Consider the following 42320-nt stretch of genomic DNA (forward strand, 5'->3'; position numbering starts at 1 on the left):
ATAGGTTTCCGGCAGGTCATCGCCGACCAGACCGAGCAGCAGCGACTCGACTTCGGCGTAATCCAGCAGCTCCATTTCCAGGCCATCTTCCAGATCGATCAAGGCGTAGCAGATGTCGTCCGCCGCCTCCATCAGATACACCAGCGGATGGCGCGCCCAGCGTTGCTCTTCCAGCTGCGGCAGACCCAGCTTGTGGGCGATCTGTTCGAGCAACGGCAGTTCGCTCTGGTAACAACCGAACTTGTGCTTTTTGTAACCGAGGGAGTCGGCGTGACGCGCGGTCCACGGGTACTTCAGGTAAGTGCCGAGGGTGGCGTAGGTCAGCCGGGTGCCGCCGTCGAACTGGTGATACTCCAGTTGCGTGAGTACCCGGAAGCCCTGCGCATTGCCTTCGAAGTTCAGGAAGTCACCGCGTTCCGCATCACTCATCGCATCCAGCCAGCCGCGTCCGGCAGCCTGCTGGAACCAGTGACGGATCGCATCTTCGCCGGAGTGGCCGAATGGCGGGTTGCCGATGTCGTGCGCCAGGCAGGCCGACTGCACCACCATGCCCAGATCGCTCGGCTCGCACCATTCGGGCAAGGCGCGGCGCAGGGTTTCGCCCACGCGCATCCCCAGCGAACGGCCGACGCAACTGACTTCCAGCGAGTGGGTCAGGCGCGTGTGAATGTGGTCGTTGCTCGACACCGGATGCACCTGGGTCTTGCGCCCCAGGCGGCGGAAGGCGCCGGAGAAGATGATGCGGTCATGGTCTTTATGGAACGGGCTGCGGCCAAGTTCCTGCGGGCTGTGCAATGGTTTGCCGAGACGTTCGCGGTTGAGCAGGGTATGCCAATCCAAGGCTGATTCTCTCCGTCTGGTGACTGATTCCCTAGCTTCCCGGTTCAGGCTGGCATCTGCAAGCGCAACTACAAGCCCGCCGCATCGATGTCGATCAGCAGCAGGCGCTCGCCGTTATCGAAAAACTGTCCGGCGGTCAGGCAATACTGGTTGCTGGTGGCGTCGCGATAGGTGTTGGAAAGGGTCAGGCGTCGTTCTTCCCAGCCTTCGGCCAGCAGGTGATAGAAGTACGGGCGCCATGACCAGTTGTGGCCCAGGTAGCGGTTGTCGGCCACCCAGCCGCTTTGTCGCCATTCCAGGTTCGGTGTCAGCTGAGTGCCGTGACGGTCGCACTGATAAAAGCGCAGCAGCCAGGGAAAGGCGTCGAGCTGCGGCAGGGCACTGAGCGGGGCGCGGGCCTGGGCCCAGGTTTGCAGGATGGTCATGAGTTCGCTGAGCTGCTGGCGCATGAACATCAGTTTGCTGCGTTCGGCCAGCTTCTGGCGCACATAGGACTGGCGCAGCTCGGCGAAGCGTTCAACGAAGTCATCCGTACCAAAAAGCGCCTCCTGCGCGCGGGCGAACAGAAAACCCTGCACGTAACGCGATCCGCACTCCAGCGCGAAATTCAGTTGCGCCGCGGTTTCCACGCCTTCGGCAATGATCCAGCAGCCAGTCTTTTCGGCCATTTGCGCGAGGGCCTTGACCACGTCACTGCTCGGTCCGCCAAGTGCGGCGGCCTGGAACAGGCGCATGTCGAGTTTGAGAATGTCCGGTTGCAGCGCCAGCACGCGATCGAGCTGGGAATAACCAGCGCCGAAATCGTCGATGGCGATCCGTGCGCCGGCATCGCGATAGCGCGCTACGACTTCGCTCAGGCGCTGGCTGTTACCGCCAAGCTCGGTGATTTCGAAAACTATCCTTTGCGGGTCGATGCCATGCCGGGCGAGCTGTTTCAGGCTCGGCAGCGCCTGGTCGGCACGCAATCGACTGATCCAGCGCGGTGACATGTTCAGGCTGAGAAACCAGTCCGGCGGTGCCTCGTGCAGTCGACTTAGCGCGTTGTCGCGAATCTGCCGGTCCATTCGGCGCAGCGCGATGGCCGGGGTGCGCGGGTCGGCGAACAGCGGTCCGACCGACGCCAGTTGGCCATCGGCCTGGCGCAGACGACCCAGTGCCTCGACCCCTGCAATGCGTCCGGTGGCGGTATCGATGAAAGGTTGAAAGCAGGCGAGCGGTTGCCCGTCGATCACGGGGCCTCCTTGTCGTTCTTGTTCTGGTCGAATTCTGCCGGCCGGATAGGCAAGCGGGATTGAACCTCCGGATAAGAGATTCAATCCCGCCGGTATTGCAAGAATGCAGCCAGATGCGAGGGATCAGCGCTTGCTCGAACTCTGCATGACCAGTTTGATCAGCGGAGCGAGGCTGGTGCCCAGGCGGATCAGTCGGGTCAAGCCGCCGACACCTCCGCTCTTGGCCCCTTTTCCCGTGATGAAACCCAGCAGCGTCACGGCCGCCACGCCCCACAACGGCGCGTGCTTGATGCCGAACCCGCCCTGCAGGTTTTGCGTCATGCCACGCATGCGCTGCAGAGGTTGCAGGACCTGGCCGGTTTCGTGGCGGATTTCCTGACGATGCATTTCCATGCGCAGACGGATCAGTGCCTTGCGCATTTCACGGCGAGAGCTGTTGTGCGGAAGTTCAGGCAGGCTCATGGCAGCAGGCGCTCCCGGTCATTGGCCAGTTCTTCCAGCGTGCCGTGGAAGGGCGAGGATTCATCGAAGATCGCGGCCTTGAGACGCAGCGCGCAAAAGATTGCCGCCAGGGTGTAGAACACGCACAGCCCAATGATTGCGGCCAGGCGATAGGTGTCCCAGAACACGATCAGTACGAGGGTCGACAGGCCGACCAGCAGCAGCAGCGCAAACACCAGCGCCAGGCCGGCGAACAGCAACAGACTGACGGTGCGTGCTTTCTGTTCCTGCAGTTCGATGCCGAACAGTTCGACGTGGCTGTGCAGCAAACCGAGAACGGCAGCACCCAGACGGCGTGTGGAGGAGGCGGTGCCCGAGTCCGGGCCGGATTCACCGATCGACATGATCAGCGCCGCGTGGCCAGCAGGCCGATCAGGAAGCCGACGCCAGCGGCGATGCCCACCGATTGCCACGGATTGGCCGACACATATTCTTCGGTGGCGGTGACCGCAGCCTGACCGCGCTCGCGCAGGGTGTCTTCGGTCAGCTTCAAGGTTTCCCGTGCGCGCAGCAGGCTTTCGTGGATCTGTTCGCGCAGATCGTCAGCCTGATCACCGGCCAGCGTGGCGGTGTGTTCCAGCAAGCGTTCAGTGTCGCTGACCAGAGTCTGGAAGTCGTTCATCAGGATTTCTTGAGCAGTCTTTGCCTTGATGCTGGCCATGGGGGATCTCCGTAAGTGGCGTTCTGAAGCGGTGTTCTGAAGCGTTCGAGTATGAGCCAAGTGTGAAGGTTCAGTGCAAATGGCTGGTACAACTTTTGCTGTGTCGTGGTGCGTCGATCGGTGGCAGTGCGCTGTTGCCGGGCGCGAAACCGGGCAAAGCAAGGCCCGGATGATGAGGGTTCATGTCAGCCCATCGACCTTGTGCGCCAAAGCGGTTCACCGGACCACCGGATCAGTGACCGCTCAGTCGCAACTTGGTGCATGAAATGTGCGCATGAACCGCTTTGGTGCCTTTTTCAGCCTTGGGTCTGCCTCCTCATGGAAAATCTGCAAAGCGCTGTGGACACGCTGGTTCACAGTTCCAACACGTTGTTCATTCTGATCGGTGCGGTCATGGTACTGGCCATGCACGCCGGTTTCGCGTTTCTGGAGGTCGGAACGGTTCGCCAGAAAAACCAGGTCAACGCGCTGTCGAAGATTCTCAGCGACTTCGCGGTGTCGACCCTGGCCTATTTCTTTATAGGCTACTGGCTTTCGTACGGGGTGACCTTCCTGCAACCAGCGGCGGTGCTCAGTGCCGATCATGGTTATGGGCTGGTGAAGTTTTTCTTCCTGCTGACCTTTGCGGCGGCGATTCCGGCGATCATCTCTGGCGGCATCGCCGAGCGCGCGCGGTTTGTGCCGCAACTGTGCGCCACGGCGCTGATCGTGGCGTTCATCTACCCGTTTTTCGAAGGCATGATCTGGAACGGCAACTACGGTCTGCAAGCCTGGCTGACCGCGCAGTTCGGTGCCCCTTTCCATGATTTTGCCGGTTCGGTGGTAGTGCATGCCATGGGCGGCTGGCTGGCGCTGGCGGCGGTGTTGCTGCTCGGGCCGCGCAACGGGCGCTATCGCGATGGCAGGCTGGTGGCGTTCGCGCCGTCGAGCATTCCTTTTCTGGCGTTGGGTTCGTGGATCCTGATCGTCGGCTGGTTTGGCTTCAACGTGATGAGCGCGCAGACCCTGCAAGGGGTCAGCGGACTGGTGGCGGTCAACTCGCTGATGGCGATGGTCGGCGGCACGGTGGCGGCGTTGATCGTCGGGCGCAACGACCCGGGCTTTCTGCACAACGGCCCGCTTGCCGGGCTGGTGGCGGTGTGTGCCGGTTCCGACCTGATGCATCCGGTCGGCGCGCTGGTGACCGGCGCGATTGCCGGCGCCCTGTTTGTCTGGTGCTTCACGGCGGCGCAGGTCAAATGGCGCATCGATGACGTGCTGGGTGTGTGGCCGTTGCACGGTCTGTGTGGCGTGTGGGGCGGCATCGCCTGCGGGATCTTCGGCTCGACCGCGTTGGGCGGGCTCGGTGGCGTCAGCCTGATCAGCCAGTTGATCGGCAGCGCCCTCGGTGTGACGGTGGCGCTGATCGGCGGTTTCGCCGTCTACGGTTCGATCAAGGCGCTGCATGGTCTGCGCCTGAGCCAGGAACAGGAGTACTACGGCGCTGACCTGTCGCTGCACAAGATCGGCGCGGTGAGCCAGGACTAGGTCTCCTCATCGTCGGCTCCGGGGTAAAAGCCGTGAAGCAGGCGATAACGATCGATGCGCACCTGATCGACTTTCTCCTGCACCCGGTGCGCAGGAAACCCCAGCAGGATCAGGGCATGGGAGCCGAGCATCAGGCTCGACTCCAGCAGTTCCGGCACCACTTCGCTGGCGCCGGCTGCTTTCAGCTCGGCCGACTGGCTGTCGTCCCGGGTGCGCACCAGGATCGGCACTGTCGGGTTGAGGCGTCTGGCCTCCTTGAGAACCCGCAAGGCCACGTCGGCTTGATCCACGGCAATCACCAGCAGTCTGGCGCGCAGCAAACCGACAGCGATCAACAGATCGCCGCGGGTTGAATCGCCGTAGTGGACGTCGCGTTCGGCGGTAGCGGCTTCCTGAATCCGTACCGGATCGTTGTCCAGCGCGACGTAGGATTGCCCGGCATTGCGCATGAAGCGCCCGATCGACTGACCGACACGGCCGTAGCCACAGATCACCACATGCCCGTCGAACCCGGCATTGAGGGCGCTGATTTCCTCGATCTGCGCTTCCTGATTGGGCTTGCGGTGCAGGGCGGCGGCGATGCGCGGTGCGGCGCGTAACAGCAGGGGCGTCAGCAGCATCGAGCAGAAGGTGGCGGCGAGCAGCAGGGCACCGAGCTCGGCGGGGAGCAGCCGGCTCTGCTGCATCTGCGCCATCAGGGCGAAGCAGAATTCACCGCCCTGGGCGAGCGCGAGGCCGCTGCGCCAGGCCGTTTCACTGTCGCTGCCGCGCCATTTCACCAATAGCGCCACCACCAGGCCTTTGATCACCAGCAAACCCAGGGTCATGCCGATAATCAGCAGGCTGTGGCTGGCGAACAGTTGCAGGTCGATCAACATTCCGATGCTGACGAAAAACAGTCCCAGCAGAATGTCGCGAAACGGCCGGATATCGGCCTCTATCTGATGCCGGTAATGGCTCTCGCCCAGCAGCATGCCCGCGAGGAACGCGCCGAGGGCCGGAGAAAGACCCAGCAGGTGGGTCAGCCAGGCTGTCAGCAACACGATCACCAGCGCCAGCAGCACGAACAACTCTGCGGAACGGGATGCCGCGACTTCCTGAAACAGGCGGGGCAGCAGCCAGCGGCTGGCCAGCAACAAACCGAAAAACAGCAATACGGTCTTCAACAAGGTCAGGGGCAACGCCCAGTACCAGGCCTGATCACTGCTGCCGGCGAACACCGGTACCAACGTCAGCAGCAACACGGCCACCACGTCCTGGAACAACAGGACGCCCACCGCGTTCTGGCCATGGCTGCTGAAGATTTCGCCGAGACTGCCCAGCTCCTTGGTCACAATCGCCGTGGATGACAGCGACAGGCCGGCGCCCATCAGCAAGGCCGGTGTAGTGGGCATGCCCAACAGCATCAGCACGCCTCCCAGCAGGAATGTGGTGATCAGTACTTGCTGGCTGCCCAGACGGAAAACCACCTGGCGCAGGGCAATCATTTTCGACAGGGAAAACTCCAGCCCCAGGGAAAACAGCAGAAACACCACGCCCAGTTCGGCAAGATCCGGCAGATGTTCGCTTTCATTGATCCAGTCGAATGCCTTCGGCCCGACCATCAAGCCCACGCACAGGTAGCCCAGCACAGGCGGCAGGCGCAGGCGACGGAACAGGGCAATCATCACCAGGGACGACGCCAGAATGATCAGCAGATTGGCAAACACGAGGCACTCCAGAACAGGTCAGGCTCTTCAAGCGTAGAGGTAAAAAACACCGGAGCATCGCGTAAATGGCGATTTTGTGGGCTGATTTACATCAGGGTTTTACGAGGCGCGGGATCGAACCCGGTGGGTGGGTCGACGGGCTTTGCGGGCAGGCCTAGAATGATCACTCGATTTTTGGGGTTGAGCGCACATGCTTCCTGAATGCCAGTTGTTCGGCACCCTGGGGTGCCATTTGTGTGAAGTCGCGGAGGCCGAGCTGATGCCTTTTGTCGAGCATGGTCTGCTGGTGGAACTGGTGGATATTGCTGACGATGAATCGTGGTTCGAGGCCTACAGCCTGCGGATCCCGGTCTTACGAAGGGTCGATACCGGCGCGGAACTGGGGTGGCCGTTCAGCGCCGATCAGGTGGTGGCATTCCTGCGTTAACGGCCCTTTCTCTTTCGCGTTGGTGGCGCTCGTCACCTTCGCTCAATCACGGCTTGGCACTTTTCGGGTTATTCGGTTACTGTATGCGCATACAGTAATTGGGTTGGCCTGCCATGCCGTTTCCGGGCATTCGTCAGGGCAAGCCGGATGTCAGAGGGAGCCACCGTGGTCAATGTCGAACAGTTGAAAAGCAGCGTGAACGGGATGTCGGTTGACGTGGTGCGCGAGGCCGTCCACGAATTGCGCCTGGACGGTCTGGTCACGGAAGGCAAGACTCCCTTCAACAAGCTGCATTTCAACACCTGCTTTGCCGAGATCGAGGCCTTGTTCCAGCGTGCCGGCTATCACAAGCAACTGGATGTGGTCGGATATCAGGGGCTTTTGTACGCCTTGTACGATCCGGGCCGTTGGGACGCCGTGGATGTGTTGCGCTGGCTCAAGGAATTCACCGAGGCGGCGGCGCTCAAATCGATCCCCGCCTGATTCCGCGCTAGGTCTGCCGCGTCCGGTGTTGGATAATGCCTCTCTGCTTTGAAGGTTAGAGTTTTCCGTATGTCCAGCACGTCAACGTTTTCCGCCGCACAGAATCAGGCCAGCACGCTGTATCTGCCCCCCGGTAGCTGGCGGACAGTGCTCGACTGCCTGTGTGAGCATTTCAGTGCCATCGGGCGCGATCAATGGCTGGATCGAATCGCCCGGGGCCGGGTGCTGGATGGTCAGGGGCAGCCGATTGCGCTGGACTTGCCCTACAAGGAAGGGCTGCGCATTCACTATTTTCGTGAAGTGCCGGATGAAAAGCCGATCCCGGTGGTCGAGTCGATCCTGTATGCGGACGAGCATCTGGTGGTGGCAGACAAGCCGCATTTCCTTCCGGTGACCCCGGCCGGCGAGTACGTCGATCAGACCCTGCTTCGCCGATTGATCCGGCGCCTGGACAATCCCCATCTCGTGCCGCTGCACCGGATTGACCGGCATACGGCCGGGCTGGTGATTTTCTCTGCCAATCCACAGACGCGGTCGGTGTATCAGTCACTGTTCCCGACTCGGCAGATCGAAAAACGCTATGAAGCCATTGCGGCCGCGCTGCCCGAGTTGGACTTCCCGTTGGTGCACAAGAGCCGCATGATCGACGGTGAACCGTTTTTCCGCATGCAGGAAGGGCCGGGTGTGAGTAACACCGAAACGGCGGTGGAGGTTCGTGAAAAGAACGGCGAGCTCTGGCGCTACGGCCTGTATCCGGTAACCGGCAAGAAGCATCAGCTACGGGTGCACATGACGGCGCTGGGGGCGAGCATCTGCAATGATCCGTTTTACCCCGAAGTGCTCAAAGACGTTGAAGATGACTATGCCAATCCGCTCAAACTGCTGGCGCAGGGGTTGCGATTCATCGATCCGGTCACGGGGCAGGTGCGGGAGTTTGAAAGCCGGATCACGCTGGACTGGTGATCCCGGGTATCAACCCTTTTTTGCCAGACACGAAAAAGCCCGCAATATGCGGGCTTTTCTGTATCCGCTGTCGAACTGAAGACTTACAGCTCTTTGACAGTGCGGATCTGATCCTTGTTGATGCGGGTGTGCTTGCCGTCCAGCTGTTCGAACTCGTAGAAGCCCGAATCTTCATCATACTTAGGGGCGTCGACAGCCTGGATTTCGCGACCGTCATTCAAGGTGATCACTGTTGGCGAAGCGCAACCGGCGAGGGTGGCGAGGCCCAGTGCGAGCATGAAAGTGGCGAGGGTCCGTTGAGTCATGAGTGTGTCTCCGAAGGGAAATTCTTTTGGTTACTGAGCTTGAGACGTATACAAGGCGTGCAAGTTCCTTGAATGCTGTCAGTCTGACACAGTGTTGTGCGAACTCAACAGTTCAGGGGTGTTGAGATTGGCCAGGCGTGGATCGTTGTCAGGGCAAACCAGGGCCTGGGCATCAAGATTGCGCATCACTCGGCCGGGGCTGCGTTCTCCAGCGTTCCAGGCGTTTTCGAATGCCGGCAGGAGTGCCACCGGGATCACGCAAAGCAGCGGTTCCCAGTGATCGTCATGTCGCAACATTAAAGGTTTTTCAGAATTCAGGCTGGCCGCCTCACGCATGCTGTGCAGCAATGCAGGATCGATGCGCGGAACATCGCAGGGCAGAACCAGCAGGTGGGTGTGGCGCGCGGCTTTCAAGCCGGCACGAATGCCAGCCAACGGTCCGGGAAAGTCCTCCTCGTCATCGCTCACCAACTGGTCGGCGAACGGCGCGTAGCGTTCACGATTGCGGTTGCAGGAGATGATCAGGTCATCCGTCAACGGCCGAACCTTGCGATGCAGATGTGCGATCAGCGGTTCACCGTGCCATTCCACCAGTCCCTTGTCCTGGCCGCCCATCCGCTGGCCGCGCCCACCGGCCAGCAACAGAATAGAGCAGGGTGGTAATGGCGTGTTCGAAGTCATGGCAGCTCTCCGCAGGGGCGGCGAAAAAAGGGGGCGCTGTGATATAACACCGGGCTGTTTCTCCTACAACTGGACGAGCCTATGAAAGCCAAGGCTGATGTACCTTTCGTGCCGCTCAATATCGCGGTGCTGACGGTCAGCGACACCCGAACCCTGGAAACCGATACCTCCGGCCAGGTCTTCGTCGACCGGCTGACGGCCGCGGGCCACCATCTGGCGCAGCGAGTGCTGCTCAAAGATGACCTTTACAAGATCCGTGCGCAAGTCGCCCACTGGATTGCCGAAGACGTCGTGCAAGTCGTGCTGATTACTGGCGGTACCGGTTTTACCGGCCGCGACAGCACCCCGGAAGCGGTCGCTTGCCTGCTGGACAAGCAGGTCGATGGTTTTGGTGAGCTGTTCCGCCAGATCTCGGTGGCCGACATCGGCACCTCCACCGTGCAATCCCGGGCCTTGGCGGGACTGGCCAATGGCACGCTGGTCTGCTGCCTGCCAGGCTCGACCAACGCAGTGCGCACCGGTTGGGATGGCATCCTCGCCGAGCAACTGGACTCACGCCACCGCCCGTGCAATTTCGTCACTCATTTGAAACAGGCGGCGCCTTGTGAATCCCGTGGGTAAGCCGGGCAAGACCGGTAGCCTGATGCCCGTCGAAGATGCATTGGCGCGATTGCTGGAAATGGCCGAGAGCTCGCGGATTTTCGAGTGCGAGTTTTTGCCACTGGCTCAGGTTCAAGGGCGGGTGCTGGCGCAGGATCTGATTTCGACGCTGGATCTGCCACCATGGCCGAACAGCGCCATGGACGGTTATGCCTTGAATCTGGCCGACTGGACCGGCGAACCGTTGCCGGTCAGTCAGAAAATCTTCGCCGGGCAGGCACCGGAACCCTTGAAGTCAGGCACCTGCGCACGGATCTTTACCGGTGCGCCGGTACCTGCCGGTGCTGATTGTGTCGAGATGCAGGAAAACGCCGAGATTCATGCCGATGAGCGCGTGAGCTTCATCGAGGCGATGGTGGCCGGGCAGAACATTCGCCCGCAAGGCCAGGAAACGACAGTCGGTGAGTTGGTCCTTGCCGCTGGAACCCGGCTCGGTCCGATCGAACAGGGGTTGGCCGCATCGCTGGGTTGCGCAGGGCTCGAGGTGGTTCGCCGGGTTCGTGTGGCGGTGTTGTCCACGGGGGATGAGCTGGTCGAACCGGGGATAGCATTGGGACCAGGACAGATCTACAACAGCAACCGGGTGTTGTTGTGCAGCTGGTTGCAGCGCCTGGGATGTGAAGTGGTGGATGCCGGTATTCTGCCTGATGACCTGCCCACCACCCGTGCGCGACTTGGGGAGCTTCAGGATGTAGACCTGATTCTTTCAACCGGTGGTGTCTCGGTCGGGGAAGCGGATTTCCTCGGCATCGCATTGAGGGAAGAAGGCGAGCTGACACTCTGGAAGCTCGCAATCAAACCCGGCAAGCCGCTGACGGTCGGGCATTTCCGTGGTGTCCCGGTGATTGGATTGCCGGGGAATCCTGCCTCGACACTGGTGACCTTTGCCTTGCTGACCCGGCCATATCTGTTGCGTCGCCAGGGCGTGCAGGATGTCGAGCCGCTGAAGTTTTCGGTGCCCGCAGGATTTGTCTGGCCTCAGGCCGGTAACCGCCGTGAGTTTCTGCGCGGACGCCTGGAGCAGGGGCAAGCTATTATCTACCGTAACCAGAGTTCGGGCGTTCTGCGCAGCGCTGCCTGGGCCGAGGGGCTGGTGGAAGTGCAGGAGGGGCGAGTCCTGGTCAAGGGTGATCAGGTGCCATTCATTCCGCTCAGCGAGCTGCTCGGTTGATTGCAGGCATTTGAAAGGCAGGCATAGTCGCAAAACGATGCCTGCCTTTTCAGCGGGTCAACGGCTGAGCAATGAGACGAGCTGATCGAACCGGCTGTTGGCAATCCAGCCCAACAGCCCGAGCACCATCGCTGTCGCCCCTGCCGAGTAGGCAAGGCGATGCTTGATGGCTTTGACGTCCCCTCTGACTTCGTCCATATCGCGTCGAATGTACTTGAGGTGGGTTTCCAGCTCGGTGACACGCGGTTCCATATCGGTTTCTCCAGTGTTTCTAGCGCTGCATTTGAATTCGTCTTTAAGACTGGCGCGACTTTCGGAGAGAGAGGCAACCGGACTCACGGATAATCTTGCTTCATGGCTTTGCATGGAAACGCCCGCCTGCGGCCATTGGGGGCAGTTGACAAATGCCGGAATGCAAAGTATCGAAAGTCCTGAAACTGTATCCACTCATTACATGCACATCCTTGTGTAATTGAATTGAAGATCGCTAACGCCGACACACGTTGTACCAACGACCGGGCTGGGTCAATTGAGCCGATTCCTTACGTTCTGTACGAAAAATTACCGATATGTAGGACGGACCAGACGGGCAGCAGGAATTAATCAGAAGGCGTGCGACTTTTTTGCCGGTCTTGAGGGTCAAGATGTCCCGTACTGATTCAATTCCGGGAGTAACCGCAATGAGTGAACGCAAGGCATTGTTGATTCTGCATGGCAAGCAGGCACTCAACGAGGCGGTTCGTGCCGCTGTCGAGAACAAGCGTCAGCAGGGCTGGGAACTGGCGGTGCGCCTGACCTGGGAGGCCGGGGATGCCCAGCGACTGGTGGAGGAAGCGCTGGCGGCGGGATACCGTCAGATCATTGCCGGTGGCGGAGATGGCACCCTGCGTGACATCGCCGAAGCACTGGCGGCGCAGCCGGGCAAGGCCAGTCTGGTGCTGTTGCCGCTGGGAACCGCCAACGATTTTTCCCGCGCGGCGGCTATTCCCCTGGAGCCGGCCGAAGCACTCGAATTGCTTGAGGCCCCCGCCCATGACATTGATCTGGGCGAGGTCGGCGGGCAGATTTTCCTGAACATGGCCACCGGCGGATTCGGCAGCCAGGTGACGGCCAACACGTCGGAAGATTTGAAAAAAGTGCTGGGCGGCGCGGCCTATCTGTTCACCGGTTTATCGCGGTTCAGTGAGCTGCATGCCGCTTACGGCGAATTGCAGGGGCCGGATTTTCACTGGCAGGGCGAGCTGCTGGCGCTGGGGATCGGCAATGGACGTCAGGCGGGTGGCGGGCATGTGTTGTGCCCGGAAGCGCTGGTGGACGACGGTCTTCTGGATATCAGCATTCTGCCAGCCCCGCAGGAGCTGGTTGGCACGCTGAAAAATCTGCTCAGCGACGGGTTCGGCATCGACAACATGTTCGTGCGCACGCGTTTGCCGTGGGTTGAAATCAAGGTCGCCGAAGGGCTTTGCATCAATCTCGACGGTGAGCCACTGGAGGGCGACAGTCTGCGGTTTGCGGCGCGTCCCGGAGCTTTGCGTGTGCATTTGCCCAAGGACTCGCCGCTGTTGAGTGCATCACCTCGGCTCAGTCGTCCAGACTGATGATCTGTTCCCGCACGGCGAACAGCACCAGGCCCGCCACATCGTAGATCTGCAGGCGTTTCATGATCTGCGACCGGTGGGTTTCGACCGTCTTGATGCTCAAGCCCAGGCCATTGGCGATTTCCCGCGTGGACTTGCCGCGCACGATCAAGCGCAGGATTTCCAACTGGCGTGCCGTGAGGTTGTGCGACTCGGCGACTTCCGGCTGCTGCTTGAGGTTACGGGTCAGCGCCTGATTGATCACGGTGTGGGCGATGGCAGGGCTGAGATAGCGTTCGTTGTTGCGCAGCGCTTCCAGTGCATGTTCGAGCTCGGTGGCCGTGGTGTCCTTGAGCAGGTAACCGTGCGCACCGGACTCCAGCGCCTGCATGATGAGCGCGGGGTCGGTGTGCATCGACAGAATCAGCACTTTGGCGTGCGGGCGTACGCGTCTGAGCCGCTGCAGGGCTTCCAGACCGCCGGTTTCTTTCATGGAAATGTCCAGCAATACGATATCGGGAGACAGCAGCTCGACCATCTCGAGCAACTGCGAGCCGTCATTGGCCTCGCCGATAACCGCATAACCGGGAATATCCAGCACCAGGGCGCGCACGCCGGCCCTGATCAGCGAGTGGTCATCCACCAGAAGTAAGTTACAAGTCAACGCATAACCTTATTCGTACTGGCCCGCTCGAGTGCACGGGGCGCCCAGGGGAATAGTGCTTCGATTTGAGTACCTTTGCCCGGCTCGCTGGTCACGCTCAGTGTGCCGCCCAGTTGCTCGATGCGTTCGGCCATCCCGGCCATGCCCCGCTGTCCTTCACGACCCGGATTCGCCGCCGGGGAAAAGCCCAGGCCATCATCGCTGATCAGCAGGGTCAGGCCCTGTGGCAGGCGTTGCACGCGGATCAACAGGTTTTTGGCCTGCGCATGGCGAAGGATGTTGGTCACCGCTTCCTGAGTGATACGAAAGGCGGCGACGGCCATTTCTTCGGGAATTCCATTCAGGCGCTGCTGGCAGTCCAGACTCCAGTGCACCGAAGTGTTGGTCAACACCTTGAGCAGGTGCGCACGCAGGCTTGCTTCCAGGCCAAGGCTGGTCAGTTGCCGCGGGTTGAGAATGGCCGAAACGTCGCGAACCTTGTTGAGGGTTTCTTCGAGGGTCTCGCAAAGTACTGAACAGTGTTCCTGCATGTCCGCGGGCAAGCGACGCTTGAGCCATTCGCTTTGCAGCTTGGCGGCGGTCAGCAGTTGGCCGATATCGTCATGCAGTTCACGGCTCAGGCGATGGCGCTCGTTTTCCTGGACTTCCAGCAAACGGTCGGCCAGTTCCTGTGGCTGGAACTTGATGGATTTGCGCGACAGACGATGTTGTGTCCAGACGCAACCGGCAGCCGCCACGTTGATCAGCAGCAGGCCGAGCGACAACGGCGCAGAGACGCCATAGCTCAACAGACTGCCCAAGGCCGAAGCCGTGCACAGCAGGAGTGTGAACCTGCGGGCATTTTCTCGGGAGGGAGGCCATGTGGTGATTGACTTGAGGCTGGCGTACATAGCGGATGGAGCCAATGGATGTTCGCTGCGGGCAGACCGGTCAGAAGGGCTGGCGGTCTCTGTCTGGAAAACTGTCATTCAGGTTGTTGATTTCAAAACGGTTCAGTGATCGATAATTGAGCGCCAACTTCGGTAGAGGCCGCTCATTGAAGTCACAATGCCATTAACTGAAACAACTAACGGGCGGCATAATACCACTTAACATACCGTTGGTCGCGTTTGCCCTATATGTCCAAAGAGTCAGGAAACAGGCCATGTTGGACGGGGGTTCCATAATGGAAAAGTTAAAGTACCTGACTCGATAATTATCGATGCAACCGCAAGTTTTCATTTACACAGGAAAACCCTGACATCCGCAGAGGATAGTCCGCATTCATCGCTCGTAATTATTTATTGGAAGGTGTCGCAGGCAGGCATGAACTATTCAATTGCGACATTCGAGGGCGAAAACTGACGGGCCCGAACAGCCCACTGTGTGCCCGGTTACGCTTGGCGCTCCGACCAGGAGACGAGGGACATCGGCTTGCCATTGAGCGGCATTTGAAAGTGAGTCTGTCCGACCTGGCAGGCAAAGGCTTCAATCAGCGACACCTGCTCGCTTTCATCGAGGCCCAATTGGCCGGTGCTTGGGTCAACCAGTTCCAGTTGCCAGGCCATCAGGGTGAAGCAGTCTTTCAGTGCTTCCAGGGCCTGCGCATGCAAATCCACGTGATCCTGTACCTGAGTGAGCAGGCCATGCAGGTGCAGGGAGAATTCGGACACTGCCCCCAGCGCCAGGGCGTCAGCCTTGTTCGCCAGCTTGAGGAGGGTGCTGAGCATGCAGTCGATGGCGTCCTTGTCATTGCTGATCAGCTGCAAGTGGCTGAGGCATTCTTCAGACTTGGCCAGGAGCGTTTCAGCCTCGACAAGGAATTCGGGGAACCGCTGCGCCCAGTCACTACGGTCGTTCGGCATGCTTATCTCCACCACGTCATGTCTGATGAGGGAATGCCGTGTGTGTCGACGATCATGAACCGTCGCGAGACCGCGCCCCGGCGTGCATTGGCACAGACCTGAGGTTTCAAGAGGATGTGTTTCCACTGAACTGCGATCGCACACAATAGCCTGACTCCGTTCATGCAATGAGAATGGCGTCACATTAATGGCTATTGGATATCGCGAATATCAGGTTGGGCCTGATTGTTACTAGGGGATTCCCTTAGGCACGGGAACCTGTCGCGCAAAACGAGGTCGCGCCGAAGAGAATGTAGCAGATGATTTCACCGGGCCAGTAAAGCATGATGTTAATGTGACATCAATGCCTGCTCATGGCATTTTGTTGGTGATTTGTGACGGGATCAAGATCCGCCAGATTCAGCCGATAACCCCCAATAGTGAATTCATCAGAACAAGCCCAGGAGTCATTGATGGCCGGCATTCTCGACACGGTAGACCAACGCACGCAACTGGTGGGTGAGAATCGCCTGGAAATTCTCATGTTTCGACTGGCCGGGCGCCAATTGTTCGCGATCAACGTGTTCAAGGTTCAGGAAGTCCTGCAGTTGCCGAAACTGACCCTGATGCCCCAGCGTCACCCGTTTGTCTGCGGTGTGGTCAATCTGCGCGGCCAGACGCTGCCGGTGATCGACCTGTCCCAGGCGATCGGCATGCGCCCGCTGGTGCCGGGCCCGAACAGCACGATCATCGTCACTGAATACAATCGTTCGGTGCAGGCGTTCCTCGTCGGCGGCGTGGACCGCATTGTCAACATGAACTGGGAAGCCATCCTGCCGCCGCCGACCAGCGCCGGTCGCCAGCATTACCTGACGGCCATCAGCAAGGTCGACGATCAACTGGTGGAAATCATCGACGTCGAGAAAGTCCTCGCCGAAATCGTGCCATACAACGCCAAGGTCTCCCGCGACAAACTGGACGATCCGGTGCTGGAGCGCGCCCGTGGCCGTGAAGTGTTGCTGGTGGACGACTCCAACGTGGCGCTCTCGCAATTGCGCGACACCCTCGGCCAGTTGGGCGTGAAGATGCATATCGCCAGCGACGGCCTGAAAGCCCTGAACATGCTCAAGGCCTGGGCGGACACCGGGGTGAACATGACTGACAAACTGCTGATGGTGTTCACCGACGCGGAAATGCCGGAAATGGACGGCTATCGCCTGACCACCGAAATCCGCAACGACCCGCGCCTGCGTGGTCTGTATGTGGTGCTGCACACCTCGCTGTCCGGCAGTTTCAACGACTCGATGGTGAAGAAGGTCGGGTGCGACAACTTCCTCTCCAAGTTCCAGCCGGACAAACTGGTCGATGTGGTGCGACAGCGTCTGATGCTCGACGAAGTGCCGGCCTGATCAAGCTGTCGAGGCTGACCCTGCGCCAGCCTTTGATTCGCTGACAAAGCTCGTATAGGGTGGCGTTTTTGACCCACCAGGGAGCTGGCCATGCTGCGTCTGAGCGCGCTTTATCGTTACCCGTTGAAATCCGCCAAGGGCGAGGTCCTGCAAGGGATCGCCCTGGACAAACTGGGGCTTGAGGGCGATCGACGCTGGATGCTGGTGGACGAGGCCAGCGGGCGGTTCCTGACCCAGCGTGCCGAAGCGAAAATGAGTCAGTTGTCGGCACTTTGGAATGCCAGCGGCGGCCTGACGCTCAGCGCGCCGGGGCATTCGGCAATCGATGTCGCCTTGCCCGGCAATGACGACGACCTGCGCGGCGTAACCATCTGGCGCGATACCTTGCGCGTACCGGATGCCGGTGAAGAGGCGGCCCGCTGGGTTAGCGATTTCATCGGTAAGCCGACCCGACTGGTGCAAGTGCCGCTGGATCGTGCCCGGACAACCCAGGCCGGGTACGGCAACGATGACGACCAAGTGGCGTTCGCCGATGGTTTCCCGCTGCTGCTGATTGGTGAGGCCTCGCTGCAACACCTGTCGCAGGAAGTCGGGCGTCCGCTGGAAATGCTGCGGTTCCGGCCGAATCTGGTGATCGAAGGCAGTGATGCTTACGCCGAGGATGGCTGGAAACGGATTCGTATCGGCGATGTCGAGTTCCGCGTGGTCAAGTCTTGCTCTCGGTGCATTCTAACCACGATTGATCCGCAAACCGGTGAGCGCAGCGCTGACCGTGAACCCCTGGCGACCTTGCAGAAGACTCGCGCCCAGGCCGATGGCGCGATGTTTGGCCAGAACCTGGTCAATGACGGCAACGGCCGGCTCGAAGTTGGCATGCCAGTGGAAATTCTCGAATAACCCGCCCTGAAACGAAAAATGCCCGTGTCCTTGGACACGGGCATTTTTTATGACCGCCGGAAACCGGGGTTTTAGCCGCGATATTCGCACAGGTAAGCGGTGTCGACGGCCACTTTCAGCTGGAACTTGCTGTTGGCTGGCACGTTGAACTGGCTGCCCGCGGCGAAAGTTTCCCAGTCGCTGCTGTCCGGCAGTTTGACGGTCAGGGCGCCCGAGACCACGTGCATGATTTCACGCTGGCTGGTGCCGAATTCGTATTCGCCCGGGGCCATGACGCCGATGGTCGCAGGGCCTTCAGCGGTGCCAAAAGCGATCGACTTGACGGTGCCGTCGAAGTACTCGTTGACTTTAAACATGGGCGATTCCTCTCGAAAAGGGCTTAAAAAGGGTCAAAAAGGTCGGCCAGTATGCACAAGGCTTCTGGCGCCGTCACCTGCGCTAGAGCGGCAGCACCAATGGCAATAATCGGGCGGTATTGCGCGCATCCTCCAGCGCTCGATGCTGCTGGCCGGTGAACTGCATGCCCGCCAGTTGCAACGCGCCATTGAGGCCCAGCGGCCGTTCGAGGCGTCGGGCCTTGGCAAAGCGCTGTTTGAGGTTCATGTGCGGCACCCGGCTCAGTGCGCTGTCGAGTTGCAGCCGCTGCCATTCCTGAAGCAACTGCTTGCGGTCGTAATCGCCCCAACTGGCCCAGCCTTCAAGGCGTGTCTGGTGCTGGCCGAGCCAGCGCTCGAACGCAGGCCACACTTCGCTCAACGGCTGCGCCGCATCGATGTTGGCTTGGGTGATGTGCGTGAGTTCGCGGCAAAACGGCGTCAACAATGGGCGCCGCGTCGGTTTGACGAAGCGCTGAAAGTGATCCTGCTCGCGACCGGCGCGATCCACCAGGGTCGCGCCGATCTCGATGATCTCCATCTCCGTAACCGGCCAGCCACCCTCATCGGTGGTGGCTTCCAGATCTATGACCAGCCAATGGGGCATCGCAGGGTTCCTGATTTCCGCGTCCTGATTATTCAGAGCGTAGTCAAACCTTGCGGATGCGCGCGGCGACTACTCGACCTGCAACAGAACCTGACGATTTTTTACCTGATCGCCGACCTTGACCTGCACCCGCTTGAGCACGCCGTCGATGCCGGCCTTGAGCGGGTGCTCCATTTTCATTGCTTCCAGCACCACCAGCAGCTGACCTTTGCTGACCGGGCTGCCTTCGCAGACAAGCACATCGATGATGGCGCCATCCATCGGGGCTTTCAACGTGCCGGAACTGACGCTGGTCTGACTGTCGATCATCGCGTGAGTTCGATCCACCAGGTGCAGGCTGCCGGGGTGGGTGAACAGCCAGAGCTGCTCGTCGCGCAGGCGATAGGCGTGGCGCTGGCGCAGGCCATCGATTTCCAGCGTCACGGCCCCGGCGGTATGCTCGACCAATTTGAGTTGGATGGTGCGTTCGGCGACCTGCATTTCAAACACGTTGTCCGGACTGGCGCGCAGTTGCACGTTCCAGTCGCGGGCGTCGAGGCCGATGCGACAAAGCAACGGCGCACCGGCGTTGTTGCGCCATCCGGACAACGGGGCGCGGTGTTGCTGCGCGGCGGATTGGTAAAAAATCACCGCCGCGATGGCCAGCTCTTCGGCACCGGGCGAATAGGTGTGTAGGCAATCGTGATCAGCGAAGTGTTGAGGGATAAAGCCAGTGCCGAACTCCCCGCTGATGAACTGCGGATGCTGCAACAGGCTGGCGAGCAACCGCTGATTGCTCTGCACGCCGAGCAACACGCTGTCCTGAACCGCACACAACAGTTTGCGCCGGGCCTCTTCACGGGTTGCGCCGTGGGCGATCAGTTTGCCGAGCATCGGGTCGTAGAACGGTGAGACCGACTGCCCTTCGATCAACCCGTGATCAATCCGCGAACCGCGATCCAGTGCCGGTGCCCAGGCTTCGACACGCCCGGTCTGCGGAAGAAAACCCTGAGCCGGATCTTCGGCATAGAGGCGCACTTCCATGGCGTGGCCATCGAGTTTGACCTGCGCTTGCGACAGCGGCAGAGGCTGGCCTTCGGCAACCAGAAGTTGCCACGCCACCAGATCCAGCCCGGTAATCAATTCAGTCACCGGGTGCTCGACCTGCAACCGGGTGTTCATCTCCAGAAAATAGAACCGGCCATCGGCGTCGAGGAGAAATTCCACGGTGCCGGCGCCGACGTAGTTCACCGCACGCCCGGCCTTGAGCGCCGCTTCGCCCATCGCCTGACGCAGGTCCTCAGTCATCACCGGGCACGGTGCCTCTTCGATGACTTTCTGGTGACGGCGCTGGATCGAACAGTCGCGCTCGCCGAGGTAGATCAGGTTGCCGTGGTGATCGCCGAACAGCTGCACTTCGACATGGCGCGGTTCGATCAACGCCTGTTCGAGGATCAGTTCGTCGCTGCCGAAACCGTTCAAGGCTTCGGAGCGCGCCGTGCGCAATTGCGCCGGCAGTTCTTCGGCACTGTGTAACAGCCGCATGCCGCGCCCGCCACCGCCGGCGCTGGCCTTGATCATCAGCGGGTAACCGATGCGTTCGGCTTCACGGGTCAGGGTCGCGTCGTCCTGCTCGGCGCCTTGATAACCGGCGATGCACGGCACACCGGCGGCGAGCATGGCGATTTTCGACTGGCGTTTGCTGCCCATCAGTTCGATGGCTTCGACGCTGGGGCCGATAAATGTCAGGCCGGCCTGTTCGCAAGCCCGGGCGAATTCTGCATTTTCCGAAAGGAAACCGTAGCCGGGATGGATCGCGTCGGCACCGCTGCGCCGGGCGGCGTCGAGGATCGCCGGGATATTCAGGTAGGACTGCTGCACCGGCGCCGGGCCGATGTTCACCGCTTGATCGGCCATCTGCACGTGCAGTGCGTCGGCGTCGGCGTCGCTGAAAACGGCGACCGTGCGATAACCGAGAGCTTGGGCGGTGCGCTGGATGCGGCAGGCGATTTCACCGCGGTTGGCGATCAGGATTTTGTGGAGGGCGGGCATGATAATTTTCCTGAGTTTTTGGCGGTGAATTGAAGGGTCTCTTCGCGGGCAAGCCCGCTCCCACAGGTTTTGTGAATGTCATCGAACTCTGTGGGAGCGAGCTCGCTCGCGAAGTTTTTAAGGGGCCCACCTCGGTTTGCGCTTTTGCACAAACGCCATCGTGCCTTCGATCCCTTCGGCACCGGTCACCGCTGCGCTAAACCACTGCGCGGCTTCGTCCAGCAATTCACTCGACGGCTGGCCGGCGCTGGCCAGCAACAGTTTTTTCGTCACGGCATTTGCCTCGGGAGCGCAACACAAGACGTGGTCAAGCACTTCATCCAGTCGCTCGGCGAGCGCCTGTGGATCCTGCTCGACAAAATGCACAAGCCCCAGGCGTCGGGCCTGATGGCCATCGAAGCGGGCGGCGGTCAGGGCCAGACGTCGGGTCTCGGTGAGGCCGATGCGCTGCGCCACAAACGGCGCGATCTGCGCCGGTAACAGGCCGAGGCTGGTTTCCGGCAAACCGAATTGCGCTTGATGATCGGCGATGGCGATATCGCTGACACACGCCAGGCCGAAGCCGCCCCCGAGCACTGCACCCTGCAACACCGTGATCAGCACTTGCGGTGCGTGCTGCGCTTCTTCCAGCAACGACCCGAAGGCTCGGTTCAACTCACGATAGGCATCGCTGCCCTGAGCGCGGGCATTGGCCATGTCCTTGATGTCGCCACCGGCACAGAAATGCCCGCCCGCACCGCTCAGCACCAGCGCGCGAACACTTCGGTCATCGCGCACGGAGGCGAGCACGGCGCGCAACTCGGCGACCATTTGCAGGCTCATGGCGTTGCGGCTTTCCGGCCGATTGAGGGTGATGTGCAACACGCCGTTGTGCCGTTCCAGCAGCAGCGTCTGGCAATCGGGCAGGGCGTTCATTTCTTTTTCCCCGGCAGGATGCCCATCAGTTTGCAGATGATCCCCAGCATGATTTCGTCGGCGCCGCCGCCAATCGATACCAGCCGCACGTCGCGGTAGGCGCGGGCCACCGGGTTGTCCCACATGAAGCCCATGCCGCCCCAGTATTGCAGGCAGCTGTCGCTGACTTCGCGGCCGAGACGTCCGGCCTTGAGCTTGGCCATCGAGGCCAGTCGGGTGACGTCCTGGCCTTTCACGTATTGCTCGGTAGCCTGATAGACCAGCGCCCGCAGGCATTCGATTTCGGTCTGCAATTCGGCGAGGCGGAAGTGGATCACCTGGTTGTCGATCAGCGCATTGCCGAAGGTCTTGCGTTCCTTGCAGTACTCGATGGTGCTGTCGACGCAGTATTCCAGGCCTTTGATCATGTTGGCCGCGCCGAACAGGCGTTCCTCCTGGAACTGCAACATCTGCATCATGAACCCGGCGCCTTCGTGGCCGATGCGATTGCGCTGGGGCACGCGCACGTTGTCGAAAAACACCTGGGCGGTTTCCGAACTGCGCATGCCGAGCTTGTCGAGGTGCGAACTGAGGCTGATGCCCGGTGTATTCATCGGCACCATGATCAGCGACTTGTTGATGTGCGGCTTGTCGTCCGAGGTGTTGGCCAGCAGGCAGATGAAATCAGCACTCGGCGAGTTGGTGATCCACATCTTGCTGCCGTTGATCACATAGTCGTCGCCGTCCTTGCGCGCGTTGGTCTTGAGCCCTGCGACGTCGGAGCCGGCGCCGACTTCCGAGACCCCGATGCAGCCGACCTGCTCGCCGATGATGGCCGGGCGCAGGAATTCTTCGCGCAATTCATCGGAGCCGAAGCGGGCGAGGGCCGGGGTGCACATGTCGGTCTGCACGCCAATCGACATCGGAATGCCGCCGCAGTGGATGGTGCCGAACTCTTCGGCGGCGACGATCGAATAGCTGTAATCCAGGCCCATGCCGCCGAATTTTTCCGGCTTGGAAATCCCCAGCAGACCGAGGTCGCCGGCCTTGCGGAAAATCTCGTGGATCGGAAAACGCCCGGCCTTTTCCCACTCATCGACGTGCGGATTGATCTCGTGCTCGACGAACTGGCGGACGGTGCGGCGCAGTGCTTCGTGTTCCGGGGTGAAGATCATTTTTATTGTTCTCCTTTAATCCGTGGCGATCAGAACCGGCTGACGCCGAAGCTGTTGGGTTGCAACGTGCGGATGTCGGCTTCGTGGCAGATGTCCAGCAGGTAACCGAGCAGGGTGCGGGTGTCGCGCGGATCGATCAGCCCGTCGTCCCACAGGCTGGCGCTGCCGTAGAGCGCGGTGGACTGGCTGTCGAGTTTCTGCGCGGTGATCTGCTCCAGCATGTCGAGCATTTTCGGGTCGGGCACCAGGCCGTCCTTGAGCTGTTTGGCTTCGGTGACGATGCGCAACACCTTGCCGGCCTGGGCGCCGCCCATCACGGCGGTGCGGCTATTGGGCCAGGCGAAGATGAAGCGCGGATCGAGCCCGCGTCCGCACATCGCGTAGTTGCCCGCGCCGTAGGAGCCGCCGACCACGATCGTCAGTTTCGGCACCCGCGCATTGGCCACGGCCTGGATCAGTTTCGAGCCGTGCTTGATCACGCCGTGCTGTTCCGATTCGGTGCCGACCATGAACCCGGTGGTGTTGTGGAAAAACAGCAGCGGTGTCTGGCTCTGGTCGCACAGTTGAATGAACTGCGCCGCCTTGCTCGCCCCGTTGGGCGTGATCGGGCCGTTGTTGCCGATGAAACCGCAGGCGCGGCCCTGAATTTTCAGGTGGCCACAAACGGTCTGCTGATCGAACTCGCCTTTGAATTCCAGAAAGCGCGATTCGTCGGCGATCCGCGCAATGATTTCGCGCACGTCGTAAGGTTTTTTCGGGTCGTCCGGGATCAGTCCGAGCAGTTCGTCGATGGGATACAGTGGCTCCTTGAATTGCGGCTCGGGCAGCCACGGTATTTGCTCGTTCCAGTTCAGCAGGCTGACGATTTCCCGCGCCTGACGCACGCCGTCGGCATCGTTTTCGGCCAGGTATTCGGCGGTGCCGGCGACTTGCGCGTGCATCTCGGCGCCGCCCAGTTCTTCGTCGGTGGCGACTTCACCGGTTGCGGCTTTAAGCAACGGCGGGCCGGCAAGAAACAGCTTGGCCTTGCCGCGTACCACCACCACGTAATCCGACAGCCCCGGCTGATAGGCGCCGCCGGCTGTGGCCGAACCGTGCACCACGGTGATCTGCGGCAGCCCCATGGCCGACATCCGCGCCTGATTGGCAAAGCTGCGTGCGCCTTCGACGAAAATCTCCGCCGCGTAATTGAGGTTGGCGCCGCCACTTTCGGCGAGGGTGATAACCGGCAGTTTGTTTTCCTGGGCGATCTGTTGCAGGCGCAGGGATTTTTTCAGACCCGACGGGGAAATCGTCCCGCCCTTGATCGCGCTGTTGTTCGCCACGATCAAGGCGCGCACACCGGACACGTAACCGATGCCGGCGATCAAGCCACCACCCGCCGAGCTGCCGTCCTTGTCGTCGTGGAGTTTGTAGCCGGCCAGGCTCGCCAGTTCGAGGAATGGCGCGCCGGGGTCGAGCAGCAGATTCAGGCGCTCTCGGGGCAGCAATTGTCCGCGTTTGTCGAATTTCGGTTTGGCTTCGGCGGCCTTGTTCAGCAGGTTCTGTTCGAGCTGCTGAACTTGCTCGATAGCGGCGAGCATCGCTGCGCGGTTTCGGGCGAAGGCTTCGCTGTGCGGGTCGAGTTGGGACTGGATCTGCGGCATGGCTTACTCCTTGTCCTTCAAGACGTCCGGCATATAGGCCCGGTGAAAACCGTTGAACGATTCGCTGTGGGTCGCCTTGTGCAGCGGCCATGCGCGACTGCCCAGGCTGGCCGCGCCATCGATGCGCAAGGTGCTGCCGCTGACGAACGCGGCTGCCGGGCTGAGCAGAAACACGATCGCCGCGCTGACTTCCGATTCGGTGCCGATGCGCTTGAGCGGCACGTGTTCGCGCAAGGTCGGGATCACGGCTTTGAACGCGCCTTCGTAAGTGTCCATGCCGCTGGAAGCGATCCAGCCCGGCGCCACCGCATTCACCCGAACGCCGGCATAACCCCATTCGAACGCCGCCGTCTTGGTGAAGTTGTCCATGCCGGAGCGCGCGGCGCCGGAGTGGCCCATACCGGGCATACCGCCCCACATGTCGGCGAGCATGTTGACGATGTTGCCGCCGTGTTTGCTCATCGACTGGTTGAACACTTCCCGGGCCATCAGGAAACCGCCGACCAGATTGGTCCGCAGCACGGTTTCGAAACCTTTCTGATTGATCGAGGCCAGGGGCGACGGGTACTGGCCACCGGCATTGTTGACCAGCCCGTGGATCGGCCCGTGTTCGCGGATCAGTTCGCTGACCAGCGCCTTCACCGCCTCTTCGTCACGGATATCGCAGGCCTTCCAGTGCGCCCGACCGCCGTCCTCGGCAATTTCGGCGGCGACGGTTTGCAGCTTTTCCGGCTTGCGCCCGACCAGCACCACGTTGGCCCCGAGCGCCGCCAGTTCATGGGCGTTGCAACGCCCGATGCCACTGCCGCCGCCGGTGACGATGACGGTCTGGCCGCTGAACAGATCGGCCCTGAAAATCGATTCGAACGCCATGGTGCCAATCCTCTAGTCGAACTGTTCGGCGATGCTCTGCGGCACCGGGATCTGGATTTCCAGTAGTTGTTGGGCGAAGGCCTTGCCTTGCGGGTCGATGCGCAGACTCGCCACGCCGCCGCCACCGAGGGCGTTTTCCAGCAGGAAGTTGAGGCTGTGGGTGCCCGGCAGATACCAGCGCTCGACCCGGCCGTGAATCGGGTCGAGGACATGGTTCATCCAGTCGACGACCACCGCCGGGGTCAGCGCTTCGGCGATCCACGGCAGGTATTCCGGACGACGCGGCATGACGCCGATGTTGCTGTGATTGCCCTTGTCGCCGGAGCGCGCCACGGCCAGTTTCACCAGCGGCACACTCGCGTCGGCGCGGCCCTGGGGTTTGGGCGTTTCATGGGGCAGGGGCAGATCCTGACTGTCGAGGGTGGCGGGCGCTGGCAGGGCGAACGGGTGGGATTCGCCGGCAATGTCGATCTGCAAGGTGCAGGCGTTTTTGTCGATCAGAAACGAGAACAGCCGGATCAGCGGATACACCGTCGGCCGCCCGCCGACGATGCCGGTCAGGCCCGGCGCCATGCCAGTGGCGGCCTGGGCGATCTCCCGGGAGAACAGGATCAGCGCCTGTTTGTTCGGGTGGCGTACGGCGAGTTTGATCACCACTTCGCGGCTGTCCCGGCGCTGGCCGTGAGGGCCGTAGGTGGCTTCGCTGCCGAGCAGTTCGACGTGGGTTTCGGTGTAGGGCCCGAGGCCTTTCTGGTCGAGCATCTCCGAGGTTTTGTCGAGGATCGCCTGGCTGACGCGCCGGGCTTTTTCCACGGCATCGATGCCGGCGATCAGGCAACTGGCGGTGCAGCGGAAACCGTCCGGATACGTTGCGCTGACCTTGTATTGGTCGCTGGGCGGCAGGCCTTTGGCACCGTGGACCCGAACGGCGTTTTTGCCTTGCTGCTGAAGTTTGATCTGGCTGAAATCGCAGACCACATCGGGCAACAGATAGGCCTGCGGGTCACCGATTTCGTAGAGCATCTGCTCGCCGACCGTCAGCGGTGTGACCAACCCGCCGGAGCCTTCCGGTTTGCTGACGATGAACTGGCCGTCGGCGCTGACTTCGACGATCGGGAAACCGATGTGTTCGTAGTCCGGCACGTCGCGCCAGTCGGTGAAGTTGCCGCCGGTGCACTGCGCGCCGCATTCGATGATGTGCCCGGCCAGGGCCGCTTGCGCGAGTTTGTCGTAGTCGTGCCACGACCAGCCGAATTCATGCACCAGCGCGGCACTGACCACTGCGCTGTCGACCACCCGGCCGGTGATGACGATGTCGGCGCCCAGGCGCAGCGCTTCGACAATGCCCGGTGCGCCGAGGTAGGCGTTGGTCGACACGCACATCGGCGGCAGTGGGGCGCCGCTGAACATTTCCGTGATGCCTTGGGAGGCGAGTTTTTTGAAGTGGGGTTGCAGGTCATCGCCCGACAGCACGGCGATTTTCAACGATACGCCGGCCTTGTCGCAGGCCGCTTGCAGCGCGGCGGCGCAGGCCTTGGGATTGACCCCGCCAGCATTGCTGATGACACGGATTTTCTGTTCGGCCAGTTGCGGCAGCAGGGGCGCGAGGACTTCGATGAAGTCTCCCGCGAACCCGGCCTGCGGGTCCTTCATGCGCGCACCGGCCATGATCGACATGGTGATTTCGGCCAGGTAGTCGAAGACCAGATAATCCAGCTGTCCTGCGGCCACAAGCTGCGCGGCGGCGGTCGAGGTGTCTCCCCAGAATGCGCTGGCGCATCCGATGCGAACCGTGGTGGGCATTTTGATCTCCGACTCAGGAACCTGTGACAGAAGTGCATCGAGGCTACCAAGCAAGCGCTTGGTTTGTAAACAGCTGAAATTATCTTCTGCCCAAGCGCTTGCTTGGTACCCGCCGGCGGCTTAAATTGCCCGCGCAACCCCGCCGTTTCTGCGGCGTGCGGCGCATTTGACTGATCGACTGTAGGAGAGAACGGGTGGACGAGCAAAAAGCCCTGAGGGTCATGCGTGAACTGGTCGATGCCGGCCAGCTGACCGATCCGGACAGCGCTCGCGGCAAACTGCTGCAAGTGGCGGCCCACCTGTTCCGCAACAAAGGCTACGAGCGCACCACGGTGCGCGATCTGGCCGGTGCCGTGGGGATTCAGTCGGGCAGCATCTTTCATCACTTCAAGAGCAAGGATGAAATCCTGCGGGCGGTGATGGAAGAAACCATCCGCTACAACACCGCGCTGATGCGTGCGGCCCTTGCCGATGCCGCCGATGTGCGCGAGCGGGTGCTGGCGCTGATCCGCTGCGAATTGCAGTCGATCATGGGCGGCAGCGGCGAGGCGATGGCGGTGCTGGTGTATGAATGGCGCTCGCTGTCCGAAGACGGCCAGGCCAAAGTGCTAGCACTGCGCGACATCTACGAAGACCTCTGGCTGCAAGTGCTGGGCGAGGCCAAAGAGGCGGGGTTCATCCGTGGCGACGTGTTCATTACCCGACGTTTTCTCACGGGCGCGTTGTCCTGGACCACTACCTGGTTCCGTGCCGGCGGTAGCCTGAGCCTGGATCAACTGGCCGAAGAAGCGCTGATTCTGGTGCTCGAAGAGCGCTAGGCGCTTTCTATCGGGTCGGGAAACTGGCTAACTGGGCGAAACCGCCTAGCTTGAATGCAATGATCGGTACTTTTTCGGGGAGTGGGGTGTTTTGAAGTCTTCGCCAATTCGGACGGCCGCCGGGCTGATGCTCGCAGCGCTGGCTGCATTATGGGTATTGCCTGCTCCGGCGGCGCAAGTGGTTCGGGTGGGCGCGGCGCATTTTCCGCCCTATACCATTCGCCCGGAAAACGGCGCTGACACCGGCCTGCTGCCGGAGCTGGTCGCGGCTTTGAACAGCGCCCAGAGCGACTATCGTTTCGAGCTGGTGCCCACCTCGATTCCCCGCCGGTTCGGCGATTTCAAGGATGGCCGCACGGACATGGCGATCTTCGAAAACCCGGAGTGGGGCTGGAAAGACATTCCCCACATCACCGTAGACATGGGCCTGGAGGACGCGGAGATTTTCGTCGCGCAGAACAAGCCCGGTCGCCAGCAGAACTACTTCGCCGATCTCAAGGGCAAACGGCTGGCGCTGTACAGCGGCTATCACTACGAATTCGCCAACTTCAACGCCGATCCCAAGTACCTCGCCGAAACTTACAGCGCCACGCTGACTTATTCCCACGACAGCAATCTGCTGATGGTCTTGCGCGGGCGCGCGGACATTGCGTTGGTGACGCGCTCGTACCTGTTCGATTACCTGCTGCGCAACGAAAAGGTGCGCGACGAGTTGCTGGTGTCCCAGCGTATCGACCAGATCTACCACCACTACGCGATTCTGAGCCCGAAGGCCCCGATCACCGGCGAAGCCTTCGGTAAACTGCTGCAAGGCCTGCGCGACACCGGGCAGATGCTGAAGATCTTCGATCCATACAAGATTGCAGTGGTGCCGGTACCGCATCAGTGACCGGCGGTTTTTGCCAAACGGCCTAAATTTCCCGCCCCGGCTCACGTCCCATCGTTGAACTGTCGACGATTATCGTGAGCCCGACCCATGTCCAATCTGAATGACCTGACTGCCCTGGCCCTGCCTTCGGGCAGCCAACTGGTAGCCGATGCCACCGAAAGCCGTCTGAGCCTGAGCCTGGACGGGCAACCGCTGATTCGCCTGCGTCTTGATCGTGAAGGCCAGGGGCCGATCCAGATCGATGAGCGCTATGCACTGCCGCCGGGCCAGGCGCTGTGGGCGGCCTGTTATTGGCTGTTTGCCCGGGATCCGGCGCGTCAGCAATTGATCTGGCAACTCGATCAGGCGCCGACCGAAGCCTTGCTCAGCGGTTTGCTGGTGGGCACCGAAGTGGCGGGCGAATATCGCTGTGAGCGCACGTTGTTCTGGCAACTGCCGCAACCGTGGCTTGGCACCTCACTGACCGGCAGTTATCCGCAGCAGATGGTCATCAGCAACGGCAAGCGCCATCCGCTGCGACCGGTGAAACCGCGTGGTGAGGTTTATCGGCGTTTCGATGCGCGCCTCGGTGCCTGGATTTCCCTGCGAACGGTGGAGATCGAGCAGGATCTGGCGCGTTTCAATCGCTGGCAGAACAGCCCGCGCGTCGCCAGTTTCTGGCAGGAAGAGGGCAGCCTCGAACAGCATCGAGAACACCTGAGCAAACTCGACGCCGATCCGCACACGCTGACCCTGATCGGTTGTTTCGATGATCAGCCGTTTGCCTATTTCGAAGCCTACTGGGCCAAGGAAGATCGCATCGCGCCGTTCTACGATGCCGACAATTACGATCGCGGCATTCACATGCTGGTCGGAGAAGAAGACCATCGCGGCCCGCACAAGGTGGCGAGCTGGCTATCGGCGCTGGTGCATTACCTGTTTCTGGATGATCCACGCACTCAGCGCGTCGTTGCCGAACCGCGCGCCGACAACGCGAAGATGATCGGCCACATGCACAACCAGTGCTTCCACTGCGAGAAAGAATTCGACTTCCCGCACAAGCGCGCGGCGCTGATGATCCTCGGACGCGAGCGCTTCTTCGACCGGTGCACGCTGGTATGACATTTCGCTGAAAACAAAAAAGATCGCAGCCCTTCAACGAAGGCTGCGATCTTTTTTTGCGGCCGTTTTTTATCAGCGACGGTTTGCGGACACCGCATCGGCACGGCTGCCGGATACCTTGCGGCAGTGCACCAGCGCATCGCGAATCATGAAGTTGACCAGGGTCGGCGAAACGCCGAGTTCCTTGGCGATGTCCTTCTGCGGCACGCCGTGCAGACGGTACATCTCGAACGCATAGCGGGTGCGGACCGGCAGCTCGGTCAGCGCGTCGGCGATGTGTTCCAGGGTCGAGAAATTGATGTGCGAGGTTTCCGGCGAAGCGCCCTGAATGACCACGTTCAACCCTTCCTCCTCGGGGCCGGCGTACTTCTGCTCCAGCGCCTGTTTGCGGTAGTGATCGATCGCCAGGTTGCGCACGATCTGGAACAGATAACTCAGCTGGGCCTTGATCGACGACGTGATCGGCGGGGCCGATTGCAGTCGGAAGAACGCATCCTGCACCACATCTTCGGCGCGTGACCGGCAGCCGGTAATGCGGGCTGCAATCTTGACCAGAATCAGTCGATTGTCGACGAATGCCTGAAGTAGCGGTGAATCGCACCTGCTTGTGGATACTTGTTCCGTCATGGAAATCACCTTGCTGCCAATAGGTTAGTGGGACGCCTGGGGGACGGGGCCGTCCTACACATCGAGCGACAAATTATGTTGAATGATAATGATTGTCAATTGAGAAAGAGAACTAATGATCCATAACAGTGCGATCTGAGAACTGCGACACGCCGCCGCACTCGCCCAAGCGCCCAGCCCCGTTGGCGATCCAGCCTGCCGACTAATTATTTCAAGACGTCATCCGTTCTCATTGGTGAATGGATCCGGGTAATGCAGCCCGGACCTACCGCATTCCAATGCCTTGCACGGTCGGCGAAGACCGTGTCCCGCATGCCTTGCACGGGCATGCCGCAGCCAACCCGATTCCACCAGCAAGCCGAATTCAGGCAGGAAACCTCATGACCGACGCGTTCGAACTCCCCAGCACCCTGGTCCAAGCCCTCCAGCGCCGCGCGGCCCTGACGCCGGATCGGCTGGCCTTGCGCTTTCTCGCGGAAACCGAGGAGCAGGCTGTGGTGCTCAGTTATCGCGAACTCGATCAGCGCGCGCGCACCATCGCGGCAGCGTTGCAGGCCGAGGCCGGATTCGGTGATCGCGCGGTATTGCTGTTTCCGAGCGGCCCGGATTACGTCGCGGCGTTCTTTGGTTGCCTGTACGCGGGCGTGATCGCGGTGCCGGCTTATCCGCCGGAATCGGCCAAGCGTCACCATCAGGAACGCCTGCTGTCGATCATCGCCGACGCCGAACCGCGCTTGCTGCTGACCAGCGCCGACCTGCGCGACGCCCTGCAGCAAATCGAAGGCGCGCCGCCGCTGTTGTGCGTCGATACCCTCGACGCTGCACTGGCCGAACGCTGGGTCGAACCGACCTTGCCCCAAGATCACATCGCCTTCCTGCAATACACCTCCGGCTCGACCGCGCTGCCCAAGGGCGTGCAAGTCAGCCACGGCAATCTGGTGGCCAACGAACTGTTGATCCGCCATGGCTTCGGCATCGACGTGAACCCGGACGACGTGATTGTCAGCTGGCTGCCGCTGTACCACGACATGGGCCTGATCGGCGGTCTGCTGCAACCGATCTTCAGCGGTGTGCCGTGCATCCTGATGTCGCCGGCGTATTTCCTTGGCCGCCCGTTGCGCTGGCTCGAAGCGATCAGCCAATACGGCGGCACCATCAGCGGTGGCCCTGACTTCGCTTATCGTCTGTGCAGCGAGCGGGTCAGCGAATCGGCGCTGGAACGCCTCGACCTGAGCCGTTGGCGCGTGGCCTATTCCGGCTCCGAGCCGATCCGTCTCGACACCCTCGAACGCTTCGCCGAGAAGTTCACGGCGTGCGGTTTCAGCGAAAGCAGTTTCATGGCGTCCTACGGTCTGGCGGAAGCGACCCTGTTCGTCGCCGGCACACCGCGCGGCACAGGGATTCCTGCACTGCGCGTCGACGATCAGGCCCTGGCACAGAACCGCGCCGAAGCGGGCGAGGGCAGCCCGATCATGAGTTGCGGTATCAGCCAGCCCGATCATGCGGTGCTGATCGTCGAGCCGAACACCCTTGAAGAACTGGCCGACAATGCCGTCGGTGAAGTCTGGGCTACCGGCCCGAGCATCGCCCTCGGCTACTGGCGCAACCCCGAGGCCAGCGCCAAGACCTTCGTCCAGCACGCCGGCCAGACCTGGCTGCGCACCGGTGACCTGGGCTTCATTCGCGACGGTGAACTGTTCATCACCGGTCGCCTGAAAGACATGCTGATCGTGCGCGGCCACAACCTCTATCCGCAGGATCTCGAGAAAACGGTCGAGAACGAAGTTGAGGTGGTGCGCAAGGGCCGCGTCGCCGCGTTCTCGGTCAATCAGAATGGCGAAGAAGGTATCGGCATCGCGGCGGAAATCAGCCGCAGCGTGCAGAAAATCCTCCCGCCCGAAGCGCTGATCAAAGCCATCCGCCAGGCCGTGGCCGAGGCTTATCAGGAAGCGCCGAGCGTGGTGGTGTTGCTCAATCCGGGTGCGCTGCCGAAAACCTCCAGCGGCAAGCTGCAACGTTCGGCCTGCCGTAATCGCCTGGCTGATGGCAGCCTCGACAGCTACGCGGTATTCCCGTCGGCCATCGCTGAAACCGCTCATGAGTCGACCGCGTCCGCCTCCGAACTGGAAGCGTTGATCGGCAAAATCTGGGCCGAGCAACTCAACGTCAAACAGGTCAACGCCGACGATCACTTCTTCCTGCTCGGCGGCAACTCGATCGCCGCGACTCAAGTGATCGCCAAGGTTCGCGAAGAGCTGAGCCTGGAGCTGAACCTGCGCCTGCTGTTCGAAGCACCGACCCTGTCCGCATTCGCCGCCGCCGTGGCACAGCAGCAACAGGACGGCGGCAGCGCCCAAGGCGAAATCACCGCACTGTCGCGCACCGAAGCACTACCGCAATCCCTGGCGCAAAACCGTCTGTGGATCACCTGGCAGCTTGACCCGCAAAGCAGCGCCTACAACATCCCCGGCGCCCTGCGCCTGCGCGGCGAACTGGACGAAGACGCCCTGCGCGCCAGTTTCCAGCAACTGATCGAACGTCATGAATCCCTGCGTACACGTTTCTTCGAGCGCGACGGTGTGGCGTTGCAACAGGTCGAAGCGGCGGGTGAGTTCAACCTGCAACTGATCGACATCAGCGACCTGCCGGCCAGCGAGCGTGAAGCCCGCGCACAACAGATCCGCGAGGACGAAGCCCGCACCCAGTTCGATCTGGAGAAAGGCCCGTTGCTGTGGGTGACGCTGGTTCGCCTCGACGACGAAGATCACCAGTTGCTGGTGACCCTGCACCACATCATCGCCGACGGCTGGTCGCTGAACGTGTTGATCGACGAGTTCTCGCGCCTGTACGCCGCCGCTTCCCAAAGCCAGCGCGCGGAACTGGCGCCGCTGCCAACCCAATATGCTGACTACGGCAGCTGGCAGCGCCAATGGCTGGCGCAAGGCGAGGGCGAGCGGCAACTGGCGTACTGGAAAGCGCAGTTGGGTGACGAGCATCCGACCCTGGAACTGGCGACCGACCATCCGCGTTCTGCCAAGCAAAAGCACAGCGCCGCCCGCCACAGCGTTCGCCTGGGAATCAGCCTCAGCGATGCCATTCGCCAGACGGCACAGGCTTATCAATCCACCCCGTTCATGCTGCTGCTCTCGGCGTTCCAGAGTTTGCTGCATCGCTACAGCGGCCAGCGCGACATTCGCATCGGTGTGCCGAACGCCAACCGTCCGCGTCTGGAAACCCAGGGCCTGATCGGCTTCTTCATCAACACCCAGGTGCTGCGCGCCGACGTCGATTCGCGTCTGCCGTTCACCGAACTGCTGGCGCAAACCCGACAAGCTGCGCTCGGTGCGCAGGCGAATCAGGATCTGCCATTCGAACAACTGCTCGAAGCCTTCCCGCAGGCCCGCGAACAAGGCCTGTTCCAGGTCATGTTCAACCACCAGCAGCGCGACCTGAGTGCGCTCAAACGTCTGCCGGGCCTGCTGGCCGAGGAACTGCCGTGGCACAGCCGCGAGGCCAAGTTCGATCTGCAACTGCACAGCGAAGAAGACCGAAACGGTCGCCTGACGCTGTCGTTCGACTACGCCGATGAACTGTTCGACGCCGCGACCATCGAGCGCCTTGCCGAGCATTTCAGCAACCTGCTGCGAGCGGTTTGCGAACGTCCGGAGCAAACCATCGGCGATCTGCAATTGCTGACCGCCGCCGAAAATACTCAGCAAAGCGAATGGAGCATTGCCCCGTGCACCCCGGCGCAACAATGGCTGCCGGAACTGCTCAACGAACAAGCGCGGCAAACCCCTGATCGCACCGCACTGGTGTGGGACGGCGGCAGCCTCGACTTCGCCGAACTGCACGCCCAGGCCAACCGTCTCGCCCATTACCTGCGCGACAAAGGCGTCGGCCCGGACGTGTGCGTGGCCATCGCCGCCGAGCGTTCGCCGCAACTGCTGATCGGCCTGCTGGCGATCATCAAGGCCGGTGGCGCCTACGTGCCGCTGGACCCGGATTACCCGGCCGAGCGTCTGGCCTACATGCTCAATGACAGCGGCGTCGAACTGCTGCTGACCCAGACCACATTGCTCGACCGCTTGCCGGCCAGCGAAGGCGTCAGCGTGATCGCCATGGACACCCTGCACCTGGAGAACTGGCCGAGCCAGGCACCGGGTCTGCATCTGCACGGCGACAACTTCGCCTACGTGATTTACACCTCCGGCTCCACCGGCCAGCCGAAAGGCGTGGGCAACACTCACGCGGCGCTGGCCGAACGTCTGCAATGGATGCAGAACTCTTATCGCCTGAACGACACCGACGTGCTGATGCAAAAGGCGCCGATCAGTTTCGACGTGTCGGTGTGGGAATGCTTCTGGCCGCTGATCACCGGTGCGCGTCTGCTGATCGCCGGCCCCGGTGAACACCGCGATCCGCATCGCATCGCGCAGCTTGTTCAAGAATATGGCGTGACCACGCTGCACTTCGTGCCGCCGCTGCTTTCGCTGTTTATCGACGAACCGTTGAGCACCGAATGCACCAGCCTGCGTCGCGTGTTCTCCGGTGGTGAGGCGCTGCCGGCGGAACTGCGCAACCGCGTGCTGGCGCAACTGCCGGCGGTGCAGCTGCACAACCGCTATGGCCCTACCGAAACCGCGATCAACGTCACCCACTGGCATTGCAGCGTGGCGGATGGCGAGCGTTCGCCGATTGGCCGTCCGCTGGGCAACGTGGTCTGCCGCGTGCTCGATAGCGATCTCAATCCAGTGCCGGCCGGTGTGCCGGGTGAACTGTGCATCAGCGGCATCGGCCTGGCCCGTGGTTACCTCGGGCGTCCGGCGCTGACTGCCGAACGTTTCGTGGTCGATCCGCTGGGCGAGCAGGGCGCGCGGCTGTACCGCAGCGGTGACCGCGCACGCTGGACGAATGATGGCGTGATCGAATACCTCGGCCGTCTCGATCAGCAGGTCAAACTGCGCGGCTTCCGCGTCGAGCCGGAAGAAATCGAAGCGCGTCTGCTGGCTCAGGATGGCGTCGCTCAGGCCGCCGTGCTGGTGCGTGAAACCGTCGCCGGCCCGCAACTGATCGGCTACTTCACCGCCACTGATGCCAGTGAAGATCAGGACGGGCAAATCGCTCGCCTGAAAACCGCACTCGCCGCCGAGCTGCCGGAATACATGGTTCCGGCGCAACTGATGCGTCTGGACGCAATGCCCCTGAGTCCGAGCGGCAAACTCGACCGCCGCGCCTTGCCCGAGCCGCAATGGCAGGTGCGCGAACACGTCGAGCCGGTCACCGAGCTGGAACAGCAGATCGCCGCAATCTGGCGCGAAGTGCTCGGCCTGAAACAGATCGGCCTGCGCGACGACTTCTTCGCCCTCGGCGGTCACTCGCTGCTGGCCACCCAAATCATCTCCCGCACCCGTCAGGCCTGCGACGTCGAGCTGCCGCTGCGTGCCTTGTTCGAGCACAGCGAACTGGGTGATTTCGCCGAACAGATCCGCCAGATCCAGGCCAGCGGTCGCACCAACAAACAGCCGCCGATCGACAAGGTTGATCGCAGCAAACCGGTGCCGCTGTCCTACTCACAGCAGCGCATGTGGTTCCTCTGGCAGATGGAACCGGACAGCCCGGCGTACAACGTCGGCGGCATGGCGCGCCTGCGTGGCGTGCTGGATGTCGGGCGTTTCGAGGCCGCGCTGCAAGCGTTGATCCTGCGTCACGAAACCCTGCGCACCACGTTCCCGAGCATCGATGGCGTGGCTCGTCAGCAGGTGCATGCCGAGACCGGCGTGCGCATGGACTGGAAGGATTTCTCGAAACTCGCCACCGATGTGCGCGAGCAGAAAGTTCAGCAACTGGCCGACGATGAAGCGCATCTACCGTTCGATCTGGAAACCGGCCCGCTGCTGCGCGCCTGCCTGGTCAAGACTGCCGAGCAAGAGCATTACTTCGTCCTGACCCTGCACCACATCGTCACCGAAGGCTGGGCGATGGACATCTTCGCCCGTGAACTCAGCGCGCTGTATGAAGCGTTCGTCGACGATCGCGAATCGCCGCTGCAACCGTTGCCGGTGCAGTACCTCGACTACAGCGTGTGGCAGCGCAACTGGCTGGAGTCCGGCGAGCGTCAGCGTCAGCTCGACTACTGGACTGCACAACTGGGCCGCGAACATCCGCTGTTGGAACTGCCGGGCGACCGTCCGCGTCCGCCGGTGCAAAGTCACCAGGGCGAGCTGTTCCGTTTCGACCTCAGCGACGATCTTGCCGCGCGGGTTCGCGCGTTCAATGCGCAGAACGGTCTGACCCTGTTCATGACCATGACCGCCGCCCTTGCGACCTTGCTTTACCGCTACAGCGGCCAGACCGATCTGCGCATCGGTGCGCCGGTGGCCAACCGTATCCGTCCGGAAAGCGAAGGCCTGATCGGTGCGTTCCTCAACACTCAGGTGCTGCGTTGCCAGCTCGACGGCCAGATGTCGGTCGGCGAATTGTTCGAGCAGGTGCGTCACACCGTGATCGAAGGTCAGTCCCATCAGGATCTGCCGTTCGATCATCTGGTGGAGGCGTTGCAGCCACCGCGCAGTGCCGCGTACAACCCGTTGTTCCAGGTGATGTGCAACGTGCAGCGCTGGGAATTCCAGCAAAGCCGCATGCTCGCCGGCATGACCGTCGAGTACCTGGCCAACGATGCGCGGGCCACCAAGTTCGACCTCAACCTGGAAGTCACCGACCTCGACCATCGCCTCGGTTGCTGCCTGACTTACAGCACTGACTTGTTCGATGAACCGACCATCGCACGCATGGCCAAGCACTGGCGCAATTTGCTGGAAGCGTTGATCGCCGACCCGCAACAACGCCTCAGCGAACTGCCGCTGCTCGATGCGCCTGAGCAACAGCAATTGCTCGACAGCCTTGGCGTCGAGCCGGGCGAGCGTCGTCTCGACCAGTGCATTCATCACCTGTTCGCCGAGCAGGCACTGGCGCGCAAAGATGCGCCAGCCCTGACCTTCGCCGGGAAGACCCTGAGCTACGCCGAACTCGATGCCCGCGCCAACCGTTTGGCCTGGGCTCTGCGTGAACGCGGTGTCGGCCCGCAAGTGCGGGTCGGCCTGGCGCTGGAGCGTTCGCTGGAAATGGTCGTCGGCCTGCTGGCGATCCTCAAGGCCGGTGGCGCCTATGTGCCGCTGGATCCGGAATACCCGCTCGACCGTCTGCATTACATGATCGAAGACAGCGGCGTCGGCCTGCTGCTCAGCGACCGCGCGATGTTCAAGGCCCTCGGCGAACTGCCGTCGAACGTGGCGCGCTGGTGCCTGGAAGATGACAGCGCCGCGCTGGACGATTACCCGGCCGCTGAGCTGCCATTCATCAGCCTGCCGCAGCATCAGGCGTACCTGATCTACACCTCGGGTTCCACCGGCAAGCCGAAAGGCGTGGTGGTGTCCCACGGTGAAATCGCCATGCACTGCCAGGCGGTGATCGAGCGCTTCGGCATGCGTGCGGACGACTGCGAATTGCATTTCTATTCAATCAACTTCGACGCCGCCACCGAGCGTCTGCTGGTGCCGCTGCTGAGCGGTGCGCAGGTGGTGCTGCGTGCGCAAGGTCAGTGGGACGCGGAAGAAATCTGCGGCCTGATCCGTGAACATCGGATCAATATTCTCGGTTTCACCCCGAGTTACGGCAGCCAGTTGGCGCAGTTCCTCGCGACGCAGAACGACATCCTGCCGGTGCGCATGATCATCACCGGCGGCGAAGCGCTGACAGGCGAGCACCTGCAACGGATTCGCGCGGCGTTCAAGCCAAGCCTGTTCTTCAACGCCTACGGCCCGACCGAAACCGTGGTCATGCCGCTGGCCAGTCTTGCGCCGGAAGTGCTGGAAGAGGGCGCCGGCAGTGTGCCGATCGGCAGCGTGATCGGTGATCGCGTGGCCTACATTCTCGATGTCGATCTGGCGCTGGTGCCGCAAGGCGCGACCGGTGAATTGTTCGTCGGCGGCGCCGGTCTGGCGGTGGGGTATCACGAGCGTGCAGGCATCACCGCCGAACGTTTCGTCGCCGACCCGTTTGCCGTCGATGGCGGGCGCATGTACCGCACCGGCGACCTGGTGCGCCAGCGTGCCGACGGTCTGGTGGAATACCTGGGACGGATCGACCATCAGGTGAAGATCCGTGGTTTCCGGATCGAACTGGGCGAGATCGAAACCCGTCTGCTCGATCACGATTCGATCCGCGAAGCGGTGGTGCTGGCGCTGGATGCGCCGAGCGGCAAGCAACTGGTCGGCTATCTCGTGACCGAGGTCGCTTCGCGAAGCGAAGCCGAGCAGGCCGAACTGCGCGATGCGCTGAAGGCGCACCTGAAGACGCAACTGCCGGACTACATGGTGCCGACCCATCTGATTCTGCTGGCGAGCATGCCGCTGACCGCCAACGGCAAACTCGACCGCCGCGCCTTGCCGGCACCGGATCCGGAGCTCAATCGTCAGGATTACGTGGCGCCAAGCAACGAGCTGGAGCAGACCCTGGCGCAGATCTGGTGCGAGGTGCTCAACGTCGAGCAGGTCGGTCTCAACGACAACTTCTTCGAACTGGGCGGCGACTCGATCCTGTCGATTCAAGTGGTCAGCCGCGCGCGTCAGCAGGGCATTCACTTCAGCCCGCGTGATCTGTTCCAGCATCAGACTGTGCAGACCTTGGCCGCCGTTGCCAGCCGCAGTGAAACCGTCACCGCCGAGCAAGGTCTGGTGACGGGCGAATCGCGTCTGACACCGATCCAGCATTGGTTCTTCGACACCGAGATTCCCGAGCGTCAGCACTGGAACCAGGCGTTGCTGCTGGAGCCGACGGTGGCGCTGGAACCGCACCGTCTGGAGCAAGCACTGTTGGCGGTGATCGAGCAGCACGATGCCCTGCGTCTGCGCTTCAGCGAGGTCAACGGCGCATGGCAGGCAACCCATCAACCGGTGACCGATGCTGCCGTGCTGTGGCAGGTTCGCGTGCCGTCGATGGACAAATGCGCCGCGCTGTTCGCCGATGCCCAGCGCAGCCTCGACCTTGCCCAAGGCCCGCTGTTGCGTGCAGTTTTGGTCGATGGGCCGGACGCTCGGCAACGGCTGTTCATCGCGATCCATCACCTGGTGGTCGACGGTGTGTCGTGGCGCGTTCTGCTCGACGATCTGCAAACCGTGTATCGCCAGCTCGACGCCGATCGGTCGGTGAAACTGCCGGCCAAAACCAGTGCCTTCAAGGACTGGGCGGCGCGCTTGCAGGCCTACGCCGGCAGCGAATCCCTGCGTGAAGAACTGAGCTGGTGGCAAGCGCAACTGGCCGGCCCGACTGCCGATTTGCCGTGCGAACGTCCTGAGGGCGGTCGCGAGAATCGGCATGCGCAAACTGTCAGTGTGCGTCTGGATGCCGAGCGCACCAGGCAACTGCTGCAACAGGCACCGAGCGCCTATCGCACGCAGGTCAACGACCTGTTGCTGACCGCGCTGGCCCGCGTGCTGTGCCGCTGGAGCGGTCAGCCGTCGGCGCTGATTCAACTGGAAGGCCACGGCCGCGAAACCCTGTTCGACGAGATCGACCTGACCCGCACCGTCGGCTGGTTCACCAGCGCCTATCCGCTGCGCCTGACCCCGCACAACATCGAAGAGGCCGCCGGGCAGGGCGCTTCGATCAAGGCGATCAAGGAGCAACTGCGCGCCGTTCCGCACAAAGGCCTCGGTTATGGCGTACTGCGTTATCTCGCCGATGACGCCAGCCGTCAAAGCATGGCGGCGTTGCCGAACGCACCGATCACCTTCAACTACCTCGGCCAGTTCGACCAGAGCTTCGGCAGCGATGCGCTGTTCCGTCCGCTGGATGAATCGGTCGGTGCCGCCCACGATCCGCACGCACCACTGCCGAACGAGTTGAGCGTCGACAGTCAGGTGTACGGCGGGGAACTGCTGCTGCGCTGGACCTTCAGCGCCGAACGCTACGACGCGCAGACCATCAACGAGTTGGCCGATGCCTACGTCGGCGAGTTGCAGAGCCTGATCGAACATTGCCTGCAGGACGAGGCCGGTGGCCTGACGCCGTCGGACTTCCCGCTGGCCAAACTGACCCAGGCGCAGCTCGACGCACTGCCGGTGCCGGCGGCGCACATCGAAGACGTGTACCCGCTGACCCCGATGCAGGAAGGCATGCTGCTGCACACCTTGCTCGAACCGGGCACCGGTCTGTACTACATGCAGGATCGCTACCGCATCAACAGCGAACTCGACCCCGAGCGTTTCGCCCGGGCGTGGCAAGCGGTGGTCGCCCGTCACGAAGCGCTGCGTGCGTCGTTCTGCTGGAACGTCGGCGAAGACATGCTGCAAGTGATCCACACACCGGGTCGCACGCCGATCGAGTACCTGGACTGGAGCGCCATCGCTGACGCCGAGCAGGAGCCGAAACTGCAAGCGCTGCTCAAGGCCGAACGCGAAGCCGGGTTCGATCTGCTCAATCAGGCACCGTTCCACCTGCGCCTGATCAAGGTTGGCGCGGCGCGTTACTGGTTCATGATGAGCAACCACCACATCCTGATCGATGCCTGGTGCCGTTCGCTGCTGATGAACGATTTCTTCGAGATCTATACCGCCCTGGGCGAAGGTCGCGAAGCGCAATTGGCGGTGCCGCCGCGTTATCGCGATTACATCGGCTGGCTGCAACGCCAGAGCCTGGCCGAAGCGCGTCAGTGGTGGCAGCAGAACCTGCAAGGCTTCGAGCGCACTACGCCGATCCCGAGCGACCGCCCGTTCCTGCGTGAACACGCCGGCGAAAGCGGCGGCATGATCGTCGGCGACCGCTACACCCGACTGAATGTCGAGGACGGCGCCCGTCTGCGCGAACTGGCCCAGGCCCATCAACTGACCATCAACACCTTCGCCCAGGCGGCGTGGGCACTGGTGCTGCGCCGCATGAGCGGTGATCGCGACGTGCTGTTCGGCGTGACCGTTGCCGGGCGTCCGGTGGAAATGCCGGAGATGCAGCGCACCGTCGGCCTGTTCATCAACAGCATCGCGCTGCGGGTGCAGATTCCGGCGGACGATCAGCGCGCCAGCGTGCGTCAGTGGCTGAGCGGTCTGCTCGACAGCAACATGCAACTGCGCGAGTACGAATACCTGCCGCTGGTGAACATCCAGGAACAGAGCGAACTGCCGAAAGGCCAGCCGCTGTTCGACAGTCTGTTCGTGTTCGAAAACGCCCCAGTGGAAGTCTCGGTGCTGGACCGTGCGCAGAGCCTCAACGCGACCTCGGACTCGGGCCGTACCCATACCAACTTCCCGCTGACAGCCGTGTGCTACCCGGGTGACGACCTCGGTCTGCACCTGTCTTACGACCAACGTTACTTCGACGAGTCGACTATCGAGCGCATGCTCGGTGAGTTCAAGCGTCTGTTGCTGGCGTTGGTCGACGGCTTCCATGGCGACATGGCCGACCTGCCGCTGCTTGGCCAAGAGGAACAGGACTTCCTGCTCCACGGCTGCAACCAGAGTGAGCACGACTATCCACTGGAACAGAGCTACGTCGAGCTGTTCGAAGCGCAGGTCGCACAACATCCGCAACGCATTGCCGCCAGTTGCCTTGATCAGCAGCTGAGCTATGCCGAGCTGAACCAGAACGCCAACCGTCTCGGCCATGCACTGGTCGCGGCCGGGGTGCAGATGGATCAACCGGTGGCGCTGCTGGGCGAACGTAATCTGGATCTGCTGGGCATGATCATCGGCAGCTTCAAGGCCGGTGCCGGTTACTTGCCACTGGATCCGGGCCTGCCGAGCCAGCGTCTGCAACGGATCATCGAGCTCAGTCGCACGCCGGTGCTGGTGTGTACCGAAGCTTGCCGTGAACAGGCGACGACCTTGCTGGATGAGTTCAGCTGCGCCAACCGTCCACGCTTGCTGGTGTGGGAAGAGGTTCAGACCGGCGCGGTGTCGT

At 61.8% G+C, this 42320-nt stretch carries 34 protein-coding genes (1 of these 34 cut by a window edge); 13 read left to right on the top strand and 21 right to left on the bottom strand.

All coding sequences use genetic code 11. The features are described 5' to 3' along the window. From K5E37_RS23580 to K5E37_RS23600, 5 genes are all read right to left on the bottom strand, one after another. Window positions 1–840 carry the 5' portion of a deoxyguanosinetriphosphate triphosphohydrolase gene (locus K5E37_RS23580; protein WP_085607127.1) on the bottom strand. 489 nt of this gene lie to the left of the window's left edge, so only the first 840 of its 1329 coding nucleotides appear in the window; it begins with the start codon at window positions 838–840; its stop codon lies off the left edge, out of view. 68 nt (window positions 841–908) lie between these two features. Further along, on the bottom strand, window positions 909–2072 hold the full coding sequence (locus tag K5E37_RS23585; RefSeq protein WP_085607125.1) for an EAL domain-containing protein: 1164 nt from the start codon (window positions 2070–2072) through the stop codon (window positions 909–911). A gap of 123 nt (window positions 2073–2195) precedes the next feature. Further along, window positions 2196–2534, bottom strand: coding sequence for a hypothetical protein (locus tag K5E37_RS23590; RefSeq protein WP_064598290.1), 339 nt, complete (start codon window positions 2532–2534; stop codon window positions 2196–2198). Next, window positions 2531–2917 (bottom strand): phage holin family protein, encoded by a 387-nt coding sequence (locus K5E37_RS23595; RefSeq protein WP_007955728.1) that lies wholly within the window; start codon window positions 2915–2917, stop codon window positions 2531–2533. Before K5E37_RS23595 ends, K5E37_RS23590 begins: the two co-directional genes overlap by 4 nt. A 2-nt stretch (window positions 2918–2919) precedes the next feature. Continuing rightward, window positions 2920–3234: a YqjD family protein gene (locus K5E37_RS23600; protein ID WP_221535309.1), complete on the bottom strand. Its 315-nt coding sequence runs from the start codon at window positions 3232–3234 to the stop codon at window positions 2920–2922. Between the two features lie 318 nt (window positions 3235–3552). On the opposite strand from K5E37_RS23600, the gene K5E37_RS23605 reads away from it, so the two are divergent. Further along, complete coding sequence (locus K5E37_RS23605; RefSeq protein ID WP_221535310.1) at window positions 3553–4761, top strand: ammonium transporter; 1209 nt, start codon at window positions 3553–3555, stop codon at window positions 4759–4761. Here the strand turns inward: K5E37_RS23605 and K5E37_RS23610 are convergent. Continuing rightward, window positions 4758–6470 carry a monovalent cation:proton antiporter-2 (CPA2) family protein gene (locus K5E37_RS23610; RefSeq protein ID WP_221535311.1) on the bottom strand — a complete coding sequence of 571 codons (1713 nt, stop codon included), beginning with the start codon at window positions 6468–6470 and terminating at the stop codon, window positions 4758–4760. The genes K5E37_RS23605 and K5E37_RS23610 overlap by 4 nt on opposite strands. A gap of 190 nt (window positions 6471–6660) precedes the next feature. Here K5E37_RS23610 and K5E37_RS23615 point away from each other — a divergent pair, with 190 nt between their 5' ends. From K5E37_RS23615 to K5E37_RS23625, 3 genes are all read left to right on the top strand, one after another. Further along, window positions 6661–6897: a glutaredoxin family protein gene (locus K5E37_RS23615; RefSeq protein ID WP_007955734.1), complete on the top strand. Its 237-nt coding sequence runs from the start codon at window positions 6661–6663 to the stop codon at window positions 6895–6897. A 165-nt stretch (window positions 6898–7062) separates the two neighbouring features. Next, on the top strand, window positions 7063–7380 hold the full coding sequence (locus tag K5E37_RS23620) for a hypothetical protein (RefSeq protein WP_007955735.1): 318 nt from the start codon (window positions 7063–7065) through the stop codon (window positions 7378–7380). Between the two features lie 69 nt (window positions 7381–7449). Then, a complete protein-coding gene (locus tag K5E37_RS23625) occupies window positions 7450–8343 on the top strand; it encodes a pseudouridine synthase (protein WP_085607121.1) in 894 nt (297 codons plus the stop codon). Window positions 8344–8426: 83 nt separating this feature from the next. Here the strand turns inward: K5E37_RS23625 and K5E37_RS23630 are convergent, their stop codons facing one another. After that, window positions 8427–8648 (bottom strand): YgdI/YgdR family lipoprotein, encoded by a 222-nt coding sequence (locus K5E37_RS23630; protein WP_007955739.1) that lies wholly within the window; start codon window positions 8646–8648, stop codon window positions 8427–8429. A gap of 78 nt (window positions 8649–8726) precedes the next feature. Then, complete coding sequence (mobA, locus tag K5E37_RS23635; protein WP_085607119.1) at window positions 8727–9329, bottom strand: molybdenum cofactor guanylyltransferase MobA; 603 nt, start codon at window positions 9327–9329, stop codon at window positions 8727–8729. Window positions 9330–9410: 81 nt separating this feature from the next. Between mobA and moaB the strand changes: the two genes are divergently transcribed. Continuing rightward, window positions 9411–9950 (top strand): molybdenum cofactor biosynthesis protein B, encoded by a 540-nt coding sequence (moaB, locus tag K5E37_RS23640; RefSeq protein ID WP_007955742.1) that lies wholly within the window; start codon window positions 9411–9413, stop codon window positions 9948–9950. After that, window positions 9934–11160 carry a gephyrin-like molybdotransferase Glp gene (gene glp / locus K5E37_RS23645; RefSeq protein WP_221535312.1) on the top strand — a complete coding sequence of 409 codons (1227 nt, stop codon included), beginning with the start codon at window positions 9934–9936 and terminating at the stop codon, window positions 11158–11160. The genes moaB and glp overlap by 17 nt, the downstream gene beginning before the upstream one ends. A gap of 57 nt (window positions 11161–11217) precedes the next feature. Here glp and K5E37_RS23650 read toward each other — a convergent pair whose 3' ends face one another. After that, window positions 11218–11526, bottom strand: a complete 309-nt coding sequence (locus tag K5E37_RS23650) for a hypothetical protein (RefSeq protein WP_170929389.1) — start codon at window positions 11524–11526, stop codon at window positions 11218–11220. Between the two features lie 314 nt (window positions 11527–11840). On the opposite strand from K5E37_RS23650, the gene yegS reads away from it, so the two are divergent. After that, on the top strand, window positions 11841–12758 hold the full coding sequence (gene yegS / locus K5E37_RS23655; RefSeq protein ID WP_085607115.1) for a lipid kinase YegS: 918 nt from the start codon (window positions 11841–11843) through the stop codon (window positions 12756–12758). Here the strand turns inward: yegS and K5E37_RS23660 are convergent. The 3 genes from K5E37_RS23660 to K5E37_RS23670 all read right to left on the bottom strand — a co-directional run bounded on the left by K5E37_RS23660 (window position 12742) and on the right by K5E37_RS23670 (window position 15245). After that, window positions 12742–13401, bottom strand: coding sequence for a response regulator transcription factor (locus K5E37_RS23660; protein ID WP_007955750.1), 660 nt, complete (start codon window positions 13399–13401; stop codon window positions 12742–12744). The two genes, yegS and K5E37_RS23660, sit on opposite strands and share 17 nt — an antisense overlap. After that, window positions 13398–14291 carry a sensor histidine kinase gene (locus tag K5E37_RS23665; protein ID WP_007955752.1) on the bottom strand — a complete coding sequence of 298 codons (894 nt, stop codon included), beginning with the start codon at window positions 14289–14291 and terminating at the stop codon, window positions 13398–13400. The genes K5E37_RS23660 and K5E37_RS23665 overlap by 4 nt, the downstream gene beginning before the upstream one ends. 483 nt (window positions 14292–14774) lie before the next feature. Then, on the bottom strand, window positions 14775–15245 hold the full coding sequence (locus K5E37_RS23670) for a hypothetical protein (RefSeq protein WP_221535313.1): 471 nt from the start codon (window positions 15243–15245) through the stop codon (window positions 14775–14777). Between the two features lie 452 nt (window positions 15246–15697). Here K5E37_RS23670 and K5E37_RS23675 point away from each other — a divergent pair, with 452 nt between their 5' ends. Both K5E37_RS23675 and K5E37_RS23680 read left to right on the top strand, forming a co-directional pair. Next, entirely contained in the window at window positions 15698–16633 is a 936-nt protein-coding gene (locus tag K5E37_RS23675) for a chemotaxis protein CheV (protein ID WP_003226705.1), read from the top strand. Between the two features lie 90 nt (window positions 16634–16723). Next, the gene (locus K5E37_RS23680) at window positions 16724–17530 is read left to right on the top strand and encodes an MOSC domain-containing protein (RefSeq protein ID WP_221535314.1); all 807 of its coding nucleotides are present in this window, start codon (window positions 16724–16726) and stop codon (window positions 17528–17530) included. Between the two features lie 71 nt (window positions 17531–17601). On the opposite strand, the gene K5E37_RS23685 is transcribed toward K5E37_RS23680, so the two are convergent. The 8 genes from K5E37_RS23685 to K5E37_RS23720 form a co-directional block, all read right to left on the bottom strand. Then, window positions 17602–17886: a pyrimidine/purine nucleoside phosphorylase gene (locus K5E37_RS23685; protein ID WP_007940055.1), complete on the bottom strand. Its 285-nt coding sequence runs from the start codon at window positions 17884–17886 to the stop codon at window positions 17602–17604. A gap of 82 nt (window positions 17887–17968) precedes the next feature. Next, window positions 17969–18511, bottom strand: coding sequence for an exonuclease domain-containing protein (locus tag K5E37_RS23690; RefSeq protein ID WP_011335265.1), 543 nt, complete (start codon window positions 18509–18511; stop codon window positions 17969–17971). Window positions 18512–18580: 69 nt separating this feature from the next. Next, window positions 18581–20542, bottom strand: a complete 1962-nt coding sequence (locus K5E37_RS23695) for an acetyl/propionyl/methylcrotonyl-CoA carboxylase subunit alpha (protein WP_221535315.1) — start codon at window positions 20540–20542, stop codon at window positions 18581–18583. A gap of 117 nt (window positions 20543–20659) precedes the next feature. Then, window positions 20660–21457 (bottom strand): enoyl-CoA hydratase/isomerase family protein, encoded by a 798-nt coding sequence (locus K5E37_RS23700; protein WP_221535316.1) that lies wholly within the window; start codon window positions 21455–21457, stop codon window positions 20660–20662. After that, on the bottom strand, window positions 21454–22611 hold the full coding sequence (atuD, locus tag K5E37_RS23705; protein ID WP_221535317.1) for a citronellyl-CoA dehydrogenase: 1158 nt from the start codon (window positions 22609–22611) through the stop codon (window positions 21454–21456). Before atuD ends, K5E37_RS23700 begins: the two co-directional genes overlap by 4 nt. A 29-nt stretch (window positions 22612–22640) precedes the next feature. Beyond that, on the bottom strand, window positions 22641–24257 hold the full coding sequence (atuC, locus tag K5E37_RS23710; protein WP_221535318.1) for a geranyl-CoA carboxylase subunit beta: 1617 nt from the start codon (window positions 24255–24257) through the stop codon (window positions 22641–22643). Between the two features lie 3 nt (window positions 24258–24260). Next, window positions 24261–25130: an SDR family oxidoreductase gene (locus K5E37_RS23715; protein WP_221535319.1), complete on the bottom strand. Its 870-nt coding sequence runs from the start codon at window positions 25128–25130 to the stop codon at window positions 24261–24263. 12 nt (window positions 25131–25142) lie between these two features. Next, window positions 25143–26933, bottom strand: a complete 1791-nt coding sequence (locus K5E37_RS23720; RefSeq protein WP_221535320.1) for an acyclic terpene utilization AtuA family protein — start codon at window positions 26931–26933, stop codon at window positions 25143–25145. A 194-nt stretch (window positions 26934–27127) separates the two neighbouring features. On the opposite strand from K5E37_RS23720, the gene K5E37_RS23725 reads away from it, so the two are divergent. The 3 genes from K5E37_RS23725 (at window position 27128) to K5E37_RS23735 (ending at window position 29741) form a co-directional block, all read left to right on the top strand. Then, window positions 27128–27751, top strand: a complete 624-nt coding sequence (locus K5E37_RS23725) for a TetR/AcrR family transcriptional regulator (RefSeq protein WP_007955773.1) — start codon at window positions 27128–27130, stop codon at window positions 27749–27751. A gap of 91 nt (window positions 27752–27842) precedes the next feature. After that, a complete protein-coding gene (locus K5E37_RS23730) occupies window positions 27843–28640 on the top strand; it encodes an ABC transporter substrate-binding protein (RefSeq protein ID WP_221535321.1) in 798 nt (265 codons plus the stop codon). 87 nt (window positions 28641–28727) lie between these two features. After that, window positions 28728–29741, top strand: coding sequence for a GNAT family N-acetyltransferase (locus tag K5E37_RS23735; protein ID WP_221535322.1), 1014 nt, complete (start codon window positions 28728–28730; stop codon window positions 29739–29741). Window positions 29742–29813: 72 nt separating this feature from the next. On the opposite strand, the gene K5E37_RS23740 is transcribed toward K5E37_RS23735, so the two are convergent. Beyond that, a complete protein-coding gene (locus tag K5E37_RS23740; RefSeq protein ID WP_007955779.1) occupies window positions 29814–30368 on the bottom strand; it encodes an RNA polymerase factor sigma-70 in 555 nt (184 codons plus the stop codon). Between the two features lie 380 nt (window positions 30369–30748). On the opposite strand from K5E37_RS23740, the gene K5E37_RS23745 reads away from it, so the two are divergent. Next, the coding region (locus K5E37_RS23745; RefSeq protein ID WP_221535323.1) for a non-ribosomal peptide synthase/polyketide synthase at window positions 30749–42320 on the top strand (11572 nt) is incomplete at its 3' end.

This window comes from Pseudomonas sp. RIT778 (genome assembly GCF_019718735.1).
GTDB classification, from domain to species: domain Bacteria; phylum Pseudomonadota; class Gammaproteobacteria; order Pseudomonadales; family Pseudomonadaceae; genus Aquipseudomonas; species Aquipseudomonas aphyarum.

What these genes read in the sequence shown, in the direction of transcription:
- K5E37_RS23675 (WP_003226705.1), top strand. Translation starts at nt 15,698, where the DNA reads ATGGCCGGCATTCTCGACACGGTAGACCAACGCACGCAACTGGTGGGT.
- K5E37_RS23600 (WP_221535309.1), bottom strand. Translation starts at nt 3,234, where the DNA reads ATGGCCAGCATCAAGGCAAAGACTGCTCAAGAAATCCTGATGAACGAC.
- K5E37_RS23650 (WP_170929389.1), bottom strand. Translation starts at nt 11,526, where the DNA reads ATGCAAAGCCATGAAGCAAGATTATCCGTGAGTCCGGTTGCCTCTCTC.
- K5E37_RS23695 (WP_221535315.1), bottom strand. Translation starts at nt 20,542, where the DNA reads ATGCCCGCCCTCCACAAAATCCTGATCGCCAACCGCGGTGAAATCGCC.
- K5E37_RS23685 (WP_007940055.1), bottom strand. Translation starts at nt 17,886, where the DNA reads ATGTTTAAAGTCAACGAGTACTTCGACGGCACCGTCAAGTCGATCGCT.
- atuC (WP_221535318.1), bottom strand. Translation starts at nt 24,257, where the DNA reads ATGCCGCAGATCCAGTCCCAACTCGACCCGCACAGCGAAGCCTTCGCC.
- K5E37_RS23740 (WP_007955779.1), bottom strand. Translation starts at nt 30,368, where the DNA reads ATGACGGAACAAGTATCCACAAGCAGGTGCGATTCACCGCTACTTCAG.
- K5E37_RS23670 (WP_221535313.1), bottom strand. Translation starts at nt 15,245, where the DNA reads ATGCCGAACGACCGTAGTGACTGGGCGCAGCGGTTCCCCGAATTCCTT.
- K5E37_RS23590 (WP_064598290.1), bottom strand. Translation starts at nt 2,534, where the DNA reads ATGAGCCTGCCTGAACTTCCGCACAACAGCTCTCGCCGTGAAATGCGC.
- moaB (WP_007955742.1), top strand. Translation starts at nt 9,411, where the DNA reads ATGAAAGCCAAGGCTGATGTACCTTTCGTGCCGCTCAATATCGCGGTG.
- K5E37_RS23680 (WP_221535314.1), top strand. Translation starts at nt 16,724, where the DNA reads ATGCTGCGTCTGAGCGCGCTTTATCGTTACCCGTTGAAATCCGCCAAG.
- K5E37_RS23735 (WP_221535322.1), top strand. Translation starts at nt 28,728, where the DNA reads ATGTCCAATCTGAATGACCTGACTGCCCTGGCCCTGCCTTCGGGCAGC.
- K5E37_RS23720 (WP_221535320.1), bottom strand. Translation starts at nt 26,933, where the DNA reads ATGCCCACCACGGTTCGCATCGGATGCGCCAGCGCATTCTGGGGAGAC.
- K5E37_RS23690 (WP_011335265.1), bottom strand. Translation starts at nt 18,511, where the DNA reads ATGCCCCATTGGCTGGTCATAGATCTGGAAGCCACCACCGATGAGGGT.
- K5E37_RS23625 (WP_085607121.1), top strand. Translation starts at nt 7,450, where the DNA reads ATGTCCAGCACGTCAACGTTTTCCGCCGCACAGAATCAGGCCAGCACG.
- yegS (WP_085607115.1), top strand. Translation starts at nt 11,841, where the DNA reads ATGAGTGAACGCAAGGCATTGTTGATTCTGCATGGCAAGCAGGCACTC.
- K5E37_RS23715 (WP_221535319.1), bottom strand. Translation starts at nt 25,130, where the DNA reads ATGGCGTTCGAATCGATTTTCAGGGCCGATCTGTTCAGCGGCCAGACC.
- K5E37_RS23605 (WP_221535310.1), top strand. Translation starts at nt 3,553, where the DNA reads ATGGAAAATCTGCAAAGCGCTGTGGACACGCTGGTTCACAGTTCCAAC.
- K5E37_RS23630 (WP_007955739.1), bottom strand. Translation starts at nt 8,648, where the DNA reads ATGACTCAACGGACCCTCGCCACTTTCATGCTCGCACTGGGCCTCGCC.
- K5E37_RS23700 (WP_221535316.1), bottom strand. Translation starts at nt 21,457, where the DNA reads ATGAACGCCCTGCCCGATTGCCAGACGCTGCTGCTGGAACGGCACAAC.
- K5E37_RS23665 (WP_007955752.1), bottom strand. Translation starts at nt 14,291, where the DNA reads ATGTACGCCAGCCTCAAGTCAATCACCACATGGCCTCCCTCCCGAGAA.
- atuD (WP_221535317.1), bottom strand. Translation starts at nt 22,611, where the DNA reads ATGATCTTCACCCCGGAACACGAAGCACTGCGCCGCACCGTCCGCCAG.
- K5E37_RS23615 (WP_007955734.1), top strand. Translation starts at nt 6,661, where the DNA reads ATGCTTCCTGAATGCCAGTTGTTCGGCACCCTGGGGTGCCATTTGTGT.
- K5E37_RS23595 (WP_007955728.1), bottom strand. Translation starts at nt 2,917, where the DNA reads ATGTCGATCGGTGAATCCGGCCCGGACTCGGGCACCGCCTCCTCCACA.
- mobA (WP_085607119.1), bottom strand. Translation starts at nt 9,329, where the DNA reads ATGACTTCGAACACGCCATTACCACCCTGCTCTATTCTGTTGCTGGCC.